This is a genomic window from Priestia flexa (assembly GCF_021441905.1).
In the GTDB taxonomy this organism is placed as follows: domain Bacteria; phylum Bacillota; class Bacilli; order Bacillales; family Bacillaceae_H; genus Priestia; species Priestia flexa.
In genome coordinates this window covers 1326174-1383844 of the sequence record NZ_CP090431.1, presented here as the reverse complement: position 1 = coordinate 1383844, position 57671 = coordinate 1326174, and the positions used below count along the sequence as shown (strand labels likewise).

Below are 57671 nucleotides of genomic sequence, written 5' to 3'. Positions count from 1 at the left end.
CCGCCGGAACACTTCCAGTCATTGTGACAATGCCTACTTTCGGATTACTGGCCATCGCTGTACCAATTGTAGATCCTGTTCCTGTAATAAAATTATAAACTCCTGCGGGGAGCTCTTTCATGTGTGCAATAATTTTTGTGAATTCAGCAGCTGTGTTTGGTGTTTGTTGACTTGGTTTTAAAACGATGCTACAGCCGGTAATCAATGCTGTCGCTACTTTTCGCGCTAGAATAAACATCGGAAAATTCCACGGCACTATTCCTGCTACAACACCAATCGGACGCTTGTACAAAAAGATGTTTTCATTGCGTTGATCACTTGGAATAATTTCACCTTCAATGCGACGAGCCCATTCTGACATGTAGTAAAAGTACTCAATAGCAGTATCAATTTCTCCTTCAGCTTGATCTTTACTTTTCCCTTGTTCTTCCATAAGCAGCTCCACAAAACGTTCACGCTTTTCTTTTATTTGATTTCCAAGCTTTCGAACCACTTTCCCTCTCTCTGCAGAAGGAACCTTCTCCCACTTTTTTTGTGCTTCGTATGCCGCATCGATTGCTTTGTTTGCATCTTCTTCTGTACCCTTATAAATTTTCGAAATAACTTCTTCTGTAGAAGGGTTTACTACTTCAATCAATTCACTCGATGTTGAGTCTGTATACTGTCCGTTAATATACAATTTATGCGTCATCATTTCAGGCCCACTCCTCGTTATTCATTAAATAGTTAGTCTGTTCTTATTGTGTATCTTCCACTCTTTCTGAATTTTAAACATAAAAAAGCAGGGAAGGTATTAAACCTATCCCTGCGTTGTTAATGGATTCATAAATTGCTTTGTTTTTAAATTCGTTATTTTATAAGGTTCAGTAGGTGCGTGAACAAAGTGACTTTCAGGCGGTTCGACCTTTTCCTCTACCCATTGAATAAGCAGCTCGAACGCCTGATATACGTATGGAAGCATGGGTTGAAGCTTACGATTGGGATCCACATGCTCATTCCAAACAAGCCCATCAATATGATTTCCATTTTCAATTACGTAATGACGGTGCCATTTAGCTTTACCTGTTTTTTTTACTAGCTGTTCATAAGGATAAGCATGTACGCGCGGGAAAATAAGGGTATCATATGCTGCCGTTACGCTAATTAAAGGCGCGGTAAGGTCTCCTGTGTTTTCAATTTCTTTCACTTTTTCTTTAACCTTCTTTGGGCGCTTTGCATAACTATACTGTTCAAAGATATCATCACGGGACCGGTCGCGGATACCTTGCTCATTCAAAGCTAAATATTCAGGCCACTGCAGTCTTTTAGGCGCATGAGAATCAAAATGATCTCGGTAAATATTAAGCGTTAAAAACCAATAATATTGATCGTGGTAAGGCCACAAAAATTCGGTTCCTTTAGGTAATCCAGCTTCATATAAAGAATTGACTGCTGCCAAGTTCCCACCATATAGAGCAGCCTTTGCTGACTGAACAACAGTTGTAAGAGATGTAATCAAGTTAGGCTCTTCTGCTCTCCAGAGTACACCTTCCCACTCTACAGCTCCGTTAAAAAGCTTCGGCTCACCGTTTTTCCCGTCGTTTTCTATCGCATACCGAATAACGTAGCCACCATTTGAAATGCCAAGACCATATGTCGGAATCTCAGATGCTACTTGATCCGTCTTACGGTGCGTAAATAAGTATTCTTGAGCATAGCGTACCGTCGCACGAAATTGCCTATTCCATTTAGCAATAGAGGCACATTCTACTGATAGGGCATTTTTTGCTTTTGCAAACGGATCATCTTCTTGCTCCTCTCCAGGTGTCCCTTTATCAGAAGCTACAAACGCATATCCTTTAGCTAATACGTAGTCACTAAACAATAAATCGGTTGACGTTTCGCCTCGCGTAGCCGGAATACCAGCAGCCACTAGCTTTCCATTCCAATTATCAGGAATTCGCAGAACGATATTCCCATCTTCTACTCTATCTTTGACCTGAACTCCCGTAATCCCTTGAGGTTGATACATATGATACCATCCTGTTTTTTCTTGTTCGCTCCCCCAGGAAACAGGTGCTAAACCGCTATTTCCATCAACGGTTGCCGCTGCAAACTGAGCGGGGTTTTTCGTTGTCAACCAGTTGTCATTTTTTCCATCAAATACTTGGACATTCACACTATCAATCTCCCGTCATATTTATATGTTATGGATGATTATCTAGGTGAAAACACTATAGTTAAATTTTACCTCTTCCATCATAAAAAGTATAGGTAAAGATCATAGAGGTGGGATAAAGATGATAAACGCTTGGGAACTAAGACTTACTTTTATAAACCCTGCTGCTCAGTCGTATGAAACATGGATAGTATCTGAGTTCGATCTTATTAAAGAACAAAACGTTATATCATACAAAAATCAATGTGCTTCTATACTCGGCTCGTTCACTGTTCCTTCCAATGAGATAACGCCGCTAAAAACTGCAATTGAAGTTGACTTACTAAAAGTATTTGATTGCTATTATAGTAGCTTACCCGCTAAAGAAACCTTTCTTGATACACCTATTTATATTAACGTTTTAACAAAAAATTCAGCTTATAGTACATGGAAGTACTTTAAAACACCTCGATATTACTTAGAAAAACTTCACCAGTACACCAACCATCCCGTTTACTAATTGATAAACAATCATTTAATTTATACTAATTGAAAGCGAGTGAAATGGATGTATTATTACCATTGGAGCTACCCAGACTATACTCCAAACTATCATACAATGCCTCAATACACCTACGCTGTACCAACAATCAATACGTCTTACGAAGAACCATATCGATATGACGAGAGTCAGTATGCATACTTGCCTCATCAAGCTGAATTCATACGCGCTACTAAAGACGTAGACCGCGTGATGAAAATCTTAAAAAGGCAATACCGAAGTATCTATCGTGAAGCACAGCGTGGAGGCATGGACGATAAACTAACAGAATATTTGTTTCGTTCAATTGTAAGATTTGTAGATGATAACTATAGTAGCTTTACAGGAACGATTAATCAAAAAGTTGAAAAAGCGTACCGACAGCTTCAACGAAAAGAGCCGTGGATTTTTGAGCTTATGACGTTATACAGCGTGTCCCCTGCTTCACAAGCTCGCATCACCACAACTGTTTTAACCGTCGCTTTCGAGCATCTCCGCAAGAATCCTGGACCTGGCGCACCTAACCCACGCTAAAAAAGAGGACTACAGTGTAGTCCTCTTTTTAAACGTTATGGCAGTACAGTAGCTCCCATTAAGTAATGATCTACTTGTTTTGCTACTTCGCGCCCTTCATGAATAGCCCATACAATCAGGCTCTGACCACGACGTGCGTCTCCAGCAGCAAATACCCCTTCAACATTTGTTGTATATTTACCGTACGCTGCAGCCACTTTGTTATTTTTCGTTTCAACACCCAACTGCTCAAGCACAGGTTGCTCAGGCCCCTCAAAGCCAATTGCGATAAAGACAAGCTGAGCTGGCCAAACTTTTTCTGTTCCTGGAATTTCGTTAAATGTATAACGACCGCTTTCATCAACAAGCTTCTCCATTTGAATTGTATGAAGCTCCTTTAAGTTGCCATTTTCATCAGCCACGATTTTTTTTGTTTGAATTGAATACTCTCTCGGATCATCTCCGAACTTTGCTTGAGCTTCTTCATATGCATATTCAAGGTTAAACACTTGAGGGTACTCTGGCCACATGTTATCAGATGTACGTTCTGTTGGAAGCTGAGGATGCTTACCAAATTGAACGACGCTACGACACTCCTGACGTAGTGCTGTTGCTACACAGTCTGCTCCTGTATCCCCTCCTCCAATAACAATTACATCTTTACCTTTAGCATCAATGTACTGACCGTCTTTGAAATTGGAATCTAACATACTTTTTGTTGTCGTTGTTAAATAGTTCATCGCAAAATGAATGCCTTTTGCTTCTCTACCCTCAATGACTAAATTACGCTGCTTTTGAGCACCTGTACAAAGGATAACCGCATCGTACTGCTCTTGAAGTTCCTCGCGCGTCACATCTTTACCAACTTCTGTATTTGTGACAAAATCAATACCTTCTTGCGTTAGTAAGCGAATTCTTCTTGCGACTACCTCTTTATCAAGCTTCATATTCGGAATACCATAAGTTAACAAACCACCAGGACGATCTGCACGTTCATATACAGTGACTGAGTGTCCAGCTTGGTTTAACTGATCTGCACTCGCTAAACCTGCTGGCCCTGAACCGATAATTGCTATCTTTTTACCTGTGCGCTTCTCTGGGATACGTGGTGTAATCCAACCGTTTTCAAACCCTTTATCAATAATTGCTCGTTCAATATTTTTAATTGAAACCGCAGGATCTGAAATAGCTAATGTACAAGACCCCTCACAAGGCGCTGGACAAACGCGCCCTGTGAATTCAGGAAAGTTATTTGTTTTCATTAAACGATCAAGCGCTTCTTTCCACTGACCTCTATATACTAAATCGTTCCATTCTGGAATCAAATTATAAATTGGGCAGCCCGATGTAAAAGCGTTAATATCCATCCCCATATGACAAAATGGAGTTGCACAATCCATACATCGTGCTCCTTGTCGACTCAGTGCTTCATCAGATAAAGGAGCAGCATATTCGTTCCAGTCACTTAAACGTTTTAAAGGGTCTCTTTCTTTGCCTTTTTCACGTTTAATTTCCATAAATCCTGTTGGTTTTCCCATTTTACTCTCCCCTTTCTTACTGAGCTACCGCTTCTTGTTGTTTTGAAATTGACTTTTTTTCTTGCTGTGCATTTTCTTCAAATGCGCTCATGATTGCTTCCTCTTCAGAAAGCCCCGCTTCTTTTTGTTCTTCAATTCGAGTAATCATACGCTTATAGTCATTTGGAATAACTTTTACAAACTTACTGCTCATTTGTGACCAGTTTTCTAAAATAAACGCTGCTTTTTGGCTATCTGTATATTCAAGGTGACGCTCAATCATCGCTTTTACTTCGTCAGCTTCTTGAGCTTCTAAACCTTCAAAACCAATCATTTCTTGGTTACATAGTTTCTTAAATTCTGCTTTATCATCTGCTAGTACGTATGCAATACCACCTGACATACCTGCACCGAAGTTTTTACCAACAGTTCCCAGAACAACAACTCGACCGCCTGTCATATACTCACAGCCGTGATCACCGATACCTTCTACCACAACATGCGCACCGCTGTTACGAACTGCAAATCGCTCACCTGCTCTGCCACTTACATACGCTTCACCACTTGTCGCACCGATAAACGCAACATTTCCAACAATAACATTATCACCTGAAACGATAGTGGATTGCTTTGGCGCAGATACTGTAATCTTTCCACCTGACAAGCCTTTACCGATATAATCGTTGGCATCTCCTGTTAAATGAAGCGTCATACCAGTTGGAATAAATGCTCCAAAACTTTGACCAGCTGAACCTGAGAAGCGAAGCGTAATCGTATCCTCAGCCAATCCTTTCTCACCATAACGCTTGGTGATTTCACTACCAACAACCGTACCTACCACTCGGTTTGTATTGTGAATATCTAACGAAAGATCCACTTGATATTGCTCTTCAATCGCTTGCTGTACAGCAGGTAAGATTTTTTGCACATCTAGAGACTGGTCAATTTTATGATTTTGCGGCGTCTTAAACGTACGAACACCCTCTACCTGATGTAAAAGTGTTGTCAAATCTAAATGCTGCGCTTTCCAATGTGACTGTGCACGTTCACTAACATGCAGCACATCTGTACGTCCAACCATCTCTTCCACCGTTCTGAATCCTAACTCTGCCATAATTTCACGAACTTCTTGTGCAACAAAACGCATATAGTTTACGATATGATCTGGCTCACCTAAGAACTTTTTACGAAGCTCTGGATTTTGTGTTGCTACGCCAACAGGACATGTATCTAAATGACAAGCACGCATCATGATGCAACCTAATACAATTAGCGGAGCCGTAGCAAATCCGTACTCTTCTGCACCTAAAAGTGCTGCCATAACAACATCTTTTCCTGTCATTAGCTTTCCGTCTGTTTCTAGCACTACTTTCTCGCGAAGACCGTTTAACATTAACGTTTGGTGAGCTTCTGCTAAACCTAGCTCCCAAGGTAGGCCCGTATGTTTAATACTCGTTTTTGGTGACGCACCTGTTCCACCGTCGTATCCACTAATAACAATTACATCTGCCACACCTTTTGCAACACCAGCTGCAATCGTCCCAACACCTGCTTTTGATACAAGCTTAACGCTAATACGAGCGTTACGGTTGGCATTTTTCAAGTCATGAATAAGCTGAGCTAAATCTTCAATTGAATAAATATCATGATGTGGCGGAGGAGAGATTAAGCCTACTCCCGGAGTAGATCCACGTACATCTGCAACCCATGGGTATACTTTGTTCCCAGGCAGCTGTCCACCTTCTCCTGGCTTAGCGCCTTGAGCCATTTTAATTTGCAACTCATCAGCATTCACTAAATAGTGACTTTTCACACCAAATCGCCCTGATGCAATTTGTTTAATGGCACTGCGACGGTTATCACCGTTTTCATCAAGCTCATAACGTCTTGGATTTTCTCCACCTTCACCACTATTGCTTCTAGCACCTAATTTATTCATCGCAATTGCTAATGCTTCGTGTGCTTCTTCACTCAAAGAACCAAACGACATAGCACCTGATTTAAATCGCTTGACAATAGAATCCACAGATTCTACTTCATCGATTGAAAGAGCTGGGCGTTCTTGTTTAAAGGCAAAAAGGTTACGTAAGAACCCGATGCGCTCTTCGTTTGCAGCTTCTGAAAACTGCTTAAATAAATCGTAGTCACCTTTTCGACAAGCCCATTGTAAGGTATGAATCGTTTTCGGGTTAAACGCATGATGCTCACCTGTTTTTCGCCATTGGAAGTCACTTCCTGACTCTAAAGTCTGTTCGTACGCTTCAGCATAAGCTGCTTCGTGTCGTGTGCGCGCTTCTTTTCCAATGACATCTAAGCCAATTCCTCCTAACTGAGATGCTGTACCTGTAAAGTAAGCTGCAATAACTTCTTCACCGATTCCAACTGCTTCAAAAATTTGAGCTCCTCGGTAACTTTGCACAGTAGAAATCCCCATTTTAGACATTACTTTTACAACGCCTTCGGTAACTGCTTTTACATATTTCGCTACCGCTACTTGATAAGAAGTTTTTAAATTGCCAGCTGCAATTTCATAATCATACGTTGCAAACGCTAAATAAGGATTAATTGCATCTGCTCCATAACCAATTAAAGCTGCAAAATGATGAACTTCACGAACTTCTCCAGATTCAATAACTAAGCTGACTTTTGTACGACTACCACGACGAATTAAATGCTGGTGAAGAGCACTTGCAACTAATAAAATTGGCATTGGTGCACAGTTTGCATTAATATCTCGATCACTTAAGATTAAAACACTAGCACCCTCTACGATTGCTTTTTCTGCATCGTTAAATAAATCTTCTAAAGATGCTTTCAAATCATCCTTAAATACCGTTGAAAGAACAGCACTCTTGAAACCTTTAATGCTATCTTCTTTTAATGTTTGAAGCTGTCCATTCGTTAACACTGGTGTTTCTAACTGGATGCGACGACTATTTTCTTCTGTTGGGTGTAGCAAATTGCCCTCTGCACCTAGCAGCGTCATTGTTGACGTCACCAGCTGCTCACGAATTGCATCAATCGGTGGGTTCGTTACTTGTGCAAACAACTGTTTAAAATAGTTGAATAAGGACTGAGGACGATCTGAAAGAACTGCAAGTGGCGTATCATTCCCCATTGAACCTAACGGATCTTTTCCTTCGTTCACAACCGGCAGTAAATATTTATGAATATCTTCATACGTATAGCCAAACGCTTTTTGACGAACAACTAAGTCATCAAAAGATTCTGGCTTTTCATCAGCTGAAGCAGCTAACTTTACCATCTGCTCATCTAACCACTGCTGATACGGTTCCGCTTGCGCCATTTCAGCTTTAATTTCTTCATCTGAAATGATGCGTCCTTCTTCTAAATCAATTAACAACATTTTCCCTGGGCTTAAACGCTCTTTATAAAGAACATTGTCCTCTTCTACTGGAATAACCCCTACTTCAGAAGAAAGGATAATATAGTCATCTTTTGTCACATAATAACGCGCTGGACGCAATCCATTTCTATCTAAAATTGCACCAATTTGTTTTCCATCAGTGAATGAAATAGCAGTCGGTCCATCCCACGGCTCCATAAGAGCACTATGGTATTCATAAAATGCGCGCTTCTCATCAGACATATGAGGATTTTCAGTCCAAGGTTCTGGAATCATCATCATTGCAGCATGCGCTGGCTTTCTACCTGCTAACACAAAGAATTCAAGCGCATTATCTAGAATGGACGAATCGCTACCTTCACTATCTAAAATTGGCAGTATTTTATGAAGATCTGAACCAAAAGCTTCTGATACGAACTGCTGCTCACGTGCTTTCATCCAATTTTGATTTCCACGAAGCGTATTAATTTCTCCATTGTGAATTAAATAACGGTTTGGATGCGCGCGCTCCCAGCTTGGAAACGTATTTGTACTAAAGCGTGAGTGTACTAAAGCAAAAGGAGATGTAAAGTTTTCATCTTGTAGGTCAAGATAAAATGCATCTACTTGCTCTGGTGTTAATAAACCTTTATAAACAATCGTTCTGCTAGATAAGCTTGAGAAGTAAACGCGATTTTTACGCTCTGCTGCCCAATATTCAGCTTGTTTACGAATAATATATAGTTTGCGTTCAAACGCTAAATCATCTGTAATACTTTCATCTGCACCAATAAATACTTGGCGCACGTGCGGACAGCTTTCCTTTGCTACTTTTCCGATTTTTCCGACATTTGTTGGTACAGTTCTCCAGCCTACAAGCGTTTGTCCTTCTTGTTCAATTAAAGCATTGATATACCCTTCAATTTCTTTTTGTTCTTGCTCATTATTTGAGAAAAAGATCATACCTACACCGTAGCGACCTTTTTGAGGTAATGAAAAATCAGTACATGCTTTTGTGAAAAAGTCATGTGGAATTTGAACCATTAGTCCCGCTCCATCACCCGTTAGCGGATCACTTCCTTGACCACCGCGATGATCGAGTTGACAAAGCATATTTAGTCCTTTTTTTACGATGTCGTGCGATGCCACTCCTTTTAAGTGTGCATATAATCCGATTCCGCATGCATCGTGCTCAAACTCAGGACGGTAGAGACCTTGAGCTTTCGGCATTTGATTGTATGTCATATTTTTCTCCCCCGTTCGTTTTCTTTATCTATTTATTAAGACCACTTGTTTATATTTTAAGTTTTCAAATTAATATAAACAATATATAATTTAGATGAAACCAATCTCATTTTGATATATAGAAAAGGAGTAAGCCGATGGAACTTAGACAATTACGCTATTTTATGGAAGTTGCCAGACGTGAGCACGTATCTGAAGCAGCTGAACATTTACATGTTGCGCAGTCTGCTATCAGTCGACAAATTGCCAACTTAGAAGATGAACTGGGCGTGGAGTTATTTCAAAGAGAAGGAAGAAATGTAAAGTTAACGTCGATTGGAAAGCTGTTTCTAGAACATACAGAAACGGCCATGAAAGCAATTGATTACGCAAAGGAACAAGTGGATGAATATTTAGATCCTGAGCGAGGAACGATTAAAATTGGATTTCCTACCAGTCTATCAAGTCATCTATTGCCTACGATTATATCTGCGTTTAAAGAGAATCACCCAAACGTCGCTTTTCATTTAAGACAAGGGTCTTATAAATTTCTAATTGAATCCGTTAAGAAGCGGGATATTAATATTGCGTTTTTAGGCCCTGTACCAGTAGACGATGAAGATATTGAAGGGCACATTTTATTTACAGAAAAGATACTGGCACTTGTTCCTTCAAGTCATCCTTTAGCAACACAGGAAAATTTACGCCTCCGCGATTTACGTAACGAAGATTTCGTTTTATTCCCAAATGGATTTGTGCTTCGTAAGATTGCCGTAGATGCTTGTAAGCAAGCTGGGTTTATGCCAAATATCTCATCTGAAGGTGAAGATTTAGACGCAATTAAAGGGCTAGTCTCTGCAGGTATGGGAATTACACTTTTACCTGAAAGCACCGTTTCTGAAACAACGCCCAGGTTTACAACAAAGATTCCTATTCACACACCTGAAGTAAAACGAACAGTCGGAATGATTATTCCAAGAAACCGAAATTTAGCACCTTCTGATCAAATTTTTTATGAGTTTGTTAAATCCTTTTTCGCTATGTTAGAACAGTATAAATGAAGAAACTCTTCATTTATACTGTTCTATTTTATATATGCTTAAAAAATATTAAGTAGTTCGTTTACCATTAAGACAATAAACAATAAAATACAGACAGCTAGCATGATGTTATTCCATAACGGATTACGATACTGTTTTTCTACTCGCTTTGAATTTAAAAGCCAAAGTAGCGACAGAGCTAAAAATGGCATAAATAACGCTCCTAGCGCCCCGTATGCCATAATAAGGCCAACAGGCTTTCCAATAAACAATAAAAGCATGGAAGGAAATGTTAACCAGATTAAATACGCACGGTATGGTTTGGTTTTCTCCACGACGACCCCTGGATTTTTCGCCTCTTTTTTCATAATGCGAACAAAATCAGCAAATAGATATGGTACACCGTTCCATACCCCTAACAATGACGTAAAGGAAGCTGCCCAAAAACCGATTAAAAACAGCCAGCGCATCGGTTCATTAAAGCGCTCGCCTAGCATACTCGATAACTGAATAAGACCTTGTTCACCACTCAACGTTATGCCTGTCCCAAATAAAAACTCCGCTCCTACTACGAGAAGAGACAGCGTAAAGATAGCGGTTACAATATAAGCAACAGCTGAATCAAGGCGCATAATTGAAATCCACGAACGATGGTTCCAGCCTTTTTCACGAATCCAATATCCGTAAGAAGCCATTGTAATAGAACCACCTACTCCTCCAATTAAAGCTAGAGCGTTCATCAGCGATCCTTCAGGTACTTTTGGTACCATGCCTCCAGCAAGTGCTGTTAAATTTGGAGATAGTAATATGGCAGTGCCTACAACCGTAACAAACATGATGCCAACAAAAACAGTCATTAGCTTTTCAACCAATGCATATCTCCCATTCCAAACTAATAAAAAACCAATAAGTGCATGAATAATAGCCCAAGCCCAAAGCGGGAGCTGAGGAAATAACGCATGCATGGCTAAGGCACATGATGATGAAACAGCAGCTCCAAATACAAACCCCCAAAGGACTGAATACACTCCAAAATAGCTGGTAGCCCATTTCCCCATTGAATTCCAGCCTTCTAAAATAGTTTGTCCAGTTGACAATTGCCATCTTCCTACGCCTTCATTTAAGTAGTACTTTAAAATGGCCCCTACTACAATAGCCCATGCGAACGTCATCCCAAGCGTCGCCCCCGCTACTAATGCGGCTACTAAATCCCCTGCTCCTACACCCGTTGCAGCCGTAATCAATCCCGGACCTACTTTTGAAAGTCGACTCCTCAGCCGAGTAGGTGCTTCATTCGTATGTAATTCTACAGTCATACAATTCCCTCCTTTGTTTTACTAGACTCTCGTTATCTATTATACTATTTTTTGTAAATTTTAGAAAGTTTAGATTTTTCAACCCTTTCGATACTTTATTTATCATTGACGCTTTTTTCTTTTTTCTACTATACTGAAATGATGAACTCTTAATGAAACAAGGTGAATCTATGGACTTTAAAATTAATTTCTTATCTTTTTACGTCATCCAAGTAGATGGTAAAGACGAGCAAGCAGACAAACGCTACAAGCATTTTCAAACGCTGAATACAGAAGAATACGAAGAAAGCTCAATTAAAGACTTCTTAGACGGTGAGTTTAAAAAAATTGTTAAACGTAAGGTTGAACGCCATCCAAAAGCTGAACAAGTTCCTACAAAGCTTGGTTACTTTGTCACGGAACCTGGGCACGCATTAGATTCTAATCCTAACTATAATTTATTTCATCGCACGCGCTTTGCAACGGCAAAGGAGGAATTTGAGGAAAATAGCGAACAGTTTATTCACGCATATTTAGATACCGCAGCTGTACGAGGCGGTGCTTTTTTAGTTATATCCGCTGTACCGCGCAAATATTTCGATCAGGCGTTTGTATTTATTTTAAAATGTGATTTTGAGCCCAAAGTTGCCTCAATCACCGATGAATCAACGCTCATTCGCCATGTCGAAATGGCCATTACAACCAAGAACATGAAGTCTATTCAATACCCATACATGCCTGAAGAAGGCATGGTCGAAGAAAGTGAACTTGTCATCCACCAAGCGTCTCACGCTCGTTACTTTGAAGACTTCTTGAAATTTATTGACTACAACGAGCCGATGCCTGAGATTATGAAAACACAAGTGATGGATATGGTGCGTGAACACGTCAGCGAAACGTTTGAAGCAGAAAGCGTAGAACTTGAACAGTTTGAGTCGGACATGGAACTGTGGGCAACAAGTGAAAAGCGTGAGCTTCAAGAACGTTTGGATACCCATCAAGTTATGGAAGCTGCTGCTCATATCGTCGAGCATACGCCTGATGCCGAGCTTAAAATGAAGCTTGGCGAAACGGAGATTAAAGGACTGTTAGCGGATTTCGGGGAAAATATTCACTTAGCGAAAGTGAACGGACGCTATGTGGCGTTAATTGAAGCAGAATCGATTTTGTTTGAAAAAGGCGCGTCTCCAATTGAGTTTCATAAGCCTGGGGATTTGCATGGAATTATTGAAAAGATCAGCAGTAAGAAATGGGAAGAATAAATAAAAGACACTGTTAATGACAAAAAGTGTGACCAATTACTTTACTGAAAAACTCTTGCTACAAAAGACTTTACAGCTGGTTGTAGTGACCAATTTAGTGACCAAAAACATGCTCTTAAAGCTGCGAATAAAGGTTTCCTTTAATTTGAAATTTCAACTTTCAAACAAAAAAAGACAGGTGCAAACAAACTCCCTGTCTTTTTTAATCCATAATTCATTAAGTTTCAGCTTACCTTCTAAACATAAGCTCTTCTGTACCGTCAACTTTGATGCCGTCTATGATTTCAGCTGAGCTAATCATAGAATCGCTTTTAGAGTGAAAAATTAGGGTTCTGTGACCATCGGTGACCACTGTGTGAACGCAAAACTTATGCTCTTAAGGTTGTTATTAAAGGTTGCCTTCTCTAAAGAATATTGACGCAGCCGCCTCTTATAAATACACTTCATTTTCTTCATTAAATTAAGATAGAACATGGAAATTGATTTTATGTTCTGTCTTAGCCTTTATAGCTTCTTATAGTTATCAATCAAGCGTTCAAATTTTTCTCGCCTCTCTGAATTTGAATTATTTACAAAACTAATGTTTTGACACCATTGAAGTATATATGCTCTTTGTTCACCATCAACTTCACTAGTAATATCAAATTCAACAAATAGTCCAATTAGATAAGTAATAATATCTATACGTTCAATCTTTGGAATTAACATTGCATTCTTACGAATAAATAATAAAACGTTGTCCATAGCTTCTAAAGTTTCATCGATAATTCTTTTAATCTCAGCAACTTCTAATCTACCAATAGGTTTAGGCTTAGCATCGGAAGGTATAGGGCTTGAATTGCTTGTCTTAGGTAAACCTGTATGTTTATAGTACGAGGTACTTAATGTTGCTAATGGAATAGATACTTCAGCTGACTTTCTTGGGAAAAGGTATTCAAGTCCAAAATTCTCTAACTTTTCTACGAACGGAAACACATAATTAGTATAAAAATCCAAACCCTTTATGAGCATTTCAGATAAGTAAACCATATTTTCCGTTACGCGACTCCCCTCTAAATTTAATACTTCAAACCATTTCCGTTGGTCTTCTTTATTTAAATCAGTAGCTACGTTAACGACATATGTATATGTGAAATGTTTTCTTCGAACATCTTCTAATACATCTTTCACTTCCTCTTGCTTTAAAAATCTATTATTTTTGATATATTCTTTAAATACAACTGTATCCTTATTATATAAAATACCTGTAGGAATATGATGGACTGCTAATTTATCGCCTTCATTTAGTACTATAAACTTCCCTTTCTTGATATCAAGCACCACATTGCTGATATCTTCGTGATTAACAAATGCTTTATAATTGGCTGAGAGCCTTTGCTGTCCATCAGCCACTGACATTTTATTCTTCACTTCCTCATCATTTAAAACTTCACGTGTAATGAAGTTCATTTGTTCAACGACCTTTTCAGGTTTTGTAATAAGATTTACTGAAATGGGTGAAATCGGTGCTGCTCCATGTAATTGATAATTAAATAATTCTGCTACTTTTTGATTGGTCCATCTAATATATGTTTGAAAAACAGGAATAACAATCTTCTTCTCTTCAATATCCTCACAAAGTTGCCTAATGTTGATTTCTCTTTTCTCTTTACTTGCATCAAATAATGCGCTAGATGATAAGGTGGATAAAGCTTTGTTTAATGTTATATTCATATGAATTTCTCCTTAAATTAATATTTTTTCACAATATATCATCTAGCTGCTAGAATTGTCAAACAATTCTAGCAGCTAGTATAAAAAAGGCATTTAAATGCTTATTTTATATTAAACAGGATTAGCTTTATTGGTATTTTTTTAAAAAACCTTCAAATACCTTCTACAAATAACTAATATAGTTAGCGGAGCTAGACTACTAAACCAGTTATAACTACATAAAAAACATATGGAATATTTAAAACATTTAAAAATAGATACATCATATATCCGTAATCGGTTATTTTAAAGAAAACTAATGTGAATAACTATGCTTCAAACCTTAAAAAGAATGGTATAAGAAAAAAGAAAAGCATCCAAATTATTTGGATACTTTTCCCTTTTCAAAAAAAATCTTTTTAGTAATTCAATAGAGGTTTCTTCATTATTTTCTGTACACCTAGTAATATTACAAATTACTTTCTCTCAATTTATTTTTAAAAAACTTTTTTATCTTAATAAATCAACGCCTCGGAATAGCATAATCAAATTCCTCTTATATCGTATCTTAATTCTAAAAGCTTAAACCATCTATTTTCAAAATCAAAAAAATATAGTTATTATATCTTTCATCTATTGTACTACTAACTTTAATTCCATTTATATTATGATATTTTGCACATTGTGCCAAAAAGTTAGGTAATATATATTCTTGAGCATTATGACTAATTTTTTTAAACAGGCAAAACTTTACCAATTCTGAATCCTTATTAGTTAAATCTAATAATCTAACTTCTTGAATCAGTTTCCACTCAGCTATCTCATATTTTTTGTTTACTTGATTAATAGCACCTATTTCTTTTAATGCTACATCTTTATTTTCACAAGTATAGAGTTCCCCCTGTCCTTTTACATTAAATCTACCATGCCCAGCAATGCCATAGGGAGCTTCAAACATTTCTAATTCATTAAACGGCATTTCTCTTTCCTCACTGTTTCTTTCCCTTGCTCTAAACAATTTTATATTAGATACTGTAATTAATTTTTGGTCAGAAATTTCATTGAAAATTTTTCTACCAACATCATGGTTCAGTCCAAGCAAAGGATATTTAATTAAATGATTATAAAATGAAAATATCTCATCTGCAGTTAAATCATTTATAATATCTATTGGAGATAATGTTGAAGCTAATGAATCCAATGGTACACTATCTTTGTTAACAGTATTTTTAACAATTGCTCTTTTATTCTTTTTACCGTCTATAATAACTTTATTTTCCTCTATGCGGTAAGTCTTCGGCAATTTAATCAAAGATGCTTGTAAAGAAATTATCGTACTTATATGTGAATGGTTTAGCTTTTGTAAAGGAAACAGTGAATCTGATAACTTAGTTGTCTCTATTGGTGAATGGTTTAGCTTTTGTAAAGGAAACAGTGAATCTGATAACTTAGTTGTCTCTATCGGTGAATGGTTTAGCTTTTGTAAAGGAAACAGTGAATCTGATAACTTAGTTGTCTCTATCGGTGAATAGTTTAGCTTTTGCAAAGGAAACAGTGAATCTGATAACTTAGTTGTCTCTATCGGTGAATGGTTTAGCTTTTGCAAAGGAAACAGTGAATCTGATAACTTAGTTGTCTCTATTGGTGAATGGTTTAGCTTTTGTAAAGGAAACAGTGAATCTGATAACTTAGTTGTCTCTATCGGTGAATGGTTTAGCTTTTGTAAAGGAAACAGTGAATCTGATAACTTAGTTGTCTCTATCGGTGAATAGTTTAGCTTTTGTAAAGGAAACAGTGAATCTGATAACTTAGTTGTCTCTATCGGTGAATAGTTTAGCTTTTGCAAAGGAAACAGTGAATCTGATAACTTAGTTGTCTCTATTGGTGAATGGTTTAGCTTTTGCAAAGGAAACAGTGAATTTGATAACTTAGTTGTGTCATTTTCCTTCTGTTCAGTTGTTATTAGATTAATTGAATCTACTTTCGTTTCATTTGAATTCTTTCCAGTAACATTCGTCTTTTTCATGTAAACCTACCTTTAGAATATTTTTCAAACCTGTTTGAGTTTGAAATTAAATAATTTTTTTATTGCCTTGAAATATCCATGTGTTCATTGCACTCATTCCTTTATAGTACTTGTTGATTACATACACTACTAACTATTTAAATTTATTTTCTCTATGCCATTTCATATACTGCTGCTGGCTTTCATTCATTCTAATATTCATAGTTTCATTGATATTAAGGAAAAGCTTAGAATACTTATCCAGACTACTCGAAATTAAAATCAACCCATCTTTGTCAAAACTAATATGTCCTTTATCAAATAAAGCATCATGATTTGGACATAGTAGCAATCCATTATCAACATCAAGCCGCTCTTTATGAGTAGAATGACTCCATGGCTTAATATGACTTGCAACTAATAATCGTTCGTCTGATACACCACATAACCTACATTTCTTTTCTACAGCTAAAAGAGTCCTTTTAAAAATTGACTGTCCTATACGTGATTTAACAACCGAATCTTTTTCAGTTTTATCTAAGACAATTGTTGTTCCTAAGGTTCTCTGAAGTTTTAGAAAACTGGCAGTATACAGTGGATTCACTTTCTCGAGTAATATGTTTACTTGTGAATCGTCTAGCGGAATAAACCTCCCATAATTTTTTAATCTTGATGAAATGGCTGCTTTTTCTGTTTGATTTGGAGATGGCTTTAATTCAATCGATAATTCCTCTAGTAATGCCCTGTTAACCTCCAGAGGAGTATCTAATATCATTGATTTATCTGGGTTTCCAAAAACAATTACTTCATTCTCCTGGACGTTATTCCTTAACAAGTGAGGATTTCTATAATTCCTCATAATTGAATTATTCATTTTTGCTTTTTGAATTTCCAAAACCTCTACCACTTCGTAAAATGCAGTGATACAGACCTTATCTTCTATACTTCTGTTAAAAAAAAGAAAGTCGCCTTTTAAAACTTGAGTTTTTAAAGTGTTTCCTCTGTTCCCTTTATCTCCATAAGTATACTCTGAGAAAAGTGGGTCTTCTTCATCTCCATTATCTTTTGGGTCTATATATTGAATTAGATAACTCGTCAAAGCATGCTCTCCCATCCAATTTACAATTTTCTTAAACGAAGTCTGAACTGATTACTTTAAATAGATGACCTGTATTTTTACGGTTATTTAGGAGTATTATACCATATCGTTTTATATAAATATTATAAGAGAAGAGAAGGTGTTAAAACCTGTCCTTATAACTTATTATTCTATATACAATTTGTCTGTAACAAACAATAAAACCACAGTGTTATTAGTTAGCAAACAAGTTGGTAATGTGTCAATATTTGTCCCAAAATATGAAGAGAAAGAGTTCCTAATGTATATAGACCTCCTTTGATATATATTAAAGGAGGTCTATACGCATGTGGTTTGCCGACTTATGAATTTGTACATAAGTCTGTTTTTTTAGAAAGTAAAAAACGATATACATTGCTATGTATACATCTTAATCAAAAAATCACATGATAAACTTGGCACTCTCTGTCTTGAAATGTTTGTGTATTGAACTTTTTCTATATGGAACATCATATTTTTTACGAATATATTTTAATTCATTTAAATACAGGTCAACTTTTCTATTAACTTCTATACTCTTAACTGCTGCTATTAACCCCTGTAATCTATTTAATTCATCTACAAAATCACTTTTAATATAGGTACTTGGATTTTCACCCATTTCTTTCACTTTCTCATATGAACTCTGTAATTTTTTTAATAACTTTTTAGGAACTTTTATTTCTCCTAAATCATTTAGAAATATACCTGTCACTTCTACTCCTTTTTTCATTATTAATTTCGATTTGGTAGGATGAATTTTAAAATGATATTTTCCTATTATTTGAGAACATTTCCTCTTCAAAGACTTAGAAATAAATATATCAGAAGAAAATGTCAAATCATCATAATAACAACTAAATTTCATTCCGTTCTCTACTGCTAAATATAATAATTCTTCATACATATCTAAATATGATAAATAGCTTAATATCGGACTTGTTGGATATCCCTGCGGTAAATATCTCCCGTCACTATTTTCACATGGAACAGTAACAAAATTTGTTAATATTTTTGCTATGTCATTTGCCATCCCAAATTTATTTTTAAATAAATCATACACATAAGAATCTGAGGTCGAAGGGAAAAAATTTTGAATATCTATTAGCATAAGATATTTTCCCTTTTTGTGAATGGACGCATTTTGTATATGACTTTTCTCTTTAATACCTCCATACACATATGGGGGTATTTCTAATTGCATTAATAACCTCACCAGTTTTCTTAAAGCTCTTTTATGTTCATCATTCGGATTATATAAGTTCCTTTGCTTACCATTTACAGTGGAAAGTTCTGGAGGCAATCTATATGGTACAAACTCTTGTATAACATTTTTTAGTCTCTTTTTATCTATGCCCAATATATCTGCTAATACTTTCTTATTGGATAAAGCGTATAATCTACTATTATTAAAATTCATAAAAAAACTCCTTCTTATTTAAAGAATAAGAAAGAGCAGAAATTAGACCTTCAATGAAGTGGGTGACATAAGGAATAGCGATATAAAGACCATTAAGGACCTGCATAATCACTTTAAGTAAGAAAACGATAAATGGGCTAGTGCCAAACCAGCTCGCCGAGAAAAAGAACGTCTTGACAAAGCTAATTTTCCCATCCTCTCCTCTTATATTTTCCGAAACCCAAGATTTTAACTGAATAGCTTTAAGTTTAATCTTACGCATTTAACTTTACCTCCTATAAGTATTAAGGCTTACGCCTCCCCCTTGCATATACTTACTAGGAATTTTAAAGGTTAAAATCTGTCTAAATAAGATTTCTACTCTTCATAACTGGCTGTTTATAGCCATTTTCCCCCTTGCGTTTAGTCATCGATATGACGTAATTATGCATATCATACGGGTGCTATTCGCGTGCCATACGAATGGCGATAATGCCATAACGTTGTCCTATAGGAGGTTATACTTCCCGTTGGATTTAATCCAACAAATTCATTTGCAAGGAATTATAGGCAACTATTCCTAAATATTATAATATATATTTAACGTAAAATAAATAGTATATTTCCATTATTTTAATCATATTGAAAATTAACGGATGCTAGTTTGTAAGTCAGAGTAGTTTCTTTTCTTACTTATGATATAAGCAGTTGTTCTCCTCCATCAACATATTTACCATTTGTTCAAATTACCAGAAGAAATCGTTATATGCATGCCCATTAATGATGAGTTAACAATGCTCTCAATTCATCTACTGTCAAGATATCATCTTTCCTCCTGTGTATCATTCTATGACAATTAGCACAAACAGGAACAAGGTCTCGCTCAGGGTCAATAACTATTTCTCTTTCTAATGTACTAAGCGGCTTTACATGATGTACCTCTATAAAATCTTTCCCACGCTCCCCATAAACCTCTTCAAAATTAAAACCACATACCTTACAGGACAAACCATGGAATTCAATAGCACGCTTTCGATTAATAGGGTCACGTTCATACCTTCTTCCATAATAAGTGACAAGAGTGCCTTCCGCTCTAGGTTCATATAACTCAATTTCTTCTGACTCTATATCTTCAATTAAGACTTTGCTATCAATAGAACTTAGAAATTCGACTAAATATGTATTTAAACTGCTGCCTACTTTTTCAAACCTAAGTTTTGTAACTTCACTTAACGATTGGTCACCTTTGTCTGCGAAATGAGAATAAGCATTTGGAAATTGATTTCTTATTTTCTCTGAAAAATCTGCTTTCCAAAGCACTCTGCTTCGTGGAGAGGGATGCTTATCCATTTCTAAACGTGCATGATAAACCCTTTGTTCATATTCAAGTACGATTTCTCTTCTTTCTCCTCTTTTCATATCTGCAGCACTAAAAAATCTTCTAACTTCTTTTGGGATACCAGTCCCATGATGAAGAAATGTGGATTTATCGAGGTCCTTTATCGCGATTTTCTCACTTACAACCTCCCATGAATGGCTTCTTAACAAAGTTGAATGGTTATTAGCACTCCATAAATCTTGGAGTTCAGTTGCATGTTCTGGTGATAATAGATAATTTGTTTGCTGTCTAAGTCTCAGGATAAGTAACTCCTTTAAAACAGGATGTTCAAGAAGGGATAATCTACTTATAAATCCATCCTCCAACCGTACCTGTAGAACTTCCAACTTTATAGCTAAATATGGATTTCCCCATTCATCGGTATGCCAATAATTTTTCGCATTTTCATCATCTGCTCTTTCCTGAGGTAAACTTACTACTCTAGCTTGAGCTAGTATTCCACCAGTGCCTTTCTTATCTCCATCTGACCTCCATAAAAAGACTTGGTCATCTAATTCAATTTTATGCAAAAAATGCTCTTGCCTTAACGACCACCAAATATATTTGTGATTTTTAATGTAATTATCAACATCAAAAACTTTTGGATTGCCTTGAAATATCCATGTATTCATTGCACTCATTCCTTAAATAAAATATAAACTACTACCTTACTTTCTAGCACAACTCACTAGTAAAATGTCCACAAATAACCCACATATTTGAACTCTCTTTAGGAAAATTATACTATTATGGAACAAAAAGAGCAGCCCTTTTTAAAAGCTACTTTCATAAAATTTTTGTTATTAATGTCTATGCCTACTACCTATAACGCTCATATGCAGAAGAATGGAGCAAATATTGTACAGGTTGCTTACCTTAAGACTTATCGGTAAGTCGTTTCGTAAACATTCTGTTTATAACTATTGAATTTACCAATTTACTACACAAAAATAGACACATTTATTGCATCGTATCGAAAACTTACAAGACATTTGTATGTAGATGTAAGTGGTTCCTGTATGGTTAGAAATGCCTTCAGATTAAATCTTATCCATGAAATAGCGGTGAATTTCACGAATGAGAATATATGCATAAGAAAAGCCATCTTAGTTGGTTAGATGACTTTTCTACGCCTTGTCTCTCCATGTTATTCTTGCAGAAATTCTTTTAACATTTCAATTGCTTTTCTCCATTTAGGTCCCTTATTTTAGGTCCCTTATTTTCAAGTCCACACTTTCCTAGTAAGGTAAGTAATTCTTAAAAGTAAATTAATTTAAAGAAACACTAATATTATTTATTTAGGTCCTTTAGTTTAAATTGTCTAATGAAATTCAAAAAATCTGCTGGCGTCATTTTATCGTCCTCTAGTATTTTTATAGCGCCTAACCTCCAAAGCATGTCTCCTGGTTCTGAGAAACTTCTGCGTAATTTTCTATAAGTCTCGATAGCTGTTTGCGCCCAGTCTATAAAATCTTCTTGTAATACCAAATAAATATTTTCACCGTATAAATCTACATTTTCTTCATAATCTTTTGTTGTTGTAATGAATACTGTTTCGATTGTGGCTTCTCTATTTAACATCTGAACATTATCCCTAATCCACTTTTCATGAGTTAAAGCTTGTCGTACATGTTTTGTTAAAATCTTTTTGTTGTCTCCAGTATAAATCTTGTCTTCTGAAACTAGACAATAATCACTATTTATTATCCACCATGGGTCTGGACTAGTATGTTCGTCAGAGTTACCAACGATATAACCGAGTAACTTCCCCAACTCTTTATGACCGTTTTCAAACTTATTTCCATCTTCACTTTTAAGTAGAGTAAGTATTTCCCTTGCTCTCTTTTCAAACTTAACTGTACTCTTTACGCCGTCCTTATAGATTTCACCTTCTATCCGTTCGACAACATCCATTAATCCAAAATTCACAGCTTTTTCTTTAGCTTCTTCTTTAATAGGAATTATTTTCTTGAACCAGCTAACGTTAAAAGAATTAATAGCTGCTTTACTTAAGTAATCTTTCGTAATATTATAATAACTCTCATTGCCGTTTTGACTTATCAAATAAGCAATATATCCTCCAACATAATTCCAAAAAGATTTATAGCCTATCAAAGCTTTCCCGTTAAGTTTGCTAATAATTTGGTCTACATTACTTAAAGCATTTTCGTAATCTTCTTTCCAAATAGCATATTGAAACTTAACTTCAAATTTGGCACATTCATTCAATAACTCGTTGCTTACATGTTTATCAGATGTTTCTTCAACAATATAACTTTCCCTAAGAGCCAAAATTTGTTCCTCAGCCATATCCCAATCATCAGTTTTATTAATTAAAGCATCCATTGATAATAATATATTTTCAAAACTCTTTAATCCCTCTGAATAAGTATAGCCAAACTCGAGTTCTGCACGTATTTCTGGTGGGAATTTTTCAATCTTTTTTCTTGCAGTTAAAGCTTTTAATAAATCTTCTCCCATAATACAAACAACTGCATAATCTGTACTTGAACGTGTGCATCTTCCAATTGCTTGAATTAGTTTTGTTCTAATTCGTTCTTCAAACAATACTGAAGCAGCGAGCCTGGAACTTAAAAATTTTTCTTGTAACCCTGTTCCATTAGGTAATTGATTAATGAATAGTAAATGACATTTATCTCCTTCCATATCTATACCATCATACCTATTTGCTAAAATAGCAATAGCATCTTCGTTATTAACAAAAGAAGCAACGTCCTGTTCCATTTTATCAATTGTAAAGATATTAGAATCCATATTCTTTTTAACAAATTCGGAATACATTTTAACATTTTTATTATCTTGGACTAATAACAGAGACCGAGCTAGCTTTTTATTCATTTCAATGAATAACTCTTTAGATTCTTCAGGTTTAAAAGAAGCATCAGGAAAGACAAAATATCTTCTGCCTATACTTTTCTGCTTCCATTCATCTACAATAGGAAGTCTAGTTATGTTGCTTACCCCAATTGTCCTTTCTAATTCACCGCTTTCTCCCAAAGTTGCAGACATATAAATCCGTTGTTTTGCTTGTCTAAAAGGCTCATGTGTCATTGTTGGGGGAATTAAAGGTCTAATTAATAATTTTCCACTACTTAAATATAGATTGCATGAATTCAAATGCTCTTTTATATTATTCCAAGCATATATTAACTTATTTTCTTTAGTTGCTCTTGCTTCAATAATATCTATTATCTCTTCTCTCTTGTTGTAAAATTTTATATTTGGAAATTTATCAATCCAACTGATTGTAGAAGTAGTTTCCTCATTATTTTTCAGATATGACAATTGTGTATACTCCAAATCACTTCTAATACATTCGACTAAGGTCTCAAATAACTCCTTATGTTCTTCTCGATGAATTTCCAACGACCAATGACTAGCAATATAGTTTTCTGCTCCATGTGCGTCATCAAAAATAATAACGTCCGCATCACTAAAAAAAGGGTCTTGAATAAATAAACTACTATAATTAGTAACGGCTATTGCCTCTGCCCTGTTATATGCCGATTTGGATATTTGACTATAATCTTTTATTCGTTTTGTAAAACTATATGCTTTTATTCCATATGTATTATTTGCTTTATCCACTACCTGATTTACCAATTGATTATTAGGACATACAAATACAACCTTTTCCTTTAATTTACGCCTCCTAAACTCCCCTATCAGCAGTCCAATTAAAGTTTTACCAGCACCAGTTGGCAACTCCAATGCCACATCTTTAGCATTAGCATGAAAGCCTTTTTTCATATAAGCATCTATCATTTTACTTTGATAATCTAGGGGACCATTAATAGTTTTCTTTCTATTATCTTGATACATTTCTTGAGGTGTTTTAAAATTTGTACTATCAACCTTAATTTTATTAAATAAAGTCATGTAATCTACCTCCTATATAAAATAATCAATAATCTCTATATATTCTTCTTTTTTTACAAGATTTAAACAATAGTAGAGTATTCATACTTCTTTGACACATAGAATCTCTCTTTTTTACCCAATTATTAATTTCCTACTACTCTTGATGTACACTTACTTTAAACCTTGTCCCTTTTCTATAATAAATCTCCATTTTTTGCAAAATTTTTTTCTTAATTCTTTTTGAACTGGGTCCTTTAAGCGTTCAACATACCTCATAAACTCTTTTTCTAATGATTCAGTAATCTTTTTTACATCATACAATACCCAACCGTCATGAGTTTCGGTATCTACCATATGAGGAGTATAATAGGATATCACAGCATTTTTCTTCGTTTGGGCTTGATGCAATAACCCACACCTTACATTTTTATAAAATTCCTTTGCATACTTTTTATTAAATCCATTACCAAGTTTCTTTTATAAACTTTTTGATATTTTTTAGTAGACTCATTAAAATATGGACTATTCATTAAGAAATTTACAAAAGCTTCTTCATTTGGGCGAGAAGTTGCATCAGAACCTGTATAAAATTGTTGGAGAGTTTCAATCAATAAACAATTTAAAGCCATTATACTAAATGCTGTACTAAGGCTTTCATCTCCCTCACACTCTTTTAATAATTTCTTTGTAACTCTCAGAAACCTTCCATCTATCCTATCTCTAAATATTTCTATTGCAGTGTGCCAATCACTGTTATTGCTATTAACAGTTAAGTTCGTAAGTAATTCTTTGTAACCTTCTAACGTATATTTTGGTGATAAGAACAGTTCATCCTTAAACATTTTTAATCCTCCTTTATTCAAACTTGAAAATAATGTAAAATATCCATATTGTTGTAAAGAATACTTTAATTTTCTTTCAACACTTGCTAAAAATCAACTTTTAATTACCATGTGCTGTCCATCTATAACACACAATATAAAAGAAGAGGTTTATTAAGGACCCCTTTTATATAATTGAAATGTAAACAATAGCTTTAAATTAAGGTAACTAAGGTATACAATTATCATTTCTACATTCCTTATTAGCTTCTGTGACTGCTTTAGATGATAAATAAATGAAATAACTTTATTTTTTAATTATTCTGTATATTTAACTGTTAATATTTCTTAGGATACTTACCTCTCTTTTAATTCTTATAAAGGTACACCTTGAATATTGTTCTGGAATTTTGTAACTCTATCAATGTTAAAGGAGAAACTAGGGCATTCCATCTCTTCCTTTAATATTAGTTGTAATTACTTGTATAATTATATTCTTATTATATTTTTATATTGTTCCATCTGCAAACTTTATTCCCCTTTTCAATACTTCTTGTACATATCCTTCGTCAAGCTCAGTCCATTGAATTGAATTAAAATCATCCATAAATTTAGGAATTGCTTTCCCAGCATTGTAAAGCATTTCACCAACACTATTTCCCTGAGCGTACATTCCTGTTATAGGATTAAAAACCTTATTCCCTTTTCTATCACTACGCAACTCTTTTTGTCCCATAATATAATAATATTTCATCTTATTTTCCACCTTTCTCTTTATAATAATTTTGAAGAGCCTTAACGTGTTCTTTAAATGAATCTTTATCCTCCCACTTACAGTAATAGTTCTTTTCTTTATCATATTCTTCCCTGATAGTCTCAAAGTAAATTAACTCATATTCCATAAGCACTTTCACATACTTAGTAATTGTCTTCTTATCTAACCCAGTAGCTTCTACGAGCTTTTTAATTGTAGGGTTTGATACCCTCCAATTTGAAACACCTTCCCAAATCCAATGCACAATATTAAAATAGACTGAGAATGCAATTGACTTATTGCGCTCATTCATTGCAACAAGCTTCATCATCACATCAAACGAAATCTTAGTAAAGTTGTTCTTGGCTTTGCCTTCATCATTTTTACCGAAAATGGTTTTAGCATGAGAAACATGAGATACCTCAATAAAGTAATCATTGGCATACTTCATATCCCCTGCTTGAATTTGATTTATCTTACTGAAATCTTTAAAGATAAAAATCATCCCCTTCTTTTCCATTTCCACAAGGGTTTCTTTTAAAGATGCTTTATTCTTCTTATCATCACTTAATGAAAGCATCTGTAGCAAACTGTTAACTCCTATTCTAGCTGACCCCATAGGGTTTATGCTCAAGGTTCTTAATAGAACCGTAATGAACTGCTCCTTGTAGCAGTACTCTTCAATATTCCAAATAAAATCATTATTAACTTCGACGTATTTAATCACCGTAATTCTCCTTCTTTCACTTAGATTTTTTTATCTTCTTCGTTGACTTAGTATGAAGAAGCCTTTTTCGCTTTCAGCAATTTATTTTGATTCACTTATTTATTAATGTTTTGAGTTCATTCCATTTACCTAAAGCAATGTCTAATTTTTCACCACGCTTAAAGCACCAATAGATGTTTCCACCCTTGTGTTTCCCAGTTGTGGAATATCTTAAATTGTTCATTTTTAAAAAATCCTTAAGTTGTTTTGAATAGCAATAGTAAGTCTTGTTCATCTTCATTTCCCTTCTGTTAACCTAGCTTCGTTACTAAAAAACATCAACGCAAAAAGGCACAGAAAAGCTACCAACCCAAATTAATGGATTAATAGACTCTTCTGTGCCTAAGTCATTAGTTCTGCAATAGAACCAAGTCGCAAAATAACACTATGTTGTTTGAACAACAATGCGAGTACATTTATTTTAATATAAGTTAATAATATCATAGATGCTACAAGATGTCAATACCCATCTCATAGGATTAAATTTAAGCAGATTCACTAGGGGATTACAAATGTTTTGATAAGAAATTGTGGTGAGTGGCAAAGAATTTTTTTCATAGCACAACTAAAAAATTCAATTTGCTTATCTATGAACTCTACCCCTCAAGAAAAAATAGAATTCACTAGTTCGAAGCCTCCGCCTATGCGGGGGGGCTATCATATATTCTACTTTAGGTATTAATCCTCTATTTTATAATTTGTCTTCTATTTTGTAACCCGTCTTTTCCCCTTTTTCAAAGGAGTTTGCGACAAAACTCTAGAACAACTCCCCTTTTTTTGAGGAATTTTTCCTTGTATTCCAGAATGAACTCTGCTTTTTTGGGGGATTTCTTCTCAATACTTTGAGCTACAAAAGTTTGAATTGTGTTGACTTAGGTTTGATTTAGCTGCCGACAAGCAACCTATTGCTAAAATAACCCCTTATAAGATTAGTAATAGGGATATAGATACTTAACTACAATCTATTAAAGCGCAAAACAAGAGTAACCTTCGATGCTCCGTCTTCAATAAAATACGTTTATTTCCATAGTCATAAACTATTTTATTGATTTAACTATTATTGATGATGTTTATTGCGATAAGTAGACTTTAAAAAAGAATAGTTTTAAGCGTTTCGAGACTTACTTTAAAAATGCTTATTGTTAAGGTCTTTTTAGTGGATGAGATGCACAGAAAATCTGTCTCGTGTCGGAGTATTTTACGCCGTGTTGTTGTAGGTTACAGTGCTTAATTATTGCCAACTTAGATATTTGATTTAATAATAGTAACGCATTAACTTAATAATGCTATTTTTTGAAAAGTAACTTGTACAGTTTCTCTTCACTATTATTCAATACAAATTCCTTGGGATAAAACTCAATTAAAGGAATGTCATACTTATTACAAATATCTATCTTAAACTTTGTTTTTTTATCGTAATTACCAAGATTGTTAATCACACAAAACAACTCAACAAAATACCTCCTATTTTTTATCCAAATAACTGCATCAAACGTAAATAGTCTACCTTTAAGCTCAGGAATATAATCTCTATAGTAACCAATGGAATAATCAATACCCTTATTTTCAAGCATGGTATAGAACCTATATTCATATTTAGAGCGATATAAGGTCCCTTTTTCTGTATATTTATACCTAGCTGGTTCGAGTCCTGCAAGCTTTAAAGCATTTAAGTAACTACCAAACTCATTTATATAGGTTGTAGGATGTGCTATGTTTTCTCTATACTGTAAAAGGTCATCTTTAGTGGGAGTTTGTCCACCAAGTTGTTCTTTAACCCAATGGAGGTCACTTAATAATTTTTCCCTGGTACGGAATACCCTTGAATATATAGGCTCAAAACCACATTCGATTTGAATGTCATTTATTCCTCCAAAATGATTTTGCCAGGCAATTAATGAAATCCCTGTATACCAATCATATTCAATTAAATCTGGCAACCTTGGTGTTCTTGCAATATATTTAGCCAATTTTTCAAACTGACTAATCATATATTGTTTAGCCAATTTTTTATTGATTACATCATAATCCATCCCTAATCGTTTATACGCTTCTTTTACCCCACCAAACCTTCTAAATAATACCTGTGTCACTGGTAGGTCCTTTATTTCATCTATTTCATGATGAACTAGTAAAGAGCGAAAGTGCAATCCTTTTCTACCTTTTTGAATAAGTTTTAACGAAGTATGATATCTCAAGTGTTCCAAAATTTCATCATCGCTAAGAGTAATCTTGTTAAATCTTCGCAACCTATCTTCTAGTAAATCAAATCCTGCTTTGATTAAGGTTTCCTGCCAACTACCGAATCTTGAAACATAGACCGATGCAGATGGGTAACCTTTCGTTTGTGTAATACCATCGTATGTAGGTAAACCATATTCCTTACTATATCTTTTTAGAAGGTTAATTAATTCTTTGTTTGTAAAAATATTAAAGGTATACTCTGGTACTTGCATACCTGCTGCAATGAGTGCTTTTCTAAATGTACCAAAACGTCTTAAATAAGTTCTACTTGAAGGATAGTATTTATTCTCATCTAAACCTTTTGATGTTGGATAGCCAAAGTTGTGGTAATATTCTCTAAGAAGTTCCAACAATTCCTCACGTTTGTAAGAAACATAATAACTGTCTGGTAAATTTATATCTAATTTAATAAGCGCTTTACGAAGAGAACCAAATCTATATCTAAAAGTTGATGCACTAGGGTAACCAACTGTCTTATCCATTTGTTCTACAGTTGGAATATTCCCAAACTCTTTAATATATTTTTGTAATGAGTGTAAAAGTTCATCTTCACTATAGTTTTTTCTGTAATTTTCTGGAATGTGCAAATTAGCAGCTTCTAGTGCTTTTCTTAGAGAACCAAATTTCAAGCGAAAAGCTGTAGCACTTGGATATTCCTCTGCATTATCCATATCTCGTACAGTTGGTAATTCTTTAAACTCACTTACGTACTTTATTAGATAGTTAATTAAATCTGATTCTGAGTAATAAAGCCTAAATTGGCTACCAACATCGATTTTCGCTTCATCAAATGCTTTTTTAAGACTACCAAAAGCCCTTCTGAAAACTCCTGCACTAGGGTAGCCAAAAGTACTATCAAGTTCCCTTGTATTAGGTACACGGTTGTTTTTTAAATGAAATTGTTGAAGAAATCTAATAAGTTCTTCCGATGAATATATCTTCTTTTTTTGCCTTTTATTCATAGCTTCCACCCTACTAACATAAAAGTATTTTATGAAGGATTTATAACTAATATATTTTAGCAATGGTAACATCCAACTTTGCTATTAAATTAACAATCGAGTACCCTCTTTGGCTTTTCAACACTCTCCAATGGTTACCAATTCCTCGTAATTAACTTTGCATACTTTTACCACAGTATCTTGGACAACTTTTATTCTTTTATCACGAATCTCATAAACCTTTGTCATCTCTGTATCCTCAACAAGGTCGGCTAGCCAGATTTCCTTATTTAAATCTATCTGTGCTTCGTGAAATGTAGCGGAAGGGTTATTATGTATTTTTCTATACTCATCTAAAACTGATTGTTGCATGAAATAATCTTTATATGTCCCTAATACCTGATAGTATTTGCGATTAACTTGAGAAATGGGGGTGGATAGAATAAATTCTTTTCTACAACATACCTTATGAGCAACATTACGTGTTCGGCTTATTAGTTGGGTTCGAATCTGTAATTTTTCAAGGACTTTATATACGCCCTTTGGCAAATACCTGCTATTGTTTCTTCTACCTCTTTTTTTAACCTTATTATTTCTACTCCCTTTTTTTAGTTGACTTTTTACTCCCTTCGAATCAAAAAGTATAGTGCCTTTCTTTAGATTGTAATATTTGAGGAAAGCAAGCAATTCAGATAATGCCATAGCTTCAGCAGCATTATTATCACGTTCACGTACGACTATCCTTCTCCTTATTTCACTTTTATCCTCGAAAACAATAAAGAAACCTAGCGAAGTTTCTCCATCCCTTACTGAGGCATCTGAGTATGCAATAAACATAGTTTGAAATCACCTCCTAATTAAACGGCATCCTGCTTTATTCAACATGATATTACTTTATAAATAATATTTAAATAGTTTTTAGAAAAATACAAAAATAAATAAATGCTTTAATATCAATACTTTTGTTTAATAAATTCATTAAAAATCGTTAAATAAAATTATTGCAATATATTTGTTATCCCGCAAAAGCTTTATATAAATTAGATACTCAAAGCTGTTTTATATTTTATATATGTCAGGCTAGTATGAGAAAGCCTCTAATTCCAATAGTTTAAGGACGATATAGAAGGAGACTCTTAATATGTTATCTATTTAATTTCTAAAAATTATAGCCTTAACGTAAGCATTACTAAGATAATGGCCTTGTAACTATGTTTTTCTTGATTATAAAATTATATGGTGAAGAAGCTTTTTAAAACTAAGGGTAATAAAAGCAATATTTTATTAGTTCTAATATGGGGAAGAGTTGTAATAATACCCTTATCGTATGGAGGCTTTTTAGTATTGTGTGGGTCAACCCACTATGGAGGGTTCTCGTAATAAAAGGGCGATAATTTGTGAAAATCACCCCCCCGTACCAATCATATTAATTTAGATAACAGAAGTTCTTCTTAAGATTTTTTTAAAGTCTTCTTCATCCTCTAACATATGAATTCTCCGATGACAATTTGGACATAGTGCCACTACGTTATCTATTTCATCTTCCCCACCTTTAGATAAGTAGTTTATATGATGAACTTCTAAAAACGGATTCCCTTGCCTATCTATAAATGGAGCTTCTTTATCACACAGTTGACAAATCCCTTGCGCTATCTTTTTAGCATATTCTTTTATATATGTTTTTCTCATAAAGGTATTTATTTGTCTCGTTACAACATTTCTTTCCTGTGATTGCTGCTCTACTATTATGCTCTTTAAATGCTCCTCTGATAAGTCTTTAAAATAACTAGACTTCATCGTAACAAATGCTTCGTATATATTAGAAAAGTTATCGTAAGCATCAGAGTTCTCCATTTCATATTTCCATTTTTCTTGCTTCTTTTTTATGTCTTCCAGTGAGTCAAACTTTGAAACCCAAAACTTCTCATCAAGGTTAAGTCCATAATTCCTTGCTTCCTGTAATATACTAAGTGCTTCTTCTTCTGATTTACACAGCAATATTTGATGTGTAAACAGTTTAATAAATGGACGTCTGTTATTCCTTTGAGTCGCTAGGATTTTATTCTTTAAACTTATACATTCTTCATAATCCTCAATGAAATGAATTAAAGTCTTAAGGTAAAAAGCAAAAGGTGGTCGAAACTCATGTTCTTTTATCTTACTGTAGAATGCTTTAATTTGGTTGTAAGTGTCCATATGATACATTATCATGTTAAGTTGATGTATTGAAGGCTGTTTTCCCTTTCTTTTTATTAAATCTAGATACAGAAGTATCTCTGATAAATCCATTGTAGTATACAAAAAGAATACTCCCTTTCATTCAGTTATATTAATTTTTCATCTTCCTAACTTCTCTGCCATCCCTTATTTTCAACGATTAGACCTCCCAAAGTACATATTCTTCCTTGTTTAAGAAACATCCTCTCTTACCCTTAACTTAAACTTTTAAATTTCAACATAAATTTATCTTTTTATAGTAAAATAGAATCAGGAAACCTTCACAGCCAAAAGAGCAAACTTTTAAGGAGGCTGTTCTTACTGTGAAAGGAAGTATAACGAAGAATAAACAAACTGGAAAATGGGATTTTGTTTTTAACGCTGGAATAAATCCTTCTACTGGAAAACGCAAACAAATTAAAAGAAGAGGGTTTGCTTCCAAACGTCATGCCACGGATGCCATGACTAAGTTAAAAGCGGAGATTTTAACCAATGATTTTCTTGATTTAAACACAATGACATACGCAAGTTATATGAATGAATGGTTAGATGAACGAAAGAACCATTTACAAAAGACAACCTTTGAAATTCATTCTATCTACTATCAAAATGTGATAAAACCCAAACTAGGTCATTTTAAAGTTCAACAGATGACCCCTCTTCACATTCAAAAGTTCATAAATGAATTGGTTAGTCAAAATACGTATTCAGAACATACCGTTCATCTGATTTACCGTATTGTTAGCGCATCATTGAAAAAAGCAAAAATCCTAAAGCTTGTAAGCGATAATCCAGCAAGCGGTATTACCTTGCCAAAGATACGAAAAAAAGAAATGAAAATATGGTCATTAGAGCAAGTTAATTATTTCATTAACGAATCGAAAAAAACAAAGCGTTTAACCCGCTGTTACATTGGATTTCTAATCGCTCTTCTCACTGGTATGCGTCAAGGCGAAATTATGGGGCTACGGTGGAAAGACATTGATATGGAAGCACAAATCATTTATATTCGACAAACTTTAACTCAAGATGCCGAAATTAAGTACGGAGCGAAAAATGATTCTAGTGTTCGGTCTATTCATATTTCTAACAAATTGATTTCAGAGTTAAAAACTCACCGAAAACGTGTGCTAGCCGAAAAACTCTTGCTTGGTCAAGACTACAATGATTCTGATTTAGTTATCTGTACGCAAAGTGGAAAGCCAATGATACCGAGAAACTTTCGTAAGGAGTTTTATAATCTAACGGAGAAAATAGACTTACCCAAAATACGTTTCCATGATTTAAGACACACTCACGCTACGATGCTTATTCAACAGAATGTAAACGTAAAGCTAATATCCGAAAGATTGGGACATGCTGAAATTGGAACGACACTTAACACCTATAGCCATGTTTTGCCCAACATGCAGAAAACTGTTTCAGATGAATTAGATAAAATCATTGAAATGTGACCAAAGTAGTGACCATTTAAAACCTTAACGCATCAATCCCTTGTGGCTCTAAGGCTTATCTATTCAATACCCATACATGCCTGAAGAAGGCATGGTCGAAGAAAGCGAACTTGTCATCCACCAAGCGTCTCACGCTCGTTACTTTGAAGACTTCTTGAAATTTATTGACTACAACGAGCCGATGCCTGAGATTATGAAAACACAAGTGATGGATATGGTGCGTGAACACGTCAGCGAAACGTTTGAAGCAGAAAGCGTAGAACTTGAACAGTTTGAGTCGGACATGGAACTGTGGGCAACAAGTGAAAAGCATGAGCTTCAAGAACGTTTGGATACCCATCAAGTTATGGAAGCTGCTGCTCATATCGTCGAGCATACGCCTGATGCCGAGCTTAAAATGAAGCTTGGCGAAACGGAGATTAAAGGACTGTTAGCGGATTTCGGGGAAAATATTCACTTAGCGAAAGTGAACGGACGCTACGTGGCGTTAATTGAAGCAGAATCGATTTTGTTTGAAAAAGGCGCGTCTCCAATTGAGTTTCATAAGCCTGGGGATTTGCACGGGATTATTGAGAAAATCAGCAGTAAAAAATGGGAAGAATGAGCCAAAAATAATAAACGGACGCATCTATTTTTTACTTTACTTGCAATACTGAACTGTTTCTGTTATTCTTAAGAAGAATTATTTTTGTTCGGTAAGGATTGACAAGTTAACAACTTTCGTCTGAAGATTTGAGCAAGAATAGTAACACAATGTGTGCAAAGCACACGAGGAGGCAACAACAATGGAACAAGGTAAAGTAAAATGGTTTAACGCAGAAAAAGGTTTTGGATTCATCGAGCGCGAAAACGGAGACGATGTATTCGTACATTTCTCAGCAATCCAAAGCGAAGGTTTCAAATCTTTAGATGAAGGTCAAGCTGTAACTTTTGAAGTAGAGCAAGGTCAACGTGGACCTCAAGCTACTAACGTTCAAAAAGCGTAATTAATACGGACATCTATGTACAGACTCTACTTGTAGAGTCTGTTTTTAATTTACATTGAAATTTGGACATAATAAAAACCCTACTCACGAATGAATAGGGAACATCAAAACACAGATAGTAACTGGTAAAGAAAATGGTAAACTTAGTATAGCATAGTATTCTTATAATACCTAATTTTTTATTACACATCTCATGATAATCAGTAACTAGCCATCCACTGCGGTATCCGCCCTCTCCCTCTTTCTCCTCGTCTTAACTTTCACTTATTTGTACAGTTACAATAATTTGTTTACATTCTACTTTAAATATTCTCAAAATACAGTATTTTAAACTCATGCCTTTTTTAACTAATGGCACATTAAACAAACAATCACTACTTTAGACTCAACTGTAAGAGCTATTTCAGATGGCTCAATAGAAAATGCAGATACAAGCTTTTGGGACACGCTTGCCACCCAAACAACTCGCCCTTCTGGAGAAGACGAGTAATAAAGATTATCACAGGAAAGCGACTGATAGGCGCTTTCCTTTTTTTCTATTTATAACAATTGTACCCTTTTCCCTTTGCTGAACTATTGATGAAAAGCCTTAGCTCCTACCTCTCCTCTCACCTTTTGCTTCTATTGCTCTATTTTTAAGTGTGATATAGCACAAAACACTCTCCCATTCTAAGTAAACATGATGAAACAATAGAAATGTTCAAAAAACATTGACTATCTTTTCTTTTGTTGATATGATTTTTCTATTGGTTTTTGAGCCAATGTTAAATTGAATATTCCCCAAGCAATGATTGTTGTGGATAACACTACAACAGGAGCAGCTTCTGGAGAGACCGCTTAGGTGGCGCCGAAGGATTCACAATCTCAGGCAAAAGGACAGAAGAGTAACGATACATACGTATGTTATTCGATGACCTATTCGAGATTGGATTCTTCCAATCTCTTTTTTTATTTTCTATATTATTTTTGAGGTGATTATTATGCAACAAAAGCGCGCTGTGGTTAGCGTAATTGGACAAGATCAAGTAGGGATTATTTCAAGCGTCACAACTGTCTTATCAAATCAAGGTGTTAACATCCTCGATATTAGTCAGACAATATTACAAGATTTCTTTACGATGATGATGATTGTCGATGTATCAGCTATTGAACTAAACTCGCTACAACATTCTTTAAATAACGTTAGCGAAGAGCTTGGTTTAAAAATTCACGTGCAGCTTGAAGAAACGTTTCAAGCTATGCATCGCGTATAAAAGGAGGAATAAATATGAGTATTGCTTTAACAGAAATGATGGAAACCATCCGAATGGTTCAAATGGAGAACCTCGATATCCGTACAGTAACAATGGGTATCAGTTTAAGAGACTGTGCTGATTCTAACTTTGAAACAATGAATCAAAATGTCTACAACAAAATTGTTTCATATGCAGGTGAATTAAAAGAAACTGCTGAACAGGTTGAAAAAGAATATGGAATTCCAATTGTAAATAAGCGTATTTCAATTACTCCTATCGCAGAGATTTTAGGTCATGCAACGGTTGAACAAACAATCACGCTCGCTAAAACATTAGACCGTGCTGCACAGCAGGTTGGTGTCGATTTTATCGGAGGCTTCTCAGCTCTTATTCATAAAGGAATTTCAAAGAGTGATCAAACGTTGCTAGACGCGTTACCTGAAGCCCTTAGCGTAACAGAACGCGTTTGTTCTTCAATCTCAGTAGCCACCACTCGTACCGGTATTAATATGGATGCTGTAAAACAGCTCGGCGTTATTATTAAAGAAGCGGCTAAGCGTACAAAAGATCGTGATGGCATTGCTTGCGCCAAGCTGGTTGTGTTCTGTAACCCTGTTGAAGATAATCCGTTTATGGCCGGGGCTTTTCACGGCTCAGGTGAAGGTGAAGTGGTCTTAAACGTAGGTGTTAGTGGCCCTGGTGTTGTTTTAAATGCACTAAAACGTCATCCTAATGCTGATTTAGGTGAGGTATCTGAAGTAATTAAAAAGACGGTATTTAAAATTACGCGCGCTGGTGAGTTAATTGGACGCGTAGTGGCTGAACGACTAAACGTTCCCTTTGGCATCATGGATTTATCACTGGCTCCTACTAATGCTATTAACGACAGCGTTGCTGAAATTTTAGAAGAAATTGGGTTAGAACGTGTGGGTACTCATGGTACAATTGCTGCGTTAGCACTTATGAACGATGCTGTGAAAAAAGGAGGCGCAATGGCTAGCTCTTACGTTGGTGGTCTAAGTGGGGCTTTTATTCCGGTCAGTGAAGATAACGGGATGATTAAAGGAATTACCGACGGTTCTCTAAATCTATCAAAACTTGAAGCGATGACCTGCGTATGTTCTGTTGGTTTAGATATGATTGCTTTAACAGGAGATGTTAGTCCTGCTACGCTTTCAGGAATGATTGCTGATGAAGCGGCAATTGGAATGATTAACAAAAAAACAACCGCAGTACGCGTTATCCCTGTTCCCGGTAAAAATGAAGGTGAAATGGTAGAATTCGGTGGTCTTCTAGGACGAGCTCCAGTCATGGGTGTTAACCCTTATAGCTCTGAGCGATTAGTAAATCGCGGTGGACGAATTCCTGCTCCCCTACAAGCATTGATTAATTAAGTAAAAAGAGTCAGCGTAATCATTACTCTTCACGCTGACTCTCTTTATATGCTTGCAGACAAGATTTGCAAATGCAAGAATGACTAGATTTTGCTTTTAACGCATCTGGAAACTCTTCTTCTGCGCACCAGCAAGTAAACTCTTCTTCTTTTAAAACATACTGACATCCATTCTTTTTTCCACACAGTGGACAGGTTCTGTTAATCATAACTCACTCTTTCTTTACATCCCAATGTGTAGCTTTATCAAAGATTGGCTTCCATATGCGCTCCGGTAAATAGCCAACTCCGTAGGAAGAACCAAGACCCATTGTTGATACAATAAGATGACGACATCCTTTTTCCCAAAACCTGCTGCTTGCTTTCACTTTTACATCCTGAATCTTTCTGCGCTGCATAACCGTTGTTTTTCGAGTAATAAACTGCGATCGAACACTTAAAAATTCATGGGTCATCGCTACGCCTCCTTGGTGATATCCAAACCATGTTAACAACGAAGTAGCTAACAAGATGACAACCACTCCCCACACAAGCTGAACTTTCCAAAAGCTGATTGCTACTGCTGCAATACAAGCTGTAATGAAGACATATGATAGCTTATACCATACATAATTGCGCACTACGTTTGGCTTAAACTCAAGATAACGATAAGTAGGAAGATACTCTGAAAAAACCTCCGTTATTTCCTTTTGTTTTAAAAATGGGTGTAAATACACTTTTTGCTCTAAATCAGAAGTTACGACTTTTAACGAAATGGCTCCCCAACCAAATAAACGCTGAAGCAAACCTTCTTCAACTGTAACCGCCTTAATTTTTTCAAAAGGAATCGTAAGCGAGCTTTTGTTTAATAGCCCGTATTGAACTTGAAGGTGCTTTTCATAGCGCTCCACCATAAAATTACCAAAGCGGATTACGTACAAGATAATAGAAAGTATATATGCTATGCATAAAATAAAAAATACTAATATGATAATAGCTAATATAGACTGCGTAACAATCTGTTCATAAGCATCTTGAATCCACGGGTTGATTAAGTCATCCACGTATTCGTATAGTACACCTAGTCCAGCAAAGATATAGCCAAAGTTCGCCGATAGCGCAGCAGCAATCACTAAGCGACTGGTAGGCACCTTTAATGTTTTAATGATTTGTTTTCTTTCAGGACTCTCTTCTACTGAAAAAGACTCCCCTGCTTGCAGCATTGTTTTTAACTCATGGGCGTCTTTCATTAAAACACCTGGTAAATCGACTTCTGCACCCATTCCTGTTCCACCTGCTGTTTCAATACGAAGCCGTGCCAGTTTAACTAGGCGAAATAGAAAAGGCTGATCAATTTGAATCGATTGAATACGCGTTCGTTGGATAAAACTATTTTCTTTTTTAAAGACTCCTTTTTTAATTCGAATTTCTTTTTCTGTAACTTCGTAGCGAAATGTTTGCCATTTAACAAATGCAAAAAACAAGCTGATACCTATAATAATTAAACCAACCCACCAGTATGTCAGTACTTTATCTCGCTGAAGAATGATTAAAAATGCAAATGGTAAAATATTGTCTTTTATGTACTTTGCAGCTTGAACAATAACGGCAAGTGGGTGCAGCTTTTTATTCATATTCGTCCTTCACCTCTGCCATCTTTGCGATTGTTTCGCGTAAATTATTTGCGTCTTCTGATTGTAGTGCCGGAAATTCAAGAAATCCTGCAGCTGTTACAACATTAATTGAAGCCAGACCGTATTTACGCAAAATTGGCCCCGTTGATGTTTCCACATGTTGAACCTTCACAATCGGCACTTTTGTATGATTCCAGATAAACAAACCTTTTTGTACTTCGATATGCGTCTCTGTTAGTTGATACGAATACACTTTCATGTAAATGCTCGGAGCGATGACAACATAAACAATAAAGCTAACGATTAGCAGAGCTCCAGAAACCCAAAAAATCCAGATCCACCAATTAAAAAAATAGACAAGAACATAATAACCAATCGTTCCTGCTAACCACAATATATGTGGCAATAGCGCTTGAATTCTCATTGCGCTTTTTGCTTCGGAAGGTAGCTTCCCCTGTAAATGTGTAATTTCCATATGTATATCCTCTCAATTCATGTATTCTTTCTTCTTATACGCTTGAGCTGCCCAAAAAGTTTCAATAATATGTATTTTTTCATATTTTTTCTAATTTGTATACAAAAAGAGAGTAGGACATACCAAAACAAATTTTCAACAAGACGAACACTCCCTTTTCTCACCTCCTTACATTGTCACAACATGTTCGTTCCATTGCGCTACGGCCACTCGCTTTCCGCGGGGAGGAACCTGAGCTTCCTCGCTATGCTGCGGGATCTCCGTTTTCCCTCTATTTCCCGCAGGAGTCGAGTGCCCTACGCTCCATTCCACCCTGTTTCCAAACTAGGTTTTCCCAATCAACAAAAAACCTGAACGATTAAAAGTGAGGAACTCTCAATCGTTCAGGTTTATCATTGACTGAATTACTTATGTCCCAGCCTCTTTTTATTCATTATTGATAAACGTTCTTTTTTACGTCACTTTGTACTGCTGCGCGCTCTACTGCTTCAGCAACAGCTTCATGTACATTAACATTTAGCGGATGAGGCACTAGATCCCCTGGCTTTGTTGAATTTGCAATCGCTTCTGCAGCTGCAACTAGCATTTTGTGAGTAATATCACGAACACCAGCGTTTAGTACGCCACGGAAAATACCTGGGAATCCTAATACATTGTTTACAGAGCGTCCATCTGTTGCATAAATTGCACCAGCTTCTAACGCATCTTCTTGTTCGATTTCAGGTTTTGGATTTGATAGAGCCAAAACAATTTGTCCCTTTTGTACCCATTCTTTTTTAATAAGTCCTGGTACACCAGTTGTTGCAATAACAATATCACTTTGCTCCATTAGCTCTTCTAAGCTATCAACTGTTTCGCCTCCATAAGAGCGAAGACGATCTTTTGCTTCTTCAGATTTATCAGCGCCAACTACGCTTTCGACACCATATGCCATTAGCATGCGGCATATGGCAATACCAGCTGCCCCAAGGCCAATTTGACCAACGCGAGCTTGTTTTAAGTTAACACCTGCACTGCGACAAGCTGAGATAGCTGCAGCTAACGTAACTACGGCCGTTCCATGCTGATCGTCATGCATAACAGGAATGTCTAGTTCTTTCTTTAAGCGCTCTTCCACTTCAAAACAGTGTGGAGAACCAATATCTTCAAGCAAGATACCACCAAATCCTGGTGAAATATTTTTAACTGTTTGAATAATTTCTTCGGGACTATTTACATCTAATAAGATAGGAATAGCATTAATATTAGTAAGCTGATCAAAAAGAGCTGCTTTACCTTCCATAACAGGCATACCAGCTACTGGTCCAATATTACCTAAACCTAAGATTGCTGTTCCATCTGTTACAACAGCTACAGTGTTGCTAATGCTTGTATAAATTTTTGCTTTTTCCGGCTGTTCTTTAATCGCCATACATACGTTAGCTACACCTGGTGTATACACGCGTCGTAAATCCGCTAACGTTTCAATTTTCATTTTACTTTTCATTTGAATTTTCCCGCCTTCGTGAGCGTGTAAAACTTCATCTGAAACTGTGTGTAGCGTAATTCCGTCCAAGCTACGAACTGCATCTAGTAATTCTTCTAGCTGCTCTTCGCTCTCAACCTGTACAGTAATACTTCTTCGCGTATAGTTATGGCCTACCTTAACTGTTTCAACCTCGCCAATATCGCCACCTACGCGACCAATTGCCGTAGCTACTCGTCCTAGATTTCCTGGTACGCTTGGTGTTTGAATCATTAAAGTACGGATAATATTGCTCATGTTGACTCCTCCATTTTTATCATTTTAGTGTTAATTATCAGTCTGTCTACTTGTCTAACGATTATTGACGATCAAAAAGTGAGTTACCTGCAATACCTGGATTTGTCATTTCATAAGGATTTAAGATTAAATCTAGCTCTTCTTCTGTCAATACGTCATGTTGTAAGCAAAGTTCCCGTACAGATTTCCCTGTCATAATGGCTTCTCTGGCAATACGAGAAACAACTTCATAACCTAAATGTGGGTTAACTGCAGTAATGACGCCTACGCTTTTCTCTACATATTCTTTCAACCGTTCTTCGTTTGCTTCAATACCTTCTAAGCAATATTTTGTAAACGCGTCAAAACCGTTGTTCATAATGCTAATAGACTGCAGTAGGTTAAAGACAAGCACAGGCTCCATTACGTTTAACTCAAGCTGTCCTGCTTCTGAAGCTAAGCAAATGGTATTATCATTTCCAATAACTTGGAATGCTACTTGGTTAATCAGCTCTGGCATTACTGGATTTACTTTTCCAGGCATAATAGAAGATCCCGGCTGACGAGCAGGAAGGCTAATTTCTGCTAAGCCTGCCCGTGGACCTGAAGCCATTAAGCGTAAGTCGTTTGCAATTTTAGACATATTCATCATACACACTTTTAAAGCAGCAGATACTTCGGTATAAGCGTCTGTATTTTGCGTTGCATCCACAAGGTGCTCAGCGCCATATAATGGTAGTCCACTAATTTCTGCTAGATATTTCACAACGTTCTCAATATATTTCGGATCAGCATTTAAACCTGTTCCTACCGCTGTTGCTCCCATATTCACTTCATATAAGTGTTGGCGAGACTGGCTTATACGTTTAATATCTCGCTCTAAAACACGGCTATATGCAGCAAATTCTTGTCCTAAACGAATAGGTACTGCATCTTGAAGATGTGTTCTTCCCATTTTAATAATTGGATCAAACTGCTTCGCTTTCTTTTTAAATACTTCAACCATCTTGTCCATTGTTGCTAATAAATCATCTAATAGGCGCAATGTTGATAAATGAATAGCCGTCGGGAACACGTCATTCGTAGATTGTGACATGTTTACATGACTGTTCGGACTAAGCTTTACATAATCACCTTTTTCATAACCCATTAGTTCTAGCGCTCGGTTTGCAATAATTTCGTTCATATTCATATTCATTGACGTACCCGCTCCACCTTGAATGGGATCTACAATGAAATACTCATGCCATTGACCTGCAATCACTTCGTCAGCCGCCTGTACGATAGCGCTTCCAATACCATCGTATAATCGTTTTGTATCCATATTCGCCATAGCAGCTGCTTTTTTGATCATCGCAAGAGCACGAATCATCTCTTTGTTCACTTTGTATCCAGTGATTGGAAAGTTTTCAACTGCGCGCATTGTTTGGACACCGTAATATACGTCTTTTGGAAGTTCTTTTTCGCCAAGAAAATCTTTTTCAATACGACTTTGCTGTTCCTTTTTCGCCATACTGCGACCTACTTTCTATTAGTTAATCTTTATGTGAGCGTGCTTAATTCTCAGCTTTTTTGTTTTAACTAGCGTACTACGCTGTATGACGCCTTCTATTAAACACTTAATATACGCTTTGATTATAAAGAAAATTATACTAATAATCAAGGTAACTCCAAAAGAGGTTTTACTTTTTTTAGTATCAAAACAAAAACACCTGTTCTCATTTCTATTAAGCGATTATTTTTTATCATAAAAAAGGGTTTTATCATAAATAAACGAAATGTTATTACTATACGCTGTGAAAAGGAGGACCTGTATATGAAAGCCATTTGTGTATTTGCTGGATCTAATTCTGGTGTTCATCCTCACTATAGAAACGCTGCCGTAGAACTTGGAGCGTATATGGCTCAACACGATTATAAATTAATTTACGGTGGCTCAAAAATGGGCCTGATGGGTGAAGTAGCCAATGAAATGTTAAAGCATGGTGGTCACGTAGTTGGCATTATGCCAAAAGGGCTATTTAGCGGTGAAATTGTTCATACCGCCCTCACGGAATTAATTGAAGTAAGCAGCATGCATGAGAGAAAAGCCACCATGCACGATTTATCTGACGGCTACATCGCTCTTCCAGGAGGGTTCGGTACGTTTGAAGAATTGTTTGAAGCACTTTGTTGGGCACAGATTGGAATTCACAAAAAACCAGTTGGATTACTCAATGTTAATGGATATTATAATGCGTTAATGAGTATGGTTGAACATGCTGTAACAGAGGGCTTTTCACAAGAATCAGCCATTCAGCTTATCAATATTTCAAGCAGCCCGCAATCGTTAATTTCATCAATGATGAACTTCACTCCTCCTTCCACTCGTTACACAAAATGGAACAACACTTCTTCTTAAATCAAAAAAAGAGTACGCTACTGTACTCTTTTTTTATTTCTCTTCTACATATTTTCTATTCACTTTGGACATTCTCTAAAAAAAGAGAGAATAGGGAGATGGTGTCATGGAGCACCTTTTTGATTTGCTGTTACGAGGAATATTAGCTTATTTTTCTCTGCTTATCTTAACTAGAATTATGGGAAAAAGAGAGCTATCCAAGATGAACTTCAGCGACTTTGTTGTGGGAATCACCATTGGATCCATTGCTGCTAAGGGCGCGGTTGACCATAACCAACCTTTTACTAACTATATACCAGCTTTGGTCATCATTCTCGTCCTTGAAATTTTATTTTCTTACCTTTCAATGAAATTTGATAAATTTCGGCTATTAAACAATGGTGAGCCCATTATCTTAATGGAAAACGGGCGAATTCTTGAACAAAATTTAAGAAAGGCACGCCTAAATGTCGAAGAGCTTGCTAGTCAGCTTAGGCTTCAAAGTATCTTTTCTTTTCAAGATGTAGAAACGGTCCTTATTGAACAAAACGGTGGCTTTAGCGTGCAGTTAAAACCAAGCCACCAAGCTGTCACCATGGAAGCAATGAGCATTGTTAAAAGCCGCAGTGGACTACCTCGGCTTCTCATTAAAGATGGAAAGCTAGTTGAAAAAGAATTAACTGCGTCCTCTTTTACACTCGACTGGGTGCACCAACAGCTTTCTATTCGTAATATCGCCAGCATTTCTGATGTTATGCTTGGTCAAATTGACCGTAGTGGCTTTATCTATATTGATTTGTATGAAAAAGAACAAACGACGTAACAATTTCTGCTGCTTCCTGTGAATTTTTGCAAGAGTCTATCAATAAAAGCGGTATTTTCTCGACTGCTCTGGGATTTATTGCTGGAGCAGGAACTTTTACAGTATTCGATGTATTGTTAGCTAGAAAAGGTGGTCATAATCCCAAGCGCTCTACTTCCCAATGTAAACAAAGTTCTGGTTTAGATTATTTTTCTTATCAGCTATTGTAAAATTATCCTTATGATGTATATAATTACAATGTTATTTTCAAGAAAAGAATGGAGACTTATCATGCGCTACTCTGCTTTTTTATGTTGTTTTTTTGTTTTTATCACGCTATTAGTTGGATGCCAAGCTATAAATGATGCTTCTCAAAAGAATGATTCGATTGAAGCTGAAAAATTAAAGGCTAACCACTATTCATATAATGAAGATCAACGTGATGCTATTTCTGTTATTAATGAGCTTCCTGGACATGAAAATGTTCATAACGTAACGTTGCAAACCAAAAAATCTCCTTCCTATATTTCAGTTGATTATACACAAGCATCGACCGAAACGAGCAGGCAGTTTGAACACAATTGGTCGGCGGATTTTACTAAAAAACGCGTATTCAACAACGCTACCATACTGCTTGGGTTGATTGACCATGCTGATTCTGTCCACTTTAACGTTCATACCGTTGTTCCTCAAAGCATTACGATTACACGTGCAGAACTAGAAGCATTCTATCGACATCCGCTTACACCAAATGCTTCAAAGGGTATTCAAAACGTTAACGTTGAAAACAATGACAATGAGTATAAAATAAATGAGTTTTTTCGTCGTCACCCAATTACAGAACTAGACTAATCACTCTGTGCGAAGCATCTTTTAGCTGCTTCGCTTTTATATGCCTTTTCGACCTTACGTGTGTGATCTAGGAAACTTCCTTTCACGTAACTTGAACAAAAATTGAACTACCTGTTCTTTTGTAGTACGATATGAACATATTGTCATAGAAAGGAATTATTAAAATGGCCTATAAAATGATTGTACTAGATTTAGATGATACTCTTTTACGAGATGACCATACAATCTCTCCCCGTACAAAGCAAGCTTTAATGGATGCGCAAGAAGCCGGAGTAAAAGTTGTGCTAGCCTCCGGTAGACCAACCTATGGCATGGTTCATATTGCTGAAGAGCTTCGACTAGCTGATTACGGAAGCTTTATCCTCTCCTTTAACGGAGCAAAAATTATTGATTGGCGTACTAAGGAAGAATTGTTTAGTAGTACATTATCACCTGAAACCGTTCATCAATTAGATGCATTGAGTAAACAAGAAAACGTATTGATTCATACCTATGTAGGAGATGAAATTATTACGGAAGTAGAAAACGAATTTACGGATATCGAAAGCAATATTACTGGCTTACCTATTAAACTAGTACCTAGCTTCGTTGACGCTGTGAAAGATCCTGTTGTAAAAGTCTTGATGCTTGCACCAAGTGAAGAGCTGGTTCATGTTGAAGAAAAGCTACAAAAACAGCTTGATGGACAGCTAAGCGTTATGCGCTCAAAACCATATTTCTTAGAGTTCACAGAAGTTGGAGTAACAAAAGGTACAAGCCTTGATTTTCTTATTCAGAAGCTAGGGATTACGCGAGACGAAGTAATTGCCATGGGCGACAGCTATAATGATGTAGCCATGATTGAATTTGCGGGTTTAGGCGTTGCGATGGGAAATGCACCTGAAGATATTAGAAAGTTAGCAAATCACGTAACAGATACAAATATGAACGATGGTGTTGCGAAGGTAGTAGAAGAATTTGTTTTAAATCGTTTAGCCGTTAAATAAAGAAAAGCCAGCTGGCGCTGGCTTTTTTATGTGTCATTTTGTTGTAACAAGCTCTGGAACTTCATTTGTTTGAAGCATTTTATTGCGTAAACCTTCCACATCGATTGGTTTCCTTGCCACCCCTGAATCCATTGCCGCTTTCGCTACGGCAGCTGCAACATGAGCTGCGACTCTCTTATCGAATGGATCTGGAATTACATAGTCAGCATGGATATTTGTTTCATCAATTAATCCAGCAATTGCATACACTGCAGCTACTTTCATTTCTTCGTTAATTTCTTTTGCTTGTACATCTAGTGCACCGCGGAAAATGCCTGGAAAAGCTAATACGTTATTGACTTGGTTAGGGAAGTCTGAACGTCCTGTACCAATCACTAAAGCTCCTGCTTCTTTCGCTTCTTCTGGCATAATTTCCGGAACTGGATTTGCCATAGCAAAAATAATTGAATCATCATTCATTGAACGAATCATTTCTTGTGTAACGGCTCCTGCTGCTGAAACACCAACAAAAACATCTGCATCTACTAATGCATCCGCTAAGGTACCTTCTTGTTGATTTTTGTTCGTCATGCGTGCCATTTCTTCTTTAAATGGATTCATACCAACAGGACGTCCTTCATAAATAATTCCTTTTGTATCACATAATATAACGTCTTGCACACCCATGTTTAAAAGAAGTTTTACAATGGCAACACCTGCAGCACCAGCACCGTTTGCTACAACTTTAATATCTTCAAGCTTTTTATTTGCTAAGCGTAGCGCATTTAACAAACCTGCAGCCGTAACAATTGCCGTTCCGTGCTGATCATCATGAAAGATTGGGATATTACAAGCTTGTTTTAAGCGTTCTTCAATTTCAAAACAATAAGGTGCTGCAATATCCTCTAAGTTAATACCGCCAAACGTAGGTTCAAGAAGTTTAACCGTTTCAACTACCTTGTCTGGGTCCTCAGTATTTAAACAAATAGGAAATGCATCGACGTTTGCAAATGACTTGAATAGCAATGCCTTCCCTTCCATAACTGGCATTGAAGCACCTGCACCAATATTACCTAATCCAAGAACGGCTGTCCCATTTGAAACAACGCCAACCAAATTCCCTTTCATCGTATAATCATAGATTTTCTCAGCATCTTCTGCAATTTCAAGACATGGCTCTGCTACTCCTGGTGAATAAGCAAGGCTTAAATCTTTTGCGCTTTGAACTTCTACTTTGGAATGTACTCCAAGCTTTCCTTGTTTTTCTTTATGCATTTTAAGTGCTTCTTCACGTAATGTCATTTTATTTGTCAACGTCCCTTCTTTTATTAGCTAAATGCTTTCATTAATAATGTTGCAATAATTACTGTCGATGCGCCTCCTAAACGAGTTGCTACCTGAGCAAACGGCATAAGTGACATTCGATTTGATGCTGATAAAATGGCAACATCTCCAGTTCCTCCAAGACCGCTATGGCAACCTGTAACAATGGCAGCGTCAACCGGATACATTTTTAATAGTTTACCAACAAAATAACCCGTTCCTACCATCGCAATTACAACAGATGCACAAATTACGATATAAGCAGGTGTGATAATTTTCACAACGTCATCTAATGGAATAAATAAAATCCCTAAACCAACCATTAGTGGCCATGTTAAGCTTGATGAAATAAATTTGTATAAATGATAAGATCCTTGTTCCATCTTTTTCGGCATAAGCTGTAAAGATTTGACTAGTGTTGCTGCTACAATCATTAACACCGGACCTGGGATTCCTAAAAATTTATGAGCTAAGCTACCGAAGATAAAGAACGAACAAGCAATTAATACGCCTGCACCCATTAAAGAGAAATCGACAGGTTTATCAATGTTTGTCTCCTCGTTCATTTTATCTCCGCCTGCTGTTTTAACTAATACACCGTTACCCGTAAGTTCCGGTTTGCTTTCTCCTAAGCGCTTCATCATACCCGCACAGATAACGGCTACAATGTTTCCAATTACAGCAGCTGGTATCATTTGTGATACAAACGATTCCGCTGAGTCACCTAGAATCTGAGAATACCCTAGAGAAAGCGGAAGAATACCTTCACCGATCCCTCCTCCAATAATTGGGACAATAATATAGAAGAAAGTATGCTTCATTTCATAACCGAATAGTAGTCCTACAAGTAGACCACCCCCAACTGATGCCAGTGTCCCAACAACTAGTGGAATAAACATTCTGGTAAAGCCTTGAATTAAAACTTTTCGATTCATTCCCAAGATACTTCCCGCTACTAAAACTGAAATATAAAAATAGAGAAAGTTTGATGTTTTCATTAATGTTGTTACCGCTTCCATAGAAGCAGGGTTTATCAAATTATAAAAAACTAGAATGGATGGAACAAGCAATGCTAATATTGCGGGTCCACCGATATCTTTTAAGATAGGAATTTTCATACCCAAGTCTCCAAGTAAAATCCCCATTACCATAATAACTGCAAATCCACCGATCATATCGGGTGGAAGCTGATTATAAACAGATGCTCCGTAAACAATTAGCGCTAACACAACGTAAAGTGGGAGCGGAAGTACACCTACTTTTACATCGTTAATTTTGGCCCATAGCCCTTTTGATTTCTTAGGTTGTTGATACTCAGAAAACGTTTCCAATTTACGAGCTGTACCCATTACCTTAACCTCCTGTCTTTCTACAAAGTCTATGATACTTAATGTTCAGACAACTTGATACGTTTTGTAACTTTTAAAGCACTTTTGTAACTAAAAAAATTAAATGATTAAAATGTATAGAGCTAGCCATGTTCGGCTAGCCTTAAAAGTGTAGTGAATATTTTAACAATGTTTCCATACATATATAATAATGACGAATTGAGAGTAGGAGGAAATAGCTATGCTCAAACCTGATACAGCTATCATTTTAGGTCTAATGATTGAAGAGCCGTTTACACGATTAGAAGATGAAGCGATTAGGCATATTGCCGTAAATGAGCTTGAAAATGGATTGGCAGTATTTAATGAAGCATCCAATCTTTATTACGAAAAATTTCTTTATTTTGACGAGCACACGAAGGTACAGCTTCGTAAAGAAGTTTTCTCGCTTCATTTAACGCTGAACCAAATAAAAAATGCATATGCTAATGGTTATACATCCGAAGCCGTTCATATCTATCAAATTATTGCTGAAACTGAAAACTCAACGAATACGATGAACGCTCTCTTTCAATTTCCCACTTATAACGGTGAAGAAGATGATCAAAGCTACAGGTCATTTATGAATATCTTTGGATCAAAAAAATAAAAGCCGTCAATAGACGGCTTTTATTAATTAATCCCCTTCATTAATTGCTTAATTTTTGAAGAAGAAAGGAAGATGATGATACCTAGAACAACAGAAATTCCACCTAATAATCCGAAATATGAGGATTGTGAAATTCCCTCATAGAATCGAACGATTTGTGCGTTGATTGCCTGTGCAGCTGCGCTTGCTAAGAACCATAAGCTCATCGTTTGTGCGGAGAATGCTTTTGGCGCTAGTTTTGTTGTTGTCGATAATCCAACTGGGGATAAGCAAAGCTCACCAATTACAACTAAGAAGAAGCTTAAAACAAGCCATAATGGACTTGTTAAATGATTCGCATCACCTGTTACTGACGGGATAACCATTACTAGGAATGAAAAACCGGCAAATAACAATCCTAAAGAAAATTTTTGCGGTGTAGACGGTTGGCGATCTCCAAGCGTTACCCACAGCTTAGCAAATACAGGTGCTAATAAAATAATAAATAACGGGTTAAGCGACTGGAACCACCCTACTGGAATTGTAAAACTTCCATAAGTTAACTGCGTTGATGTTTCAGCATAAATGGCTAAGATTGTTGAACCTTGCTCTTGAATTGCCCAGAACATGACAGCAGAAATAAATAATGGAATATAAGCAAGTAATCGAGAGCGTTCAACATCAGTTGTTTTGGAACTACGATACATAACGGTGAAATAAATAATTGGAATAATAACAGCTAAGAAACTAATGAATGCAATAACATTCGTTAGAGTTAAGAAGCCTGCTACTCCTGCTACAATTAAAAAGATTACGAGAACAGCAACGATTAAACCAATAATTCCAAACGTTTTTTTACGCTCACCAGGCTTTAACGGATTTGGAACTTCTGTACCTGCTAAACCTAGGTTTTTCTTTTTTGTCATAGAAAAAACAATTAATCCACCTAACATTCCAACTGCTGCGGCACCGAAACCTAAATGGAATCCATAGTTTTCTCCAAGCGTAGATACGATTAATGGAGCGATAAAAGCACCTAAGTTAATTCCCATATAGAAAATACTAAATGCGGCATCGCGTCGGTTGTCGTTCTCTCTATATAAGTCTCCCACAACACTTGAAACGTTTGGCTTTAATAAACCTGTCCCTAAAATAATAAACAGCATGGCTACTAAAACACCGTTAAATCCGGCTGGAAGAGCTAAAACGATATGACCAATCATGATCAACACGCCGCCCCAGAACACTGTTCTTGAGGTTCCTAATATCCTATCAGCAATCCATCCGCCAATAATTCCTGACATATAAACAAGCGCTCCATAAATGGACATAATGGATGCTGCTGTTCCATTATCAATACCTAGTCCACCTTTAGACACTTCCGTGTATAAATACACGATTAGAAGTGCTTTCATTCCATAATAGGAAAAGCGCTCCCAGAACTCAGTGAAAAATAGCGTAAATAATCCTTTTGGATGGCCAAAAAATCCTTTTTGAGGAACACTTTGGACAATTTTCTCTTTATCAAGCGACATATTTTACATCCTTTCTCTCTATCTTTCTCCCTTTTTCCCCTGTTTACTAATTTTTAAAATATCAAAAAATTATGATGATATAAAATTAGAAACAATAAAATTTTATTCTTATAAAATGATTCTGTCAATATAAAAAAATGTAAATAAACATATTTTTTATACATCTTTTTTCTTATCCGTGCTTTAAGAACAGCTATATAACCAGCTTATTCTAAATAAAAAATCCTTTATATTTTTTATTTTAATTATTCATCCCCCTGATTTTTTATAATACCAAGCTAATATTTTCTATTTCTTTTTACCCTACTATTCTTTTAAAACTGTGTCTTTTACCCTATATAGTTTTTCGATATAATAAAAGGTATAAAAAAAGAGTTTGGGACATAACAAAATGATTGCTTCTAAAAGACGAACACTAGCTGTTCCCATCTCTTTAGTTTGTCTCAACCCGTTCGTTCCATTGCGCTACGGTCACTCGCTTTCCGCGGGGAGGAACCTGAGCTTCCTCGCTGCGCTGCGGGATCTCAGTTTTCCCTCTCTTTCCCGCAGGAGTCGAGTGTCCTACGCTCCATTCCACCCTGTTTCCAACATTGTTTTCACAATCAACCAAAAAAGCTGAACGATTAAAAGTGATGAACTCTCAATCGTTCAGGTATAGTAGAGGCTGAACTACTTATATCTCAGTCTCTCAACGTACGTTTGTATTTTCGATTTGTTGTACAAACCTTGACTTATTAATAGGTTGCTGAAACGTGTTAGTGTCAAACTCGTATACTATTTCACCTTCACAAATCGTATAGCGAATTGTACAGCTGAATTCATAGCCTTCATAAATGCTGTGCTTGTGTTTAAAAAACATGCGGTTTTGCTTTACGATGTAGGAATTCTTTAAATCAACGATTGTTAGATCTGCATCTCCGCCCACTTGAATACTACCTTTTTGAGGATACAACCCAAAACGCTTGGCAGGAGCCGTTGAAGTTAACTGTGCAATTTTAGTAAGAGGGATGCTTCTTTTTTGATACCCTTCTGTGATCATTGCTTGAAGCGTATATTGCCCTCCCGATATTCCTCCCCACACCTCAAACATATTATTTGATTTCTTCAAGTCCATAGGACACGGCGAGTGGTCGGAAGATATCATATCAATTTCACCTTTTTCCATCGATAACCACAGTTTCTCTTGTTCTGCTTTTGACCTGAGCGGTGGTGCACATTTAGCCAGTGCTCCAATTTGTACAAAGTCTTTTTCTCCAAACAATAAGTAGTGTGGGCAAGTTTCTAAAGTAACATCTTCCCCTCTTTTTTTAGCATCTACGATTAAGTCAACAGCTTCTTTACTACTGATATGTACAAAATGGAGTGAACATCCAGTTTGCTCAGCATACTCTAATGCTTCTTTAACTGCTTCTACTTCCACTTCAATTGGCCTTGTTTCTAAATAGCTTCTAATCGATGTAAGCCCCTGTTCCTCTTTTTGTTTTTGAAGCTCTTTAATCGTTTTGTCTTTCTCTGCATGCAAAGCGAGAACCTTACCCAACTTCGCGATTTCTTTCATCCCTTCATAGAGCGTAAGTCCATCTGAAAATTCGAACTCTGATCCTGCTTCTGACATAAATGCTTTAAAACCAATAGCCCCTTGCCTTGCCATCTTTTTAAGTTCATCTTTATTACCAGGTACTAATCCTCCCCATAAACCAAAGTTTACAAATGATTTCTCATTTCCAAGCTTCTTTTTATTTAAAAAAGCTTCTTTCGTTATGGTAGGCGGAACACCATTTAGAGGCATGTCAAAATAGGTTGTACACCCTCCTGCTGCCATCGCTTTTGAACCATTATCAAATCCCTCCCAATGCTCTCTTGCAGGCTCATCAAAATGAACATGTATATCAATAGCTCCAGGTAATACATGCATTCCTTCTGCTCTTAGTACCTCTTTCGCTAGGCTGGTATCAATAGTAGACTTTAAAGCAATAATCTTACCCTCATATATACCAATATCTATTACGCATACCTCGTTTTCTAACACAACCGTTCCACTTTTGATAAGTAAGTCATACTTTTTCATCCATAAACCCCTTCCACTTGCATTAGATTATTTTAAATATAACTGAATTTTCTAATTTTTTCATCGTGTATTTTGCCTTTTTTTAAAAGATGTTTTGTGCAAACTAGACAAAAAATGTGCCTAGATACACGAGTATCCGGCACATTTTCATTGAGGTAAACTGATTCGAAAAGTGGTTCCTTTCTCAGGTTCACTTTCCACTTTAATTGTTCCTTTATGCATATCAACAATCCATTTCGCAATTGCTAAACCAAGACCATGTCCGCCCATTTGTCTAGACCTAGATTTGTCCGCTCTGTAAAAGCGATCAAAAATTCTTTTTTGTTCATCTTTATGGATACCAACACCCGTATCAGCCACTCGAATTTCAACTGCATTCGTTCTTTGCTTAATCAATACTTTTACGTGTCCTTGTGGAGTGGTGTATTTAATTCCGTTATCCAATAATATATACATGAGCTGCGTAAGCTTTTCTTCATCTCCCGAAAGCTCTATCTGATCAGGTGCTTCTAGATGTAAGCTAATATTTTTAGAGTGAGCAAGTGGCTCAACGGACTGCATTACTTTTTCAACCATTTTTTTAATATCAAATTTATTAAAGGCTTGCTGGTTTTTGCTAGCATCAGACCGAGCCAGCGTAAGCAAATCACTTACAAGCTTAGTCATCCGCTTTACTTCTGCTTTCATATTACCGACAAGCTTTTTAGAAAAAGGATCTTCATTTACTTCATCCTGCATTTCGAGCGCATTAATAGATGATAGCATCACGCTTAATGGCGTTCTCAATTCATGAGAAGCATCGGCTACAAACTCTTTTTGCTTTAAAAATGCGGTTTCAATGGGAATCATTGCACGCTTTGACATTAAACGACTCATGTAAATGGCTACGCCTACAAATAAAACTGTTAACGATAACATGATGACCAAAAGCCACTTTAGCAACTGGTATAGAAACGAAACGTTTTTACCAATGTAAAGCATCCCTAAAAACTCACCTTTATAAAAAATTGGCTGTCCAGTCATAAGCAAATCAATACTTACCTTAAATTCATCTTCAGCATGACCATTCCGCTCAAACTTTTCCACATTTGGACGAATTGTTTCAATGCGTTCTTTACGCACTTCATTTTCAATCGGAATCCAGCCGTTAATTAAGTTTAGCAATTTCGGTCTTAGTCCTTCACTTGCTTCGCTGCCCATTAGTAACTGACCTTCTGGACTAACGACATAATAAAAGAACGCATCTTCCCTTGCCACAACAATATCTTGGTATTCATCTTCTACTTGGTCATTTTGCTCGACCAAAAGACTTTTCACAAATTTTGTTTCTTGCTTGAGCAACATGTTTAAGCTTTGCTGCTGGTTACTGCTAATCACAACGTAAACAAGTGAATAGACAATAAACACAAATAAAAGCAGAAATATCATTAACAGCGCACTGTAGCGAAAGGTAAGACGATTTTGCGTTTTGCTAAATAAATCTTGCTTCATCCGGTTACGAGCTCTTCTTATTAACTTTTTAGTCAATTTTATAACCTACTCCACGTATACTTTGGATGAGCTCTTGTTTCCCAAAATGATCTAGCTTTTTTCGCAGGAGTTTGACCGTTGCATCGATTGTTTTAATGGATACATCCGATTCATAGCCCCAAACGCGATCTAATATAATATCTCTTGATAAGACCTGTCCCTTATTTTTCAGTAAAAAGTCCAACAGCTGAAATTCTCTTGGGCTGAGCTGGATTGATTTGTCTCCACTATTCATCATTTGACTTGAACGGTTTAAGGTGATTTGATCGATTTTAACAGTTTCTTCAACAATTGGAGCATAGTTGCGGCGAGACAAAGCTCTTAGCCTGGCCAACAGTTCATCAATTTCAAACGGCTTCACCATATAATCGTCCGCACCAGCATCTAATCCATGCACGCGATCTTGAACAGCATCTTTTGCTGTTAACATTAAAATTGCGCCATTATAGCCTTCCTTTCGAAGCTGTTGGCAAATTTCTACTCCATCTCCGTTTGGCATCATCCAATCCAAAATGAGAATATCATAATGCGCATCAACAGCATAAAAGTAAGCATCACGCCCCTCCGTCACCCATTCGACGTTAAAGCCTGCTTTTTTCTTTAACATATAACTTACTAGCTCTCCTAGTTGCAAATCATCTTCTGCTAATAAAACATTCATATTTTCTCAGCTCCATTCATTTATAAATATACTACTTTATCGCTAGGACATAAACAATCAGCAGGTAGGTTTACCTGCTGATTGTTTATGTTATTATTTATTTTATTTATGTCAACGGTTAAAAGCATGTTGAGAATGAGAATTTGATTGGTTGTTTACACTTTCTGTTACTTGTACCACGCGGCGACATATTTCAGCTCGTACTCCGCGCTCTTTTAATTTTTCTACAATTTGTTCTAACTTATTGTAAGGCTTTTGCGTTTTCATTTTCATTCCTCACTTTATTTAGAATAATGGATTACGAAAAATTCTCAATGTCATACTTTTTCTTTGTTTCTTCTAACCAAGTTGGATATTCAGACTGAAATTTATTCTCTAACAAGAGTTGTTTAATTTCCTCTTTACTATTTTCATAGTTCGCATCTTGAGCTGCTTTTTTATCAATTACTTTAATAATGTGATAACCATACTCTGTTTTAACCGGCTCACTAATTTCATTAACATTTAAGTCGAATGCAGCATCACTAAACTCTTGAACCATATCTTCTTTACTAAAGTATCCCAAATCTCCTCCATCTTCCTTAGAGGCTGTATCCGTCGAATATTCTTTTGCTAACTCAGCAAATTTCTCACCATCGCTCAGTTTTTTCTTAACTTCATTAGCCGTTTTTTCATCTTTTACAAGAATATGACTTGCTTTTACCTGCTCTGGCTGATCAAATGAATCTTTGTTTTCATCAAAATATGATTTCATCTCGTCTTCAGAGATGTCAATTGTATCTTCTACTAGCTTTTTAGCTTTTAAGTTTGTTTCTAAATCCTTTTTTACTTCGCTTTCTTTAATACCATTTGCTTCTAAAGCTTGATTAAACGTATCTTCTCCACCGTATGATGTAATTAACGCATCAAGCTCTTTGTCGAGTTCTTTTTCACTAATTGTTACACTTTTCTTTTCCGCTTCTTTATTAATGACTTTTTGTTCAATCATTGAATCTAAAACGTCAGTTCCACCTTGAGACATTAACACTTCATATAATTGGTCTTTTGTGATTTTGTCTCCATCAACACTCGCTACTGCATCAACGCGATTGACTTGGTACACGACACCCGCAATGATAGCACCAGCAGCAATGATACCAAGAAAAGAAAAAAGCTTTTTCTTTTTCTTCTTATCCATTTTCTTACCTCTCCTAACTTCCATCCATGACTTACGCTATGTATGTAAGCGCAAGAATTATGAGCTTTTTGAACAGTTTTCTTTCTACGCTTCTAACTATACAAAAACAAAATGAAAAGATGGTGAAAGCGTAAAAAGAGTTTGCTCTGTTTACGAACCATGTGAGATAATCTTTGAAGTTGTTTATCTTATATAGAGAAAATTGGAGGACATTATGATTAAAGAAGTTGCTTTTTTCCATATAAAAAAAGAGCTACTAGCAGAGTTTGAAGAAGCATTTCATCAAGCCGCTCACGTTGCCGCATCTGTACCAGGATATATTAATCATTCCATTCATCGATGCATTGAAACAGATACTAAATATATGATTATTGTTGAATGGGAAAATGTTGAAAGTCATATGGTGAATTTTGTCCAATCTCCATTATTCGAAGAATGGGACAAACAAATGGGACGTTTCTTCGAGCCAAACGTTACAATGGACCATTATGTAACTGTTCATCCCTCTAAACATTGACATTCGTATGAAAAAAGCTTATTCTTAGCTTAGCACCCTATCCATCACCATTTCGCTTGTTGCGGGACACTTAACCAGTTCGGAATGGATAGGGTGTTTTTGTCTGTTTCAAATATAAAAAATACATAGAATAATAAAGCCGCTCTTTCTATAAATAGAAACGAGCGGCTTTTCTTACTTTGCCTCACTTTGATCTGTATATACGTTTAATCCTTTACGTCGTCTCCAATAATAAACTGCATAACATAGCAGTACAAAAGGAATTCCACAATAAAGAGCAATACGCTGGCTTGGATCAAATGCTAACCCTACGCAAGATGCTAAGCATAGTAAGAATGCAAGAATTGGAACAATAGGATAAAGCGGCGTTTTATATACCAGCTTCCCTACATCATTTCCTTCTTTTATATACTTTCGTCGGAACATATACTGAGAAGCTGCAATACTCATCCAAACGGCTACTACTGCAAATCCCGAAATACCAACTAATACCATATAGACCGTATCAGCTGCAAAAACGCTAGTTAAAAGTGATAAGCAAGCAACAGCCATACTTACGATTAAAGCATTCAAAGGTACTCCTTTTGACGTAACTTTTCCAAGTGCAGGTGAAATCATGTTTTGCTTAGACAACGACCAAAGCATACGAGCACAAGCATACAATCCTGAATTGGCAATCGAGAGCAGTGCCGTTAAAATTACAAAGTTCATAATATCAGCAGCATATGGAATACCTATTCGAGCAAATACCGTAACAAAAGGACTCTCTGTCACTCCAGCTTCCTTCCAAGGAATAAGTGCAGATAATACAAAGATAGCACCAATGAAAAAGAAAAACGTTCTCCACACAATATTTCGAATTGATTTTGGTACATCGCGTTCTGGATTTTCACTTTCTCCTGCTGCTATTCCAATTA

At 36.1% G+C, this 57671-nt stretch carries 47 protein-coding genes, 2 pseudogenes and 1 riboswitch (2 of these 50 cut by a window edge); of the genes and pseudogenes, 16 read left to right on the top strand and 33 right to left on the bottom strand.

The genetic code is table 11. The features are described 5' to 3' along the window. Positions 1-694: the 5' portion of an aldehyde dehydrogenase gene (gene aldA / locus LZP85_RS06990; protein WP_061786582.1), read on the bottom strand. 758 nt of this gene lie to the left of the window's left edge; only the first 694 of its 1452 coding nucleotides appear in the window; the start codon lies at positions 692-694; its stop codon lies beyond the left edge, outside the window. 105 nt (positions 695-799) lie between these two features. Next, positions 800-2158, bottom strand: a complete 1359-nt coding sequence (locus LZP85_RS06985; RefSeq protein ID WP_206782459.1) for an alpha/beta hydrolase — start codon at positions 2156-2158, stop codon at positions 800-802. A gap of 121 nt (positions 2159-2279) precedes the next feature. Here LZP85_RS06985 and LZP85_RS06980 point away from each other — a divergent pair, with 121 nt between their 5' ends. Continuing rightward, positions 2280-2657, top strand: coding sequence for a hypothetical protein (locus LZP85_RS06980; protein ID WP_119543060.1), 378 nt, complete (start codon positions 2280-2282; stop codon positions 2655-2657). 48 nt (positions 2658-2705) lie between these two features. Beyond that, positions 2706-3212 (top strand): hypothetical protein, encoded by a 507-nt coding sequence (locus LZP85_RS06975; RefSeq protein ID WP_224840366.1) that lies wholly within the window; start codon positions 2706-2708, stop codon positions 3210-3212. Between the two features lie 35 nt (positions 3213-3247). Here LZP85_RS06975 and gltD read toward each other — a convergent pair whose 3' ends face one another. Continuing rightward, complete coding sequence (gene gltD / locus LZP85_RS06970) at positions 3248-4729, bottom strand: glutamate synthase small subunit (protein WP_119543059.1); 1482 nt, start codon at positions 4727-4729, stop codon at positions 3248-3250. Between the two features lie 16 nt (positions 4730-4745). Continuing rightward, complete coding sequence (gltB, locus tag LZP85_RS06965) at positions 4746-9299, bottom strand: glutamate synthase large subunit (RefSeq protein ID WP_119543058.1); 4554 nt, start codon at positions 9297-9299, stop codon at positions 4746-4748. Positions 9300-9436: 137 nt separating this feature from the next. On the opposite strand from gltB, the gene LZP85_RS06960 reads away from it, so the two are divergent. After that, a complete protein-coding gene (locus LZP85_RS06960) occupies positions 9437-10339 on the top strand; it encodes a glutamate biosynthesis transcriptional regulator GltC (protein ID WP_025908888.1) in 903 nt (300 codons plus the stop codon). A gap of 38 nt (positions 10340-10377) precedes the next feature. Here the strand turns inward: LZP85_RS06960 and LZP85_RS06955 are convergent, their stop codons facing one another. Further along, positions 10378-11634, bottom strand: a complete 1257-nt coding sequence (locus LZP85_RS06955) for an Nramp family divalent metal transporter (RefSeq protein WP_061786198.1) — start codon at positions 11632-11634, stop codon at positions 10378-10380. Between the two features lie 170 nt (positions 11635-11804). Here LZP85_RS06955 and LZP85_RS06950 point away from each other — a divergent pair, with 170 nt between their 5' ends. Next, positions 11805-12875, top strand: coding sequence for a DUF3900 domain-containing protein (locus LZP85_RS06950; protein ID WP_119543057.1), 1071 nt, complete (start codon positions 11805-11807; stop codon positions 12873-12875). Between the two features lie 504 nt (positions 12876-13379). On the opposite strand, the gene LZP85_RS06945 is transcribed toward LZP85_RS06950, so the two are convergent. The 14 genes from LZP85_RS06945 to LZP85_RS06880 all read right to left on the bottom strand — a co-directional run bounded on the left by LZP85_RS06945 (position 13380) and on the right by LZP85_RS06880 (position 32175). Then, a complete protein-coding gene (locus LZP85_RS06945; RefSeq protein WP_234562121.1) occupies positions 13380-14588 on the bottom strand; it encodes a GmrSD restriction endonuclease domain-containing protein in 1209 nt (402 codons plus the stop codon). A 553-nt stretch (positions 14589-15141) separates the two neighbouring features. Next, entirely contained in the window at positions 15142-16593 is a 1452-nt protein-coding gene (locus LZP85_RS06940) for an RES family NAD+ phosphorylase (protein WP_234562119.1), read from the bottom strand. A gap of 133 nt (positions 16594-16726) precedes the next feature. Continuing rightward, positions 16727-17671 carry an HNH endonuclease gene (locus LZP85_RS06935; protein WP_234562117.1) on the bottom strand — a complete coding sequence of 315 codons (945 nt, stop codon included), beginning with the start codon at positions 17669-17671 and terminating at the stop codon, positions 16727-16729. A gap of 421 nt (positions 17672-18092) precedes the next feature. Next, a complete protein-coding gene (locus LZP85_RS06930) occupies positions 18093-19109 on the bottom strand; it encodes a reverse transcriptase family protein (RefSeq protein WP_234562115.1) in 1017 nt (338 codons plus the stop codon). Continuing rightward, on the bottom strand, positions 19099-19371 hold the full coding sequence (locus LZP85_RS06925) for a hypothetical protein (protein WP_234562113.1): 273 nt from the start codon (positions 19369-19371) through the stop codon (positions 19099-19101). The genes LZP85_RS06930 and LZP85_RS06925 overlap by 11 nt, the downstream gene beginning before the upstream one ends. A gap of 494 nt (positions 19372-19865) precedes the next feature. Continuing rightward, positions 19866-21098 (bottom strand): EVE domain-containing protein, encoded by a 1233-nt coding sequence (locus LZP85_RS06920; RefSeq protein ID WP_234562111.1) that lies wholly within the window; start codon positions 21096-21098, stop codon positions 19866-19868. 658 nt (positions 21099-21756) lie between these two features. Further along, positions 21757-24366: a DEAD/DEAH box helicase family protein gene (locus LZP85_RS06915; protein WP_234562110.1), complete on the bottom strand. Its 2610-nt coding sequence runs from the start codon at positions 24364-24366 to the stop codon at positions 21757-21759. A gap of 153 nt (positions 24367-24519) precedes the next feature. After that, positions 24520-24756, bottom strand: a complete 237-nt coding sequence (locus LZP85_RS06910; RefSeq protein ID WP_234562108.1) for a hypothetical protein — start codon at positions 24754-24756, stop codon at positions 24520-24522. An 11-nt stretch (positions 24757-24767) separates the two neighbouring features. Continuing rightward, a complete protein-coding gene (locus LZP85_RS06905; RefSeq protein ID WP_234562106.1) occupies positions 24768-25190 on the bottom strand; it encodes a hypothetical protein in 423 nt (140 codons plus the stop codon). Between the two features lie 487 nt (positions 25191-25677). Next, a complete protein-coding gene (locus tag LZP85_RS06900) occupies positions 25678-25923 on the bottom strand; it encodes a hypothetical protein (RefSeq protein WP_234562104.1) in 246 nt (81 codons plus the stop codon). 1 nt (position 25924) lies between these two features. Then, on the bottom strand, positions 25925-26650 hold the full coding sequence (locus tag LZP85_RS06895) for a hypothetical protein (RefSeq protein ID WP_234562102.1): 726 nt from the start codon (positions 26648-26650) through the stop codon (positions 25925-25927). Between the two features lie 1325 nt (positions 26651-27975). After that, positions 27976-29895, bottom strand: coding sequence for a homing endonuclease associated repeat-containing protein (locus LZP85_RS06890; RefSeq protein WP_234562100.1), 1920 nt, complete (start codon positions 29893-29895; stop codon positions 27976-27978). Between the two features lie 117 nt (positions 29896-30012). Beyond that, entirely contained in the window at positions 30013-30711 is a 699-nt protein-coding gene (locus tag LZP85_RS06885; RefSeq protein ID WP_234562098.1) for a ribonuclease H family protein, read from the bottom strand. A gap of 594 nt (positions 30712-31305) precedes the next feature. Then, positions 31306-32175 carry an HNH endonuclease gene (locus LZP85_RS06880; protein ID WP_234562097.1) on the bottom strand — a complete coding sequence of 290 codons (870 nt, stop codon included), beginning with the start codon at positions 32173-32175 and terminating at the stop codon, positions 31306-31308. 239 nt (positions 32176-32414) lie between these two features. Here LZP85_RS06880 and LZP85_RS06875 point away from each other — a divergent pair, with 239 nt between their 5' ends. The 6 genes and pseudogenes from LZP85_RS06875 (at position 32415) to LZP85_RS06850 (ending at position 37160) form a co-directional block, all read left to right on the top strand. Then, positions 32415-33545, top strand: a complete 1131-nt coding sequence (locus LZP85_RS06875) for a site-specific integrase (protein WP_234562095.1) — start codon at positions 32415-32417, stop codon at positions 33543-33545. Between the two features lie 58 nt (positions 33546-33603). Next, a pseudogene (locus LZP85_RS06870) lies at positions 33604-34149 on the top strand (DUF3898 domain-containing protein); the annotation flags it as partial. Between the two features lie 181 nt (positions 34150-34330). After that, positions 34331-34531 carry a cold-shock protein gene (locus LZP85_RS06865; protein ID WP_025908891.1) on the top strand — a complete coding sequence of 67 codons (201 nt, stop codon included), beginning with the start codon at positions 34331-34333 and terminating at the stop codon, positions 34529-34531. A gap of 358 nt (positions 34532-34889) precedes the next feature. Further along, positions 34890-35021 (top strand): annotated as a pseudogene (locus LZP85_RS06860) (carboxypeptidase); the annotation flags it as partial. A 324-nt stretch (positions 35022-35345) separates the two neighbouring features. Then, positions 35346-35421, top strand: a riboswitch (glycine riboswitch). Between the two features lie 90 nt (positions 35422-35511). Next, complete coding sequence (locus tag LZP85_RS06855; protein ID WP_025908892.1) at positions 35512-35784, top strand: ACT domain-containing protein; 273 nt, start codon at positions 35512-35514, stop codon at positions 35782-35784. A gap of 14 nt (positions 35785-35798) precedes the next feature. After that, positions 35799-37160 (top strand): PFL family protein, encoded by a 1362-nt coding sequence (locus LZP85_RS06850; RefSeq protein WP_119543056.1) that lies wholly within the window; start codon positions 35799-35801, stop codon positions 37158-37160. Positions 37161-37182: 22 nt separating this feature from the next. Here the strand turns inward: LZP85_RS06850 and LZP85_RS06845 are convergent, their stop codons facing one another. The 5 genes from LZP85_RS06845 to aspA form a co-directional block, all read right to left on the bottom strand. Continuing rightward, the gene (locus LZP85_RS06845) at positions 37183-37368 is read right to left on the bottom strand and encodes a cysteine-rich CWC family protein (protein ID WP_119543055.1); all 186 of its coding nucleotides are present in this window, start codon (positions 37366-37368) and stop codon (positions 37183-37185) included. Between the two features lie 3 nt (positions 37369-37371). Next, complete coding sequence (locus LZP85_RS06840; protein WP_078989867.1) at positions 37372-38772, bottom strand: PH domain-containing protein; 1401 nt, start codon at positions 38770-38772, stop codon at positions 37372-37374. After that, on the bottom strand, positions 38765-39247 hold the full coding sequence (locus tag LZP85_RS06835) for a PH domain-containing protein (protein ID WP_025908896.1): 483 nt from the start codon (positions 39245-39247) through the stop codon (positions 38765-38767). Before LZP85_RS06835 ends, LZP85_RS06840 begins: the two co-directional genes overlap by 8 nt. A gap of 433 nt (positions 39248-39680) precedes the next feature. Continuing rightward, complete coding sequence (locus tag LZP85_RS06830; protein WP_234562094.1) at positions 39681-41009, bottom strand: NAD-dependent malic enzyme; 1329 nt, start codon at positions 41007-41009, stop codon at positions 39681-39683. Positions 41010-41070: 61 nt separating this feature from the next. Then, positions 41071-42501, bottom strand: a complete 1431-nt coding sequence (gene aspA, locus LZP85_RS06825; protein WP_119543054.1) for an aspartate ammonia-lyase — start codon at positions 42499-42501, stop codon at positions 41071-41073. Between the two features lie 303 nt (positions 42502-42804). Here aspA and LZP85_RS06820 point away from each other — a divergent pair, with 303 nt between their 5' ends. The 4 genes from LZP85_RS06820 (at position 42805) to LZP85_RS06805 (ending at position 46008) form a co-directional block, all read left to right on the top strand. Further along, positions 42805-43389: an LOG family protein gene (locus LZP85_RS06820; RefSeq protein WP_119543053.1), complete on the top strand. Its 585-nt coding sequence runs from the start codon at positions 42805-42807 to the stop codon at positions 43387-43389. A 106-nt stretch (positions 43390-43495) separates the two neighbouring features. Further along, the gene (locus tag LZP85_RS06815; protein WP_206782461.1) at positions 43496-44191 is read left to right on the top strand and encodes a YetF domain-containing protein; all 696 of its coding nucleotides are present in this window, start codon (positions 43496-43498) and stop codon (positions 44189-44191) included. 270 nt (positions 44192-44461) lie between these two features. Beyond that, positions 44462-45022, top strand: a complete 561-nt coding sequence (locus LZP85_RS06810) for a DUF4825 domain-containing protein (protein ID WP_206782462.1) — start codon at positions 44462-44464, stop codon at positions 45020-45022. A 164-nt stretch (positions 45023-45186) separates the two neighbouring features. Further along, a complete protein-coding gene (locus LZP85_RS06805) occupies positions 45187-46008 on the top strand; it encodes a Cof-type HAD-IIB family hydrolase (protein WP_119543050.1) in 822 nt (273 codons plus the stop codon). A gap of 33 nt (positions 46009-46041) precedes the next feature. Here LZP85_RS06805 and LZP85_RS06800 read toward each other — a convergent pair whose 3' ends face one another. Continuing rightward, the gene (locus LZP85_RS06800) at positions 46042-47289 is read right to left on the bottom strand and encodes an NADP-dependent malic enzyme (RefSeq protein ID WP_035320327.1); all 1248 of its coding nucleotides are present in this window, start codon (positions 47287-47289) and stop codon (positions 46042-46044) included. A 26-nt stretch (positions 47290-47315) separates the two neighbouring features. Next, positions 47316-48659 (bottom strand): 2-hydroxycarboxylate transporter family protein, encoded by a 1344-nt coding sequence (locus tag LZP85_RS06795; RefSeq protein WP_226639482.1) that lies wholly within the window; start codon positions 48657-48659, stop codon positions 47316-47318. A gap of 220 nt (positions 48660-48879) precedes the next feature. On the opposite strand from LZP85_RS06795, the gene LZP85_RS06790 reads away from it, so the two are divergent. Beyond that, positions 48880-49287: a hypothetical protein gene (locus LZP85_RS06790; RefSeq protein ID WP_025908906.1), complete on the top strand. Its 408-nt coding sequence runs from the start codon at positions 48880-48882 to the stop codon at positions 49285-49287. Between the two features lie 23 nt (positions 49288-49310). Here LZP85_RS06790 and LZP85_RS06785 read toward each other — a convergent pair whose 3' ends face one another. The 6 genes from LZP85_RS06785 to LZP85_RS06760 all read right to left on the bottom strand — a co-directional run bounded on the left by LZP85_RS06785 (position 49311) and on the right by LZP85_RS06760 (position 56237). Further along, positions 49311-50801, bottom strand: a complete 1491-nt coding sequence (locus LZP85_RS06785; protein WP_119544085.1) for a peptide MFS transporter — start codon at positions 50799-50801, stop codon at positions 49311-49313. Between the two features lie 688 nt (positions 50802-51489). Further along, the gene (locus LZP85_RS06780; protein ID WP_035320329.1) at positions 51490-52869 is read right to left on the bottom strand and encodes an allantoinase; all 1380 of its coding nucleotides are present in this window, start codon (positions 52867-52869) and stop codon (positions 51490-51492) included. Positions 52870-53016: 147 nt separating this feature from the next. Next, positions 53017-54360 carry a sensor histidine kinase gene (locus LZP85_RS06775; protein ID WP_224840364.1) on the bottom strand — a complete coding sequence of 448 codons (1344 nt, stop codon included), beginning with the start codon at positions 54358-54360 and terminating at the stop codon, positions 53017-53019. A gap of 28 nt (positions 54361-54388) precedes the next feature. Further along, positions 54389-55060: a response regulator transcription factor gene (locus LZP85_RS06770; protein ID WP_025908909.1), complete on the bottom strand. Its 672-nt coding sequence runs from the start codon at positions 55058-55060 to the stop codon at positions 54389-54391. 111 nt (positions 55061-55171) lie between these two features. Then, positions 55172-55327 carry a hypothetical protein gene (locus tag LZP85_RS06765; RefSeq protein ID WP_153301180.1) on the bottom strand — a complete coding sequence of 52 codons (156 nt, stop codon included), beginning with the start codon at positions 55325-55327 and terminating at the stop codon, positions 55172-55174. A gap of 31 nt (positions 55328-55358) precedes the next feature. Further along, positions 55359-56237, bottom strand: coding sequence for a peptidylprolyl isomerase (locus tag LZP85_RS06760; protein WP_119544087.1), 879 nt, complete (start codon positions 56235-56237; stop codon positions 55359-55361). 214 nt (positions 56238-56451) lie between these two features. Here LZP85_RS06760 and LZP85_RS06755 point away from each other — a divergent pair, with 214 nt between their 5' ends. Next, entirely contained in the window at positions 56452-56754 is a 303-nt protein-coding gene (locus LZP85_RS06755; RefSeq protein WP_226639480.1) for an antibiotic biosynthesis monooxygenase family protein, read from the top strand. 174 nt (positions 56755-56928) lie between these two features. Here the strand turns inward: LZP85_RS06755 and LZP85_RS06750 are convergent, their stop codons facing one another. After that, positions 56929-57671: the 3' portion of an amino acid permease gene (locus tag LZP85_RS06750; RefSeq protein ID WP_226639478.1), read on the bottom strand. Its footprint extends 664 nt past the window's final position; only the last 743 of its 1407 coding nucleotides appear in the window; the start codon falls outside the window, past its right edge — the gene reads right to left on this strand; its stop codon occupies positions 56929-56931.

Excerpts from the sequence above, each read along its gene's own strand:
- LZP85_RS06980 (WP_119543060.1), top strand. The coding sequence starts at position 2,280 with ATGATAAACGCTTGGGAACTAAGACTTACTTTTATAAACCCTGCTGCT.
- LZP85_RS06975 (WP_224840366.1), top strand. The coding sequence starts at position 2,706 with ATGTATTATTACCATTGGAGCTACCCAGACTATACTCCAAACTATCAT.
- gltD (WP_119543059.1), bottom strand. The coding sequence starts at position 4,729 with ATGGGAAAACCAACAGGATTTATGGAAATTAAACGTGAAAAAGGCAAA.
- gltB (WP_119543058.1), bottom strand. The coding sequence starts at position 9,299 with ATGACATACAATCAAATGCCGAAAGCTCAAGGTCTCTACCGTCCTGAG.
- LZP85_RS06960 (WP_025908888.1), top strand. The coding sequence starts at position 9,437 with ATGGAACTTAGACAATTACGCTATTTTATGGAAGTTGCCAGACGTGAG.
- LZP85_RS06955 (WP_061786198.1), bottom strand. The coding sequence starts at position 11,634 with ATGACTGTAGAATTACATACGAATGAAGCACCTACTCGGCTGAGGAGT.
- LZP85_RS06950 (WP_119543057.1), top strand. The coding sequence starts at position 11,805 with ATGGACTTTAAAATTAATTTCTTATCTTTTTACGTCATCCAAGTAGAT.
- LZP85_RS06945 (WP_234562121.1), bottom strand. The coding sequence starts at position 14,588 with ATGAATATAACATTAAACAAAGCTTTATCCACCTTATCATCTAGCGCA.
- LZP85_RS06940 (WP_234562119.1), bottom strand. The coding sequence starts at position 16,593 with ATGAAAAAGACGAATGTTACTGGAAAGAATTCAAATGAAACGAAAGTA.
- LZP85_RS06930 (WP_234562115.1), bottom strand. The coding sequence starts at position 19,109 with ATGAATTTTAATAATAGTAGATTATACGCTTTATCCAATAAGAAAGTA.
- LZP85_RS06925 (WP_234562113.1), bottom strand. The coding sequence starts at position 19,371 with ATGCGTAAGATTAAACTTAAAGCTATTCAGTTAAAATCTTGGGTTTCG.
- LZP85_RS06920 (WP_234562111.1), bottom strand. The coding sequence starts at position 21,098 with ATGAATACATGGATATTTCAAGGCAATCCAAAAGTTTTTGATGTTGAT.
- LZP85_RS06915 (WP_234562110.1), bottom strand. The coding sequence starts at position 24,366 with ATGACTTTATTTAATAAAATTAAGGTTGATAGTACAAATTTTAAAACA.
- LZP85_RS06905 (WP_234562106.1), bottom strand. The coding sequence starts at position 25,190 with ATGTTTAAGGATGAACTGTTCTTATCACCAAAATATACGTTAGAAGGT.
- LZP85_RS06900 (WP_234562104.1), bottom strand. The coding sequence starts at position 25,923 with ATGAAATATTATTATATTATGGGACAAAAAGAGTTGCGTAGTGATAGA.
- LZP85_RS06890 (WP_234562100.1), bottom strand. The coding sequence starts at position 29,895 with ATGAATAAAAGGCAAAAAAAGAAGATATATTCATCGGAAGAACTTATT.
- LZP85_RS06885 (WP_234562098.1), bottom strand. The coding sequence starts at position 30,711 with ATGTTTATTGCATACTCAGATGCCTCAGTAAGGGATGGAGAAACTTCG.
- LZP85_RS06865 (WP_025908891.1), top strand. The coding sequence starts at position 34,331 with ATGGAACAAGGTAAAGTAAAATGGTTTAACGCAGAAAAAGGTTTTGGA.
- LZP85_RS06855 (WP_025908892.1), top strand. The coding sequence starts at position 35,512 with ATGCAACAAAAGCGCGCTGTGGTTAGCGTAATTGGACAAGATCAAGTA.
- LZP85_RS06850 (WP_119543056.1), top strand. The coding sequence starts at position 35,799 with ATGAGTATTGCTTTAACAGAAATGATGGAAACCATCCGAATGGTTCAA.
- LZP85_RS06845 (WP_119543055.1), bottom strand. The coding sequence starts at position 37,368 with ATGATTAACAGAACCTGTCCACTGTGTGGAAAAAAGAATGGATGTCAG.
- LZP85_RS06840 (WP_078989867.1), bottom strand. The coding sequence starts at position 38,772 with ATGAATAAAAAGCTGCACCCACTTGCCGTTATTGTTCAAGCTGCAAAG.
- LZP85_RS06835 (WP_025908896.1), bottom strand. The coding sequence starts at position 39,247 with ATGGAAATTACACATTTACAGGGGAAGCTACCTTCCGAAGCAAAAAGC.
- LZP85_RS06830 (WP_234562094.1), bottom strand. The coding sequence starts at position 41,009 with ATGAGCAATATTATCCGTACTTTAATGATTCAAACACCAAGCGTACCA.
- aspA (WP_119543054.1), bottom strand. The coding sequence starts at position 42,501 with ATGGCGAAAAAGGAACAGCAAAGTCGTATTGAAAAAGATTTTCTTGGC.
- LZP85_RS06820 (WP_119543053.1), top strand. The coding sequence starts at position 42,805 with ATGAAAGCCATTTGTGTATTTGCTGGATCTAATTCTGGTGTTCATCCT.
- LZP85_RS06815 (WP_206782461.1), top strand. The coding sequence starts at position 43,496 with ATGGAGCACCTTTTTGATTTGCTGTTACGAGGAATATTAGCTTATTTT.
- LZP85_RS06810 (WP_206782462.1), top strand. The coding sequence starts at position 44,462 with ATGCGCTACTCTGCTTTTTTATGTTGTTTTTTTGTTTTTATCACGCTA.
- LZP85_RS06805 (WP_119543050.1), top strand. The coding sequence starts at position 45,187 with ATGGCCTATAAAATGATTGTACTAGATTTAGATGATACTCTTTTACGA.
- LZP85_RS06800 (WP_035320327.1), bottom strand. The coding sequence starts at position 47,289 with ATGACATTACGTGAAGAAGCACTTAAAATGCATAAAGAAAAACAAGGA.
- LZP85_RS06795 (WP_226639482.1), bottom strand. The coding sequence starts at position 48,659 with ATGGGTACAGCTCGTAAATTGGAAACGTTTTCTGAGTATCAACAACCT.
- LZP85_RS06790 (WP_025908906.1), top strand. The coding sequence starts at position 48,880 with ATGCTCAAACCTGATACAGCTATCATTTTAGGTCTAATGATTGAAGAG.
- LZP85_RS06785 (WP_119544085.1), bottom strand. The coding sequence starts at position 50,801 with ATGTCGCTTGATAAAGAGAAAATTGTCCAAAGTGTTCCTCAAAAAGGA.
- LZP85_RS06780 (WP_035320329.1), bottom strand. The coding sequence starts at position 52,869 with ATGAAAAAGTATGACTTACTTATCAAAAGTGGAACGGTTGTGTTAGAA.
- LZP85_RS06775 (WP_224840364.1), bottom strand. The coding sequence starts at position 54,360 with ATGAAGCAAGATTTATTTAGCAAAACGCAAAATCGTCTTACCTTTCGC.
- LZP85_RS06770 (WP_025908909.1), bottom strand. The coding sequence starts at position 55,060 with ATGAATGTTTTATTAGCAGAAGATGATTTGCAACTAGGAGAGCTAGTA.
- LZP85_RS06765 (WP_153301180.1), bottom strand. The coding sequence starts at position 55,327 with ATGAAAACGCAAAAGCCTTACAATAAGTTAGAACAAATTGTAGAAAAA.
- LZP85_RS06760 (WP_119544087.1), bottom strand. The coding sequence starts at position 56,237 with ATGGATAAGAAGAAAAAGAAAAAGCTTTTTTCTTTTCTTGGTATCATT.
- LZP85_RS06755 (WP_226639480.1), top strand. The coding sequence starts at position 56,452 with ATGATTAAAGAAGTTGCTTTTTTCCATATAAAAAAAGAGCTACTAGCA.